Here is a 57,019-nt window from a genome sequence, read left to right as displayed (position 1 = left end):
TGGTCCTCGTTTGGCTTCACGCCATAGGCGATGCCGCCGACCTTCGCGGAAGCCGCAGCCTGATCCGGCGTCATCGGCTTGCGGCGCACGCCCTTGGGTAGCCCCGTCGTGCCCGAGGTGTAGAACATCGGCGCGCTGCCGATGGACGGCTCCTTCGATTCCGCATGCGTGTCGCGCCAGCGGTCCCAGTCGGTCATGCCGTCGGGGACTTGCGTCAGCGAAGGCGCAACGTTGAACGTCGCGGCGATTTCCGGCGGCGTCGTTACCACGAGCAGTCGCACGTCGGCGGGCAGGCCGCCCCTGATCTGCGGCAGCAGGTCGGCGTGACAGACCAGGATTTTGGCACCGCTGTCGGCCAGGATATAGGCGACCTCCTCGGCCTTCAGGTGCCAGTTGATCGGCACCACCGGGCTGCCCAGCGCCGCCGCGGCCCCGGAGACCTCGAAGAACGCAAAATCATTGCGCAGCATCATGCCGACAGGCGTTCCGCCACCGACGCCGAGCGTCTTGAAGCCCGCCGCCGCCCGCGCGATACGGGCGTGGATCTCGGGATAGCTGATTTGGCGTTCGCCGCTGATGATCGATGTCATGTTTCCTCCTGGCCGGCCGGAACGCGTTGGCCTAGCCGTCATCCAGAATGTCGTCGAAGCCGATCCAGCTCTTGCCGTCAAAGCGACGCAGCCTCAATTGCTGGAACGGCAGATAGTCGTCGGCGCCGGTCGATACCGTGATGCCGGGCAACAACAGCGGAAGCGGCACCTCGCGCAGCGATGCCGCCTGTTTCATGATGTTCTCGCGGCTGAGATCGTCCTTGCAGGCCATCAGGACTTTCACCATGAGGTTCGCGTAATGATATCCGGCAGCGTAGTTCGAGTTGGTCAAATCCGCATTCGGCAGATACTGCTTCATGAAGGCGAAATACTCCTTCACGCCGGGATCATTGGCCCATTGCGCGTCCAGCGTGTCCTTCACGTTGCTGGACGAGATCAGGCCGACCGCGTTCTCCAGACCGGCCGGCTCCAGGAACGAGATCGATGACGCCGAGGTCGGCACGAAGAACAGGTCCGGTTTCCAGTTCAGCTCGGCGACGCCCTTGATCATCTGCGAGGTGAACTTGCCGAGCACGACGCCGAACATCACGTTGGCGCCCGAGGCCTTCAGCGTCGCGAGCTGCGAGCTGATGGTCGGCGCGCTGGTCTCGTAGGTCGCCTCAGACACGATCATGGTCGCGGCCTTGTCGCCGAGTGCGCGCTTGAAGCCGGCGACGTAATCGCGGCCGAAATCGTCATTCTGGGAGAGGATGGCGATTTTGGCGTCAGGCTTGGTCCGCAGGATATGCTTGGCATAGACGATGCCTTCGGACTGGTAGGCCGCCATTCCCGGCATGGTCCAGCGGAAACTCTTTGGGTCGGCCCATTTGGTCGCGCCGCTCAGCACAAAGAGCTGCGGCACTTTCTTGCCGTTGAGGTAGCGATGCACCGCGTTGTTGGTGGCGGTCCCGAGCGAGCCGAACATCAGCAGCACTTCCTCCTGCTCGACGAGCTTGCGCGTTTGCTCGACTGTCTTGGGCGGGGAATATGCGTCATCGAGGCTGATGAACTTGATCTTGCGGCCATTGATGCCGCCCTCGGCGTTGATCTTTTCGAAATAGGCCTCTTGCGCCCGGCCGATGATGCCAAAGCCGGATGCCGGTCCGCTATAGGGCAGGGTCTGCCCGATGCGGATCTCGTCCTTGTTGCCCTCCGCGAGAGCGGCCGTACTTCCCAACAACGCAAATGCGATAGTCATTAAAGGTCGCGACACTCTCATTGTTTCCGTCCCTCTGTTTTGTTTTATTTGATCGTCTGTTGGAACCGGCGCGTCTTAGGCGCGCGCTCGGTTGAGAAAATCGCTGCTGGCCTCGGCGAACTCGTACTTGAGCCGCTCCACCAGTTCGGCGACCGGCGGCGCGTCCGTGATCTGGCCGATGCCCTGGCCGGAGCCCCAGATGTCGCGCCATGCCTTGGATTTGGTGTTGCCGCCGGAGCCGAAATTCATTTTCGACTTGTCGGCGACCGGCAAATTGCCGGGATCGAGGCCCGCGGCCACGATCGACGGTCCCAGATAATTGCCGTGCACGCCGGTGAACAGGTTGGAATAGACGATGTCCTCGGCAGCATGCTTTGTCAGCGCCGCCTTGTAGGCCGGATCGGCATTGGCTTCCCGTGTTGCGATGAAGCGTGTGCCCATGTAGGCCATGTCGGCGCCGAGCGCGAGCGCCGATGCGATGCCCCAGCCATCGGAGATCGCGCCCGACAGCAGGATGGTGCCTTTGAACCACTGCTTCACCTCGCGCAATAGCGCGAACGGCGACAACGTGCCGGCATGGCCGCCGGCGCCGGCGCAAACCAGAATGAGGCCGTCCACACCATGGTCGGCGGCCTTGCGCGCATGCTTGACGTTGATCACGTCGTGGAAAACGACGCCGCCATAGGAATGCGCGGCCTCGACGACTTCGATCGGCGGGCGCAGCGAGGTGATGATGATCGGAACCTTGTGCTTTACGCACGTTTCCATGTCCTTCATCAGCCGGTCGTTGGAGGCATGGCAGATCTGGTTGACCGCGTAGGGCGCGACCTTCTTGCCCGGATTCTGTGCCTTGTATTCGCCGAGCTCGTCCTCGATCCGGGTCAGCCACTCGCCGAGCTTTTCGACGGGCCGCGCGTTCAGCGCCGGGAACGAGCCGACGATGCCGGCCTTGCACTGGGCAATGACGAGTTCGGGTCCCGACACGATGAACAGCGGCGATCCGACCACCGGCAGTTCGAGCGTATCGGCAAGCGAAGCAGGCAACGGCATTCGGTCTCTCCCTTTGCGACGCAAAGCCGGTCCGAAGTCCGGAACGCGTCGGTGATGTTGATTGAGTGCGCCGGACCGCGGGCGGAGCCGCCGGCCGCGCGCTGATTGTTGCCGTCATTATAGGGCTGGACGACAGGCGCCACCTGTTCAATATTGAACAGGCGTTCATCCAGATATGAACGGCCTTGAAACCGTGCGGAGCGCCGATGGACTGGGATCTGTGCAAGAGCTTTGTCGCGGTGGCCGAAACCGGCAGCTTCGCGGCTGCGGCGCGCCGCTTGCGCTCCAGCCATCCGACGGTGGGACGAAAGATCGCCGAACTGGAAGGTCAGCTCGGCGTTCCCCTGTTCGCGCGGTCCAATGACGGCTTGGCGCTGACCTCGCACGGGCAGAAATTTCGCGAGCATGTCGAGGCGATGGCGGCGGCGGCGTTGCGCGCCGAGGCCGCGGTTTCGGCGGCGGGCGCGCAGGCCCGCGGCGTGGTCAAGCTGTCCATCGGGGCTACGCTCGCCTCGCATTGGCTGATGCCGCGGCTCGGGCCGTTCCTGCGCACGCACGACCATATTCAGCTCGAAATCATCACCCATCCGTATCCGGCGAGCGTGCGCCGCCGCGAGGCCGACGTGGTATTGCGCCCGGTGGACAGCGGCGAAGAGAACCTGATCGGCCGCAAGATCGGCCGCCTCGGCACCGGTTTCTACGCCTCGCGCGATTACGCCGCGCGGCGGCGCCTTCCCGAGCGGCGCGACGAATGGAAGGGGCACAGCGTCATCGGCTTCGCCGACCGTGCCTCGAACGAGCGGCTGGCGCGCTGGAGCGACGCGATCACGCGGCAGGGCTCGACGGTGATGCGATGTTCGTCGCAAGGCGACATGCTCGCCGCCGCGCGCGCGGGCCTTGGGATTTCGACGCTCTCCTGTTTCGTCGCCGCCGCCTATCCCGACCTCGTGCGCGTCGCCCCGCAAAAGCTCGTCAGCGTGGCCGATCTCTGGCTGCTGGCGCATCCCGATCTGGTCGAGCTTCCCGCGGTGCGCGCCGTGATCGATTTCGTCACGGTTTCCGCGCGGGAGGATCGGGTGAGGTTGCGGGGATGAGCTTGTCGGGAAGCACGCCCTCGCGCTTCTTCAAAACCCGGTAATAACTCCACCACAGATGCGCCGCCGCGCCGCGCAGCGGACGCCACGGTTCCGCCAGCGGCGCCATCTGCTTGGCGGTCGGGCGTGTCTTCAGGCCGAGCCCGATCTTGATCGCCTCCTGCACCGCCAGGTCGCCGGCCGGCCAGGCGTCGCCATGGCGGAGGCAGAACAAGAGATAAACGTCGGCGGTCCACGGGCCGATGCCGGGCAGCGCGGTCAGCGTGTGGTGGGCGACGTCGGCGTCTTCCTCGGCCAACACCTCGAGGTTCAGCCGCTCGGCGGCGAGTTCACGCGCAATATTCTTCAGCGTCTTGATCTTGGCGGCCGAAAGGCCGAGCCGGCCGAGGCGGTCGGCGCGGGTTTTGCGGATGACCTCGTGATCGAACGGATCGAACGCGGCCGCAAGCCGCGCCCAGATCGCGCCGGCGCTCGCAGTCGATAGCTGCTGGCCGCACACGATTGCCGCCAGCCCGGCGAACCCCGGCTCGCGCTGCCGCAGCGCCGGCATGCCGGTGAGCTCGAAAATCGGTTTCAGCCGCGGGTCTTGCTTGACCAGCGCGTGGACGGCGTCTTCGAGGTCGGACTGGCTGTTGAGGTGGATGGTCATTGCTAGCTCGAAACTCTCGGTCGTCATGGCCGGGCTTGTCCCGGCCATCCACGTCTTCTCTTTTCAATCGCACGGCATTCTTAGTTATAGCAAATGGGTGGGACGCAGTTGCGCATTCACTCCGATCCAGGCTTGACATACTTGTCATGAGGCACCGAAGACGTGGATGCCCGGGACAAGCCCGGGCATGACGAGGCCTGCGTGATGCCGCCACCCGTTTTCCGATTCGCGCCGAGCCCGAACGGCTACCTCCATCTCGGCCACGCCTATTCGGCGCTGTTGAATTTCGACCTCGCGCGTCGCGCGGGGGGAAGATTCCTGCTGCGGATCGAGGATATCGACGCTATCCGATGCCGTCCGGAATTCGAGGCGGCGATCTACGAGGACCTCGCCTGGCTGGGGATATCATGGGAAACGCCGGTGCGGCGGCAATCGGAGCATTTTGCGCGCTATCGCGAGGCGGTCGAAAAACTGGCAGGCTTAGACCTGATCTATCCGAGCTTCGAGAGCCGCGCGGAAATCGCCCGTCTGGTGGTGCAACGCGAGGCCGGCGCGCCCTGGCCGCGCGATCCTGACGGGGCGCCGCTCTATCCAGGGCTTGCGAAATCGCTGTCGCCGGAGGAGCGCAGCCGGCTCATCGAGCAGGGCATGCCTTACGCGCTGCGGCTCGACATGGCGGCGGCGCGCGCGCGTGCGAATGAGCTTACCTGGATCGAACTTGGCGAAGGGCCTGACGGCGAGACAGGCGTCGTGAACGCTCACCCGGAAAACTGGGGCGACGTTATTCTCGCGCGCAAGGAAACGCCGACCAGCTATCATCTATCTGTCGTGGTCGACGATGCCTTGCAGGGCGTCACTGACGTGGTGCGGGGCCGCGACCTGTTCTGGTCAACCAGTGTGCATCGTCTGCTGCAACATCTGCTCGGTATTCCCCAACCGGCTTACCGGCATCATCTGCTCATCGCAGATGCAGCGGGCCAAAAGCTGTCGAAATCGACCGATGCCACGGGCTTGCGGGAATTGCGGGGGCAGGGCGCCACGGCTGCCGATATCAGGCGAATGGTTGGATTGCCCGAATCGGTCCCCTAGTTCTACTGGGGGTTGCCCGAAAGGTCTCCGTGACTTTAGCCTCGCTCGCGTGTCATGCTGTCAATGCGCGGGGAAGGGGGATCATGGCAGCAAAGCGGCGCTCACCAGTCACCAAAGGAACTGTCAAGAAGCGGCGACCGAAAAAGCGCATATCGCGGGCCGCGGCTAAAACGCGCGCTACGCGCAAGTCAGCCGCCAAGTCCGCCGTCCCCGGCATGGTTGAAACCGCGCTGGCCGCCTTTGCGCACGAGGTCCGCACGCCGCTTACAGGCATTCTGGCGATCAGCAATCTGCTCGCGACCTCTGAACTGGACGAGCGCGAACGGCGCTGGGTCGACACCATCAAGGCGGGCGCGGAACACCTGGCGAGCCTTGCCACGCTGTTCGTCGATGCCGCGCGTAGCGGCGGTCCCGGGCTCAAGGTGCGGCAGGATTTCTTCGACCTGCGCACGCTTGTTCGCAATGCCGGCGATTCGCTGGCCGGGCGCGCCGCGGCCAAGGGCTTGCAGTCGTCGGTCGCTATTTCCGAAAAGCTTCCGGGATTTGCCATCGGCGATCCCGTTCGTCTGCGCGCCGCGGTGGAAAACCTGATCGACAATGCCGTGAAATTCACCGATCACGGCAGTGTCGCGCTGCAGGTCACGCCCGGGCGCGGCCCGAAAGGCAGGTTCGCCGTCGCATTCGCCGTCTCCGACAGCGGGATCGGCCTCACGCTCAACGAAATCAAGCGCCTGTTCCGGCCATTCTCCCAGGCCAATGTCTCCATTGCATCGCGCTTCGGCGGTGCCGGCCTCGGATTGTCGTCGGTCAAGCAACTGGCGCGCGCCATGGGCGGCGACATTACGGTGGCGCAACGGCGTGGCGGTGGCGCCACCTTCACCCTCACTGTCGTGATGTCGTCCGCTGAAGATGCCGGGACGGCGTCGCCGGGCGTCGATGGCGAGGTCTCGATCAGTTCACCGCGATCGTTGCGGCTACTCAGCGTCGAGGACAATCCGTTTGGCCGCGTCGTGCTCAACGCGATCCTGACCGAGCTCGGTCACCAGACCGAGTTCATCGGCCAGGGCGAGGCGGCGCCGGAGCGGCTCGCGCAGGGCGCATTCGACGCGGTGCTGATGGACATGGTCTTGCCGGGGATCAACGGCGTCGAGGCGATCAGGCGCATTCGCGCGCTTGAGCCGCCGCTCGGGAGCACGCCGATCATCGGCATATCCGGCCGCAGCGAGGACGAGGCGGCCTCGCGCGCCGCCGGCGCCGATATCTTTCTGGTCAAGCCTGTGTCTCCGCGCGCTTTAGCGACTGCGCTGCATGAAGCGACATCCCCTTCGGCAACCGCGACTTCATGATGGCCGCGTTCAGTTCGCCGCCAAAGACGAAAATCGCGGCAATGAAATACAGAAACACCAACGCGATGATGACCGAGGCCAGCCCCGCATACATTGTCACGTAGTTGCTGGCGAAGCGTGCCAGATACTGGCCGAAAACGATGCCCGAGATCAGGGATGCCACCATCGTAAAAACGATGCCTGGAAGGATCTGGAGAAAACTCCGCCGGCCGGAGGGCAGCCAGGCATGCAGCACGAACAGCGCCACCGTCATCGCCGTGATCGTGATGCCGTAGCGGGCGAAAGTGAGCATGCTTTCGTTGGACTCGACGAAGAACGGAATGTGGCGGCGTGCGGTTTCCAGGATCAGGGGACCGAGCACGATCAGGAACGCCATCAAGAGCGACGTGACGGCGGCGACCAGCGTGTAGCCGATCGATTCCAGCCGCAGCCAGTACCACGCCCGCGGCTCGACCACCGAATAGGCGCGGTTCAGCGCGACCCGCAGCGCCTCGACGCCGTTGGAAGCGAAATATACCGCGAGCACCGCGCCAATAGTAAGGATACCGCCGCGCGTCGTGGTCAGCACATCGTGGATTTCCCCTGACAGCGCGTCCGCGACCTGTTGCGGCCAGGTCTGCAGCAAGAGCTCCACCGCGCCGTCGGCGAGCTCCTTGGAGCCGAAAAAACCGGCCAGCGACGTCAGCACGATCAGGAACGGGAACAGCGCCATCAACATCGATAGCGCGATATGGCTCGCAATCGCCCATCCGTCATCGGCGAGGAACGTATAAAACGCCTCCATCACGACGAGGTAGACGTAGCGAATGAGCCTCACATCTCACCTCGATTGCAGTACGGAAGTTCGGTGCTAAACTTGGGCTAGCATCTGATATTATTGGATTAAAGGCCAGATCGTCGAGCGATTGTGCGAGGGGATGTGAACGTGTGGAAGTCGGCGCTTGCCGGTGTTATGTAGCGCCGATGGCATCCTTTTTGAGTTCGGTCGTCCTCCCCATCGCGCTTGCTGCCGTGGCTATCGTGCTGCTGCTCGGTCTCATCAACATGATGCGGGGAGGTTCGCCGAGCCGTTCGCAGAACCTGATGCGGCTTCGGGTATTGCTGCAGTTCATCGCCATCGTCATCACCATGGTCGTGGTTTGGGCGATCGGTAAATAAGGGCAGGAAAGGGAAAGCGCCAATGGTCGTGCTCAACCGCATCTATACCAAGACCGGCGACGACGGTACCACGGCGCTCGGCAGCGGTGAGCGCCGGCCAAAATATGATCTGCGCATCGCAGCCTATGGTACCGTCGACGAGACCAACGCCGCCATCGGCGTGGTGCGGCTGCACCTCGGCGAGGCCCGCGATCTCGATGCGATGCTGGGCCGGATCCAGAACGACCTGTTCGATCTCGGCGCCGATCTCGCGGTGCCCCAGCGGGAGGGCAAGGCCGAGCGCTTAAGGATGCTGTCGAGCCAGGTCGAGCGGCTCGAACGCGATATCGATAGCCTGAACGAGCACCTCGCACCGCTAACCTCGTTCGTCCTGCCGGGCGGCACCCCCGCCGCGGCATACCTGCATCTCGCCCGCACCATATGCCGCAGAGCGGAACGGATCATGGTGGAACTCGCCGCCCGGCCCGAGGAGCCCGTTAGCGCGGCTGCCATTCAGTATATGAACCGCCTGTCGGATTTCCTCTTCGTCGCCAGCCGCGCCATGAACGATAATGGGGCCGGAGACGTGTTGTGGGTGCCCGGTCAGAACCGTTAAGGTAGGCCTTGAAGGTATGGCCTTCCGGGGCCGATTTTTGGCTTTCGCGCGTTGACCGCCGATAACGGGACCTTTAGGTTCCGCGCCCAAGCCGTAGCAAGCTAATAGCAAGCCAATCAAACCCAGAATTCAAGCGAAAGAGGATCGATGAAGGTTCTTGTGCCGGTAAAGCGGGTGGTCGATTTCAACGTCAAAGTCCGCGTCAAGAGCGACGGAACGGGCGTGGAACTCGCCAACGTGAAGATGTCGATGAATCCGTTCGACGAAATCGCCGTCGAGGAAGCGCTGCGGCTGAAGGAAGCCGGCAAGGCGACCGAAGTGGTGGTGGTATCGATCGGCCCGGCGCAGGCCTCGGAGACGATCCGGACCGGTCTTGCGATGGGCGCCGACCGCGGCATCCTCGTCAAGGCCGAAGGCAATGTGGAGCCGCTCGCGGTCGCGAAGATTCTCAAGGCCGTGGCGGATGCGGAACAGCCGGGCCTGATCATTCTCGGCAAGCAGGCGATCGACGACGATTCGAACCAGACCGGCCAGATGCTGGCGGCGCTGCTCGGATGGTCACAGGCGACTTTCGCCTCCAAGCTCGAAGTCGAAGGCAGCGATTTCAAGGTCACGCGCGAGGTCGATGGCGGCCTGCAGACCGTGAAGCTGAAGGGACCGGCGATCGTCACCACCGACCTGCGGCTCAACGAGCCGCGCTACGCCTCGCTGCCCAACATCATGAAGGCGAAGAAGAAGCCGATCGACGACAAGAACGCGTCCGATTACGGCGTCGATCTCACGCCGCATCTCGAAATAGTCAAGACAGCGGAGCCACCCGGCCGCAAGGGAGGCGTCAAGGTCAAGGACGTCGCTGAGCTGGTATCCAAACTCAAGACCGAAGCCGGGGTTCTCTGATGACGACGCTGTTGATTGCCGAACACGATAATGCGTCGATCAAGGACGCCACCAACAAGACGTTGACGGCCGCCGCTGCACTCGGCGCCGACGTGCACGTGCTGGTCGCCGGCGAAAACGCCAAGGCAGCGGCCGATGCCGCGTCCAAGCTCGCCGGGGTCAAAAAGGTGCTGCTCGCGGACAACGCCGCCTATGCCCATGATCTCGCCGAGCCGCTGGCCGCGCTGATCGTGTCGCTGGCGTCCGGCTATGACGCCTTCGTCGCGCCTGCGACCTCGCGCTTCAAGAACGTGATGCCGCGCGTTGCGGCTCTCCTCGACGTGATGCAGGTGTCCGAGATCATCAAGGTGGTTTCGCCCGATACGTTCGAGCGGCCGATCTATGCCGGCAACGCCATCCAGACGGTGAAGTCGAAGGACGCCAAGAAGGTCATCACGGTACGGACATCGACCTTTGCCGCGGCCGGCGAGGGCGGCAGCGCGCCCGTCGAGAACGCCGCGGCCGCGGCCGATCCCGGCCTCTCCAGCTTCGTCGGCGAGGAGGTGGCAAAAAGCGACCGTCCCGAGTTGACCTCGGCCAAGATCATCGTCTCCGGCGGCCGCGCCATGCAGAGCCGCGAGAACTTTGCCAAATATATCGAGCCGCTCGCCGACAAGCTCGGCGCCGGCGTCGGCGCCTCGCGCGCCGCGGTCGATGCCGGCTATGCGCCGAACGACTGGCAGGTCGGCCAGACCGGCAAGGTGGTGGCGCCGGAACTATATGTCGCCATCGGTATCTCCGGCGCGATCCAGCATCTCGCGGGCATGAAGGATTCCAAGGTGATCGTTGCGATCAACAAGGATGAAGACGCGCCGATCTTCCAGGTTGCCGATTACGGCCTGGTCGCGGACCTCTATCAGGCGGTTCCGGAACTGACCGAGGCGCTCGCCAAGCTCGGCAAGTAATGAAGACGGAGCATGATCCGGAAAACCGGAAACCGGTTTTCCGAAAAGATCATGCTCAACAAAAAGATAGAGTGGGATGACGGCTCGAAGAACATGATCCCAGATCGGCCGGACGCGCAACGTTCGGCCGATCTTTACCTTATGCGGTTGCAAGCGAAGTTGATTAAGCTTCGCGTGAAGAATACGTGCCAATGATAAGATTGAAACCTCGCGTCGGACTATATCGTATCGTAACCGAGGTCTAGAGATGAACAGGCGCGATGTGCGCGCCGTTCCGGTGGATGACAAGATGACGGTGACAATCAACAAGGTCGGCGTGATCGGCTCGGGCCAGATGGGCAACGGCATCGCGCATGTGGCGGCGCTGGCCGGTCTCGATGTGGTGCTCAATGACGTGTCCGACGAACGGCTGAGGTCGGCGATGGCGACCATCAACGGCCATCTGTCGCGCCAGGTCGCCAAAAAGGCCATCACCGAGGACGCCCGTAAGCAGGCGCTCGCGCGCATCAGCTCCAGCGAGACGCTGGATGGTCTGGCGGACTGCGATCTCGTGATCGAGAGCGCGGTCGAAAAGGAAGAGGTCAAGCGCAAGATATTTCACGAGCTCTGCTCGGTGCTGAAGCCGGAAGCGATCGTCGCTACCAACTCCTCGTCGATCTCGATCACGCGGCTCGCCGCCTCGACCGATCGTCCCGAGCGCTTCATCGGCATTCATTTCATGAATCCGGTGCCGGCGATGGAACTGGTGGAACTGATCCGCGGCATCGCCACCGACGATCTGACGTTCGACACTGCCAAGGAATTCGTCACGAGGCTCGGCAAGCAGGTCGCGGTGTCAGAGGATTTCCCGGCCTTCATCGTCAACCGCATCCTGCTGCCGATGATCAACGAGGCGATCTACACGCTTTACGAGGGCGTCGGAAACGTCGAGGCGATCGATGCCGCGATGAAGCTCGGCGCGCATCATCCGATGGGGCCGCTGGAACTGGCCGATTTCATCGGGCTCGATACCTGCCTGTCGATCATGCAGGTGCTGCACGAGGGGCTGGCTGATTCGAAATACCGGCCGTGCCCGCTTCTGGTGAAATATGTCGAGGCCGGCTGGCTCGGCCGCAAGACACAGCGCGGCTTCTACGACTACCGCGGCGACAAGCCGGTTCCGACGCGCTGATTTCTCGTCATTGCCGGGCTTGACCCGGCAATCCATCTTTTTGAAAACGCATCTTGCGAAGGCCGATGGATGCGCTGGTCAAGCCCGCGCATGACGTCCGCGGGTTGTGGCCGTCGATTTTTTCCCGCTCTACCCTCACCTCCAGAATTCGTTAACCGGTGCCGGGGTAGGGTGCTCTCACGTTTGAGGAGTGCTGCGTATGGATATGATGGCTATGGTTTCGAGCATGCTCGCGATGCAAGCGGCGGGCACGCAGCAGCAGATTCAGACCTCGATCATCAAACAGAACGCGGATGCCGAGAAGGCTGCGGTTCACACTTTGCTGGGCATCCCCTCGAGCGCCAATCTCGCCCCCGGCGTCGGCGGCAATCTCGATATTGCGGCCTAACCCGGCCGGTTTCACTGGGCGATGGCATCAACGAACAGTCGCCCGGCGGCAAAAAGCAGGGCCAGATAGGTGAAGATCATCCCGAAGCCGCGCACGGGATCGGAAGCGCGGAGCATGCCGAACGCGTGCAGCAGTCGTCCTAAGGCAAGCACTCCGCCGATGGCCCCGACCATCCAGGCCGGCGCTGCATGAGCCTCCACCAGGCCCAGGACGATGATGCCCAGCGGCACGTATTCAATGAAATTGCCTTGCGCGCGGATGCGCCGATGCAGAATCTCGTCGGTGCTGTCGCCCGTCATGTCCCCCACCTTTAGGCGTCGCAGGGAGACCGGAAACGAGAGAGCGACCAGGGCGACGGCGTAGGCGGCCGCAAATAGCGAGGTGATGGGAAGGATCGTCATTTGGAGCTGCTTCAGGCCTTTGCTTGCGGGGATCCGTGAAGGCGAACATGCCTGCGAACTGACAGGAACGGGGACGTTGGTGGTTTTTGCCGCGTCAGAGCACCGCTGCCTGCACGTAGGGCGACGGCATTTCGCGAGCGGCGTTCTGCGTGACGAAAGAGGCGATCAGCAGCGCGAGGCCCACCGCTGCCGGCACGGCGCCGCCGGGCTTACGAACACCGAGGTGTGCCAAGCCTGACAGCAGCAGGTGATAGAACATGCCGGCATAGGCGAGATCGCTGAGCGCCACGTTGACGCGCGACAGGATGGCGGCCGCGCCCAGGACCTTCACGGCGATCATGACTTGCACGAGGTAGGCCGGATAGCCGAGGTCGGTAAGCGCCTGACCAGCCCAGTCCCTTCGCGCTACGTACATGATAGCGGAAGCGAGATAGAGCAGGCACAGAAGCGCCGTGCTGATCCAATAGGTGTAATTTGCGGCCATGAGGTCTTCCTGATTGCTGTTGCCGCAGCAACATCTCTCTCATCGACTTTGTTGGTTGGTCTGGACGCGCGTTTTCGTTTGCGCGTCTGCAGCACATCGAAAATGTCGACTAAGATTGATATTAACAAGTAGGATGAATAACTCGCGGTTAGTATGGAAAACCAGACTATGGCCGACCACGAGATCAACATGCACGAGGAGATGCGGCGCGTTCGCGCTGCTCTCGGGCAAGTGGAAGCTGGAGATCATGTGGCTGCTCAATCAGCGGGTCTACCGTTTCGGGCAGCTGCGAAAGGCAATCCCCGGGATCACCCAGCATATGCTGACGGCACAACTGCGCGAGCTCGAAGCAGACGGTCTGGTATCGCGCACGGTGTTTGCGGAAGTGCCGCCGCGCGTCGAATATGACATCACGCCCAAGGCGCGTGGGCTCGGGCCCGCGATGGAGGCGCTGACGGCCTGGTGGAACGAGTTTGGAAAAAGCGTGCCGGCGAGACCGAGCTCGCGCGGTCGCAAAACTAAGAGCAGCTAGGAATTCGTGCTGCCCCCGATGGCCAGCGCATTGGCGGTCCGTCAGGACCCCGCCTTCATCGGCTGCATGGCGGCCTTGATCAGCTTGATGGCGTCATCACTGGCCCATTCGGCGGGACCGGCAAGGTTGGCGATCTCGCAGCCCTGGCCGTCCACCAGCACCGAGGTCGGCATGCCAAGCGCCTTGCCTATGCTCTTAAGGTCTTGAAAAACCTTGGCTTTTGAATCAGCGAAATAGCCGAGCCGGGTCAAATTGGCCTCTTTGAGGAAGTTTTTCGGCTTCTCGGGGTCGCGGGTGTCGATGTTGACGGCGACCACCTCGAAATCCTTGCCGCCAAGCTTGGCCTGCAGGCTGTCGAGCGCCGGCATTTCTTTACGACAGGGCACGCACCAGGTGGCCCACAAGTTCACCAGCACGGTCTTGCCGCGCCATTCCGAGAGCTTTCGGGGCTTGCCCTCGGCATCCTCGAAGGCGAGATCGGGCAGCCGCAAGGGCGCCGTCGCCATGGTCAGCGCGGCCACCTCGCCATGCGCCAGCGGCGCGATCTTGCGGGCCAGCTCGACGGCCATGCTACAGGTGGGATCGCCGCCGGCACCGCGCTTGAAGCCGCCGAGGCCGTAAAACGCGCCCAATCCGACGACGCCCGCAGCCGCTACCGCACCGATGGCGATCGGGATCCGGCGCCTCGTGGCCGGGCGGGGCGGGGACATTTCGGGCATATCGTTTGTCATCCTGTATCAGATACGGCTATGCAGGGCTCAAGATTACGGTCGAGTTACGGCCGAAACCGGCGCGGCGTTTTGCGTCACTCGACGATATAGATGGCAAGGCTTGGGAAGTCATGAGCAACAAGATGTGGGGCGGCCGGTTCACCGAGCGTCCCGATGCGATCATGGAGGAAATCAACGTCTCGATCGACGTCGACCGTCACCTCTATGCCCAGGACATCGCCGCGTCCAAGGCCCACGCCGCGATGCTGGCGGCGCAAGGCATTATCACCGCGAGTGATGCGAAAAATATCGGCAAGGGTCTAGACACGATTTTGTCAGAAATCGGCAAGGGCTCGTTCGACTTCAAGCGTACGCTCGAAGACATCCATATGAACGTCGAAAGCCGGCTTTCCGAACTGATCGGGCCGGCGGCGGGGCGGCTGCACACCGCGCGCTCCCGCAACGACCAGGTGGCGACCGATTTCCGTCTCTACGTGCGCGACACGATCGACGAGACGGACGCGGCGCTCGCCGCCTTCCAGCATGCGCTGGCGGAACGGGCGCTCGAACATGCCGCGACCGTGATGCCGGGCTTCACGCATCTGCAGACCGCCCAGCCCGTGACGTTCGGGCATCATCTCCTGGCCTATGTCGAGATGGCCGCGCGCGACCGCGGCCGCTTTGCCGACGCGCGCAAGCGGCTGAACGAATCGCCGCTCGGTGCCGCAGCGCTGGCCGGAACCTCGTTTCCGATCGACCGGGCTGCGACCGCGAAAGCGCTCGGCTTTGACCGGCCGATGGCCAATTCGCTGGATGCGGTGTCGGACCGCGACTTCGTGCTGGAGACCCTGTCGGCGGCGTCGATCGCAGCCGTGCACATGTCGCGCTTTGCCGAGGAAATCGTGATCTGGACCTCGCCGCTGGTCGGGCTGGTGCGGCTCTCCGACAAGTTCACCACCGGCTCCTCGATCATGCCGCAGAAGCGTAATCCCGATGCGGCCGAACTGGTGCGCGCCAAGACCGGCCGGGTGATCGGTGCCCTGAACGGTCTCCTGATCGTGATGAAGGGCCTGCCGCTCGCCTATCAAAAGGACATGCAGGAGGATAAGCAGGGCGCGATGGAGGCGTTTTCCGCGCTATCGCTGGCAATTCGCGCGATGACCGGCATGGTCCTCGACCTGGTGCCGGACGAGGCGCGAATGAAGGCCGCGGCCGGCGAAGGGTATGCCACCGCCACCGATCTGGCCGATTGGCTGGTGCGGACGCTGAAAATGCCGTTCCGCGATGCGCACCATGTCACCGGCCGCATTGTCGGTCTCGCCTCGAAACAGGGCGTGGCGCTGCACGAGTTGCCGCTGAAGGCGATGCAGGAGGTCGAGCCTGACATCACGGCGGACGCCCTGCGTGTACTGTCGGTGGAAGCCTCCGTCAAAAGCCGGACCAGCTATGGCGGCACGGCGCCGAAGAACGTGCTTATCCAGGCCAAAGCCTGGCTGAAACGGCTGGAAAAAGAGCGAAAACAGGCTTGAAGAGAAAAATTTCGCTGCAATTTCATGGTTGTCCGTGGCCCATCGGCACTCGCCAGACCGAGGCAATCTTTGTATGGTGCGCCGCGCATTGGGGATTTCGTCGTGATCAGTAACTACCGCCCGTCATCGTCGGGATGGGCCATCATCCTGTTGAGCGTGACCGCGCTCGCGCTCGGGGGCTGCGGACGCAAAGGCGGGCTCGACCTGCCGCCGAACGCGCCGCAGGCGCAGGCCACCTCCGATACCGAGGCCGAGCGCGCGGCGCAGCCCGGCGTGTTCAACTCGACCTACGGGTCCGAGGCGGCGCCCACCGCCGCCAAAGGCGGCAAGAAGAAATTCGTTCTCGATCCGCTGCTGGACTGAGACTGAGCGCGCCATGAATCACTTCGACTATCGCAACGGCGTGCTGCACGCCGAGGCCGTCAACCTGTCCGAGCTCGCCGATGCTGTCGGCACGCCGTTCTATTGCTATTCGACGGCGACGCTGGAGCGCCACTACCGCGTCTTCACCGAGGCCTTTGCCGGCGAGAAGACGCTGGTCTGTTACGCCATGAAGGCGAATTCCAACCAGTCGGTGCTGCGCACATTGGCAAAGCTCGGCGCCGGCGCCGACGTGGTGTCGGGCGGCGAACTGAAGCGCGCGCTGGCGGCGGGGATACCGCCGAGCAAGATTCTATTTTCCGGCGTCGGCAAGACCGAGATAGAACTGCGCGCGGCCCTGGCGGCCGACATTCTTTGCATCAACGTCGAGTCCGAGCCCGAACTGGAATTGCTGTCGAAGCTCGCGGTCCAGGCCGGCAAGACCGCGCGGATTTCGGTGCGGGTCAATCCCGATGTCGATGCCGGCACCCACGCCAAGATCGCCACCGGCAAGTCCGAGAACAAGTTCGGCATACCGATCGAGCGGGCGCGCGAAGTCTATGCCCAAGCGGCCAAGCTGCCGGGGATCGAGGTGACCGGCACCGACATGCATATCGGCAGCCAGATCACTGATTTGAGCAAGATGGAAACCGCGTTCCGCATCCTGTCGGATTTCGTGCTGACGCTGCGTTCCGATGGCCACAACATCTCGCATATCGATTTCGGCGGCGGCCTCGGCATCCCCTATCATGCCGACCGGGAAGCGCCGCCGCTGCCGTCCGCCTACGCTGCGATGGTCAAGCGGGTGACGCATAATCTCGGCTGCACGCTGATGTTCGAGCCCGGGCGGATGATCGTCGGCAATGCCGGCATCCTCGTCTCCCGCGTCATCTATGTGAAGCCGGGCGAGGCCAAGAACTTCGTCATCATCGACGCCGCGATGAACGACCTGATCCGCCCCACCCTTTATGAAGCCCATCACGATATCCTGCCGGTGCGCGAGGCCGCGAAGGACGCGCGCACGATCACCGCCGATGTGGTGGGTCCGGTCTGTGAAACCGGCGACTATGTCGCGCTCGACCGCAAGCTGCCCGAGCCTAAGGCCGGCGATCTCATCGCGATCATGACCGCCGGTGCGTACGGCGCGGTGCAGTCGGGCTTCTACAACACGCGCCCCCTGGTGCCGGAAGTCCTCGTCAAGGACGACCAGTACGCTGTGGTGCGCCCGCGCATCGAGGTCGAGGAACTGATCGCGATGGATAAGCCGGCGCCCTGGCTGTGAGCCCGCTGATGGCGCCACAATAGCGTTGTCGTCCCTGCGTTCGCAGGGACGACGAGAGATCACTTCCCCATCACTTTACCTCATCCTACGCAATGCTGAAGCGTCCGTCAGACGGTTTCGGTTCTATTGGCCGTTATCACCGAACTCGTTCTTTGCGCTGCGTCATAGACCTTGACCTGAAGCATCGGGAATTTGGTCTTGAGTTCCCGCGCTTTCTTTTCGGCGGCTTCCTTTGTGTCGAACACCGCCTTCATCTGACCGTCGACCTCCATGCCGAAGCCTTCCGTGATCGTGACATCGGCGCGCATGATGTTCCTGGGTATTGGCTCCTCGGCCATCGTGGTTATGGGTTTTCTTATCATGGATATTTCCTCCTGCGTTCTGGCTGCTGCCGCATTGGGCGCGCACGACGAGGATGGACGTTTCGCTAAAACTTCTCCTGTTCAGCCAGCAACTTGAAATCGGTTTCTGGGCTCTTATCTAAAACGCAGTCGATATGGATTTGTTCGGCGGGCCCTCACGCTTCGCGCGCCAGGAACACCGCACCCTCGCACTTTTGAGCGCCGCCCTCAGTGGCCCATCGACTGGATTGCAGCACGACAATTCCTCCAATGAACGTCGCACGGCTCTGCCGGAGCGGCATATGGACCAACATGAAATACATTTCGGAACTTAAGCCGGTAACGGCACAACCACGCCCAAATGCGAAAGTTATGACCGGTGCAGTGCGCCGACGATCGCGGCCCGCTCAAAGAAATGAGTCGTCCGGGTTCCCTCGCCCTCAGGCGAAGAATGCTCAGAGCGCAGAAAAAAACTATGAACGCTACCTGGCCTTGGCCCGCGCTGAAGCTCTGAAGGGAGACCGGATCGCAGCGGAGAATTACTTCCAGCATGCCGAGCACTATTTCCGGTCGATGGCGAAGAACGCGAACTAGAACGTAGGATAGGTAGATCGAAGCGATACTCATCCTAAACGAGCCGATGGGTATCGCTGCGCTCCACCCATCCTACTGGCTGTCGTCCCTGCGAACGAACGCAGGGACGACGAGAGATCACTTTAGATCACTTTGTTTTCGTACCGCCGACCACCACACCCGCCGCCTTTTCGATCGGCTTGATTGCGGCGGTAAAGTCCGACTCCGCGCCCTCGTCGCGGATCACGACTTCCCACAGGCGACCGACTGCTTCGGCGACTTCCATCGATAGCCCCAGCGATTTCATCTCCTCCAGCGCGAGCCGTACGTCCTTCACCATCAAGCCGGTGGCGAAGCCGAAATCGAAGCTGCGCGGCAGCACCGCGCGCGGAAACTTGTCGCGGCTGGCCGTGTTGAGGCCCGATCCGGCGTTGATGACGTCGATCATCACGGCCGGATCGAGCCCTGCCTTGACGCCCATCACCACCGCTTCCGACGTCGCCACCATGGCCGTTGCGGAGAGGAAGTTGTTGGCAAGTTTCATCGTCTGCGCTGAGCCGGGTTTCTCGCCGATGAAGAACACTTTTCCGATCACGTCGAGCGCGGGTTTTGCGATTTCGAAATCGGCGCGCGGGCCGGAGACCATGACGGCCAGTGTTCCCTTCTCCGCGCCACCGACGCCGCCGCTCACGGGGCTGTCGATCTGCACGATGTTCTTGGCTCCCAGCAGGCCGTGAATTTTAGCGGCCATCTGCGAGCCGACGGTGGAGAGGTCGATGAAGCGCTTGACGCGCCTGCCTTCGATCACGCCACCGGCGCCGGTCGCGACGTCGAGCGAGGCCTGCAGCGACGGCAGGCTCGCCAGCACCGTCTCGCAGCGGTCGGCGATGTCCTTGGGCGAGGATCCTGCTTGCGCGCCCATCGCGACCAGCTTGTCCGTCGCTTCTCTCCGCGTATCGAACACGGTGAGCTGATGACCCGCCTCGATCAGCCGGCGCGCCATGGGGAAGCCCATATTCCCAAGGCCGATGAATCCGATTTCCATGGTGATGTTTCCTGTGATCTCGTCATTGCGAGGAGCGAAGCGACGAATACACCGTCATTCCGGGATGGTGCGCTAGCACCAGACCCGGAATCTGTGTCTTCTGGTCCATGACGATTCCTCACGTATTTTTACGGTTCCGGATCGACGTTATGGGGCTGGAGCCTGGCAGTCACGCCTTCGTGTTATGCGTATTTCCGGGTGTGGGTTACCCCGGGAACAGGTGCCTCATTGCCGCCGTTGTGCTAGGCTGACTTGTCGGCAACCCGGAGAGATTGTTGAGCGGCGCTTCACCTGACCCCACAAAATCCACACGCGAGCCGGATGTTGTTGCTCGGCTTCGACTGACGCAGGCCCTGCAACGGGCTCAATATGCGATCACGTGGGAGCGCGCCTGGCCGGGCATCGCCCGGTTTTTGTGTGTCATCGGACTGTTTCTAGTGGTGTCCTGGGCCGGACTATGGCTGGCGCTGCCATTCCTTGCGCGCGCGATTGGCGTCAGCCTGTTCGTCCTGCTGGCGCTGGCTGCGTTGTTCCCGCTCGCGCGTTTTCGCTGGCCGACCCGTGAAGAGGGCTTGAACCGGCTCGACCGCGGTACCGGCATTCGCCATCGACCGGCGACCGCGCTCACCGATACGCTTACGACCAAGGACCCGATCGCCCAGGCGCTGTGGCGGGAGCAGCGCGAGCGCACGCTGGCCTCGATCAAGCGGATCCGCGCCGGGCTGCCTTCGCCGCGGCTGGCGATCCACGATCCCCGGGCGCTGCGCGCACTGGTCGTGGTGATGCTGGCGGCCGCCTATGTCGCCGCCGGCGACGAGCGCCGGCTGCGCATTGCCGCGGCGTTCGACTGGAACGGCGTGCTGGCGCCGGCCAACGTCCGGGTCGATGCCTGGGTGACCCCGCCGGTCTATACCGGCAAGCCGCCGGTCATTCTGTCCGCCGCCAATAGGGATGCGGCTTCGCCCGATAGCGGAGCACCGTTGCCGGTGCCTTCCGGCAGCACGCTGCTGGTGCGTTCCAGCGGCGGCACGATCGACGTCGTGGTCGGCGGTGGCGTGACCGAGGTTGCGCCGGGCGAGCAGGCGCCGAAGGGCACCAACGAACGGCATTTCAAGATCACGGGCGACGGCTCCGCCCATGTCCGCGCGCCGTCCGGCCAGCCGATGTGGCGATTCGCGGCTATGCCCGACCGTGCGCCGACCATCTCGCTGGCGAAGGATCCGGAACGCCAGGCCCGCGGCTCGCTGCAGATGTCCTACAAGATCGAGGACGATTACGGCGTCACCGAAGCGCGCGCGCAGTTCGTCGCCCGCACCACCGATGCAGCCAAGGAAAGCAAGAACAAGGAGGCCGACAAGGCCGAGCCGCGGCCGCTGTTCGAGCCGCCGCAGTTTGCGCTGGTGCTGCCGAATGCACGCACCCGCAACGGCGTCGGCCAGACGGCGAAGGATCTCAGCGAAGATCCCTATGCCGGCGCCGACGTGACGCTGACGCTCACCGCCAAGGACGAGGCCGGCAGTGAAGGCAAGAGCGAGCCGTTCAACATGCGGCTGCCGGAACGGCTGTTCACCAAGCCGTTGGCGCGCGCCCTGATCGAGCAGCGCCGTATTCTGGCGCTCGACGCCAACCAGAATTCGCAAGTCTATACCGCGCTTGATGCGCTGATGATTGCGCCGGAACTATTCACGCCGGAAGCCGGGCATTATCTCGGGCTCTTCAGCGTTAAGCACCAACTGGAGGCGGCGCGCACCGACGCCGCCCTGCGTGACGTCGTCGCCAGCCTGTGGGCGCTTGCGGTGACCATCGAGGACGGCAACATCACCGATGTCGACAAGGCGCTGCGCGCGGCTCAGGAAGCGCTCAAGCAGGCGCTGGAGCGTGGTGCCACCGATGAGGAGATCAAGAAGCTCACGGACAATCTGCGCGCCGCGCTGGATAATTTCCTGCGCCAACTCGCCGAGCAGTTCCGCAACAATCCGCAGCAGTTGGCGCGTCCGCTCGATCCGAACACGAAGATGCTGAGCCAGCAGGATCTCAAGAGCATGCTCGACCGGCTGGAGCGGATGTCGCGTTCCGGCGACAAGGATGCCGCCAAGCAGCTCTTGGAACAGCTCCAGCAGATGCTGGAAAATCTGCAGATGGCGCAGCCGGGTCAGGGCGGCGACGACATGGAGCAGGCGCTGAACGAGCTCGGCGACATGATCCGCAAGCAGCAGCAATTGCGCGACAAGACCTACAAGCAGGGCCAGGACTCCAGGCGCGACCGTATGCGCGGCAAGCAGGGTGACAAGCAGGGCGACCAGAGCATGGGCGACCTGCAGCAGGACCAGCAGGGCCTGCGCGACCGGCTGAAGAAATTGCAGGAAGAACTTGCCAAGCGCGGCATGGGGCCCGGACAGCGCGGCCAGCAGGGCCAACAGGGTCAGCAGGGCCAGCGCGGCGAACAGGGGCAGGGCCAGCAGGGTCAAGGCGGCGACCAGGGCGACGGCGAGGACGGGCTCGATCAGGCCGATTCGGCGATGGGCGATGCCACCGGCCGGCTCGGCGAAGGCAATGCCGACGGCGCGGTCGATTCGCAGGGGCGGGCACTGGATGCGCTGCGCAAGGGTGCCCAGAGCCTGGCCGAGGCCATGCAGCAGGGTGACGGCGACCAGCCGGGCGATGGCCCCGGCAATCCGAGGGGCCGCCAGCAGGGCGCAGCCAACTCCAGCGATCCGCTGGGACGGCCGCTGCGCCACAACGAGTTCACCGACGATTATACGGTGAAGATCCCCGGCGAGATCGACGTGCAGCGGGTGCGCCGTATCCTGGAAGAACTGCGCCGCCGTCTCGGCGATCCGTCCCGCCCGCAGATCGAACTCGATTACATCGAGCGACTGCTGAAGGATTATTGAGGGCGACGTGGGCGCCATCGACGCGCCCGCTTGTCATACGCGGGCTTGACCCGCGTATCCATCATCTTCGCAGGAGCCTTCTCGGACGATGGATTGCCGGGTCAAGCCCGGCAATGACGAGTGGAGGACGGGGCGCCATGCGGGCAACTTCCGAACTACCCCGCCTTCCCGGCCGCCAGCGCGTCCGCCACCGCCGTGCGGATGTCGTGCACCGCGAACGGCTTTGTCACCACGTCATGCACGATGGCGTTGAGGCCGGAGGCGCGTTCGCGCTGATCGGCGAAACCGGTCATCAACAGGATCTTCAGGTTGGGAAAATCGCGCGCCGCCGTCAGCGCCAGCGCGATGCCGTCCATCACTGGCATCTGGATGTCGGTCAGCAGCAGGTCGAACATGCCTTGCTCGCGGGTCAGGATATCGAGCGCTTCGGCGCCGTCCTCGGCGGTGACGGTCTCATGGCCGTCCATGGCGATGGCGCGCGCCACCAGGGTGCGCATCGAATCCTCGTCGTCGGCTATCAGTACGCGTGGCATTGGTCTCTCGCCTCAGGGATGCCCGGTCTGGTTCAGGCGTGGCCGCCCGCCAGATCCCGCTTGTTGAAGAAGCGTACGTCGATATTGCGGCCTTCGGGCGGCGGCGAAGCCAGCCGCGACTTGAAATAGGCGCGTTCGCCGGGCTTGAGCACCGGCTGCTCGAGCGCTGCGTTCCAGGCGTAGATCTCGGTGCCCTCCGCGTCGCGGACGGAAAAGCGCAGCCGCGGCAATTCGACCGGCTTTTTGGTCTCGCCTATGATCACGCCTTCGATGACCAGCACCGGCTTGCCGTCCACGGTCTCGTTGGTGACCTTGATGTCCTTGAACGCCAGCCCGCGCAGGTTTACGTCCAGCCCGACCATCTTGTAGAACGTCGCGGTCTGCGGCAGCAGACGCACGACGTCGGTGCGCCAAATCATCAGCGCCAGTATCAGCGCGCCCATCGCGGCGCAGGCGGTCGGCAGGCCGACGGAGGGCATGAATGGAATGCGGGGCAGGGCTGGCAGCCGGAAAAGACGCGCCAGCCGTTCGCGGTGGGTGGTGATCCGGACCTCCTCATAGTCCTCCGCGTCCCGCCGGGCGACCGATGGCCAGTCGCTATCGCCGCCCTGGTGCGAATCCTCGGCCTCGGCCGGCCAGCCGGCCGAAATCGAGGGGCTGTCGACCACCGGGGCGTCCTGGCCCTCTTCCTCGCGCGCCAGCGCCTCCCATTCGGCCGCCGCATCGTTCACGGGCGGTGGGCTCGATGGCGCCATGGCGGGCACGGCGGCCGCCATTTCGATCGCGTCCTCAGGCCGCGCCAGCCAGGTTTCCTTGCAGCGGGAGCAGCGGACGGTGCGTCCGCCGGCGCCCAGGGTACCCGGATTGATGGCGTAAGATGTTGTACAATGAGGGCAAACGATATGCACGGAGCCCATCTCCACAGTGTCTTTGCCTCGATGCTACATAGCGACCGTTAACGAATCGGAAACCATAACGGTCGCAAAACCGTTTTGTCCGGTTAGTACCCAAACCAGCGGACTACGAGCCCAAAGTCCAGGTTCGGGTCCAGGTTCAGGTACAAGTCCGGGGTTTCCGGCCACGGTCTACGCTGAGCGGAGCTCGGCCACGGTCCACGCCGAGCGGAGCTCGGCAACTGCCCACGCCGAGCGGAGCTCGGCAACTGCCCATGTCGAGCGGAGCTCGACCACGGCTCATGTCGAGCGGAGCTGAGCTTGGTTCGGTTCGAAAATGTTGGTTTGCGGTACGGGCTCGGCCCGGAGATTTTGCGCGACCTCTCCTTTGTGATTCCGGCCCATTCGTTTCAGTTTCTCACGGGACCCTCGGGCGCCGGCAAGACCTCGCTGCTGCGGCTGCTGTTTCTGTCGTTGCGGCCGACGCGCGGTCTCGTCAATCTGTTCGGCCAGGATGTCTCGCTTCTCGGCAAGGATCAGATCGCGAACCTGCGCACGCGCATCGGCATCGTGCTGCAGGATTTTCGACTGCTCGACCACATGACGACCTATGAGAACGTGGCGCTGCCGTTTCGCGTGATGGGCCGTGAAGAATCCAGCTATCGCCGGGAGGTGATCGATCTCCTGAGATGGGTCGGGCTCGGCGAGCGCATGGATGCGCTGCCGCCGATCCTGTCCGGCGGTGAGAAGCAGCGCGCCGCGATCGCGCGCGCGGTGATCTCGCGGCCACAATTGCTGCTGGCGGACGAACCGACCGGCAGCGTCGATCCGACGCTCGGCCGGCGCTTACTGCGGTTGTTTATCGAATTGAACAGGCTGGGCACCGCGGTGATCATCGCGACCCACGACATCACGCTGATGGACCAGTACGAGGCGCGGCGGATGGTGCTGCACCAGGGACGGTTGCACATCTATGAGTAGGGCTGGTGACGAGCATGGGCCGCTGGTGGACCTCGGCAACGAACGTCCGCAGGTGCCGGCGCGCGCACGCAACATGTCGCCGATCGTGCCGCGGGCATCGATCTCCGGCCGCGCGCTGGTCGCCGTCGTCGCCATCATGACGTTCCTTGCTTCCATCACCACCGGCACCGTGCTGCTGGTCAGCGCGTCCGCGGCGGAATGGCAGTCCGAAGTTGCCAGCGAAATCACCCTTCAGGTGCGCCCGCAATCAGGCCGCGATCTCGAGCGCGATATGACCGCGGCGGCGGAAGCGATGCGGACGCAGCCCGGCATCGTCCAGGTCAAGCCGTTCAGCAAGGACGAATCGGCGAAATTGCTGGAGCCGTGGCTCGGCAGCGGCCTGTCGATCGATCAACTGCCGGTGCCGCGTGTGATCGTGGCGCGCGTCCAGCCCGGCACCACGCTCGATCTTGCGGCTTTGCGCAGGGCCGTGATGCAGGTGGCGCCCACGGCGAGCGTCGACGATCACCGCGCCTGGATCGAGCGCATGCGCTCAATGACCGGGGCGACCGTATTCGCCGGCGTCGGAATTCTCGCGCTGGTGATCGTGGCGACGATTATCTCGGTTTCGTTCGCGACCCGCGGCGCGATGGCGGCGAACCGGCCGATCGTCGAGGTGCTGCATTTCGTCGGCGCCGGCGACCGCTATATCGCCAACCATTTCCTGCGGCATTTTCTCAGGCTCGGGCTGGAGGGCGGGGTGATCGGCGGCGGCGCCGCGATGCTGGGTTTCGGCTTCTCCGAATCGATCGCCGGCTGGTTCTCGGGCACCCCGGTTGGCGATCAGTTCGCAGCACTGTTGGGGACATTTTCGCTGCCGCCCTCGGGTTACCTGGCACTCGCGGTACAGGCCGTGGCCATCGCCGCCATTACCGGCTGGGCCTCGCGGCGAACGCTGTTCGCCACGCTGGACGACATCGATTGACGCGGGCAGTGGGGGGCGGCGAAGCATGTTCTGGGCATGATCCGGGGCCGGGACTCCAATTCGCGTAAAAACGTTCTAGAATTGTACATGGGAAGAGGATCGCCGGACTACATGGATCTGCAGCACGACGACAGCATGCCGAGAGCGCCGGCCGCGCGGCCGCACGGATGGCTGCGCGCGGCCATCGTCGGCACCATGGCGATCCTGTTCGTCGGCGCGGCCATGGGCTTCGTCGCCTTCCTCTCGCAATTGCGCGGCGTCGAAATCAAGCCGTCGCGCAGCGCCGACGGCATCGTGGTGTTTACCGGCGGCTCGTCGCGGGTGTCGGATGCGATGGAATTGCTGGCCGGCGGTTACGGCAAGCGGCTCTTGATTTCGGGCGTGCATCCGACCAACGCCGTGAGGGACATTTCGCGCTCGCTGCCCGACAACCAGTCGCTGCTCGGCTGTTGCGTCGATCTCGACCGGTCCGCCATCAACACGCGCAGCAATGCCGCGGAGACGCGGCGCTGGGCCCGCGAGCGCGGCTTCAAGTCGCTGATCGTGGTGACGTCCAACTACCACATGCCGCGCGCCATCCTGGAATTGTCGCATGCAATGCCTGACATCACGCTGATTCCGTTCGCGGTGATCGGCGAGCGATGGCGCGATGAGCCGTGGTGGACCAGCGGCGCGACGCTGCGTCTCTTGCTGTCGGAATATGTGAAATATGTCGCCGCCGAGGTGCGTGTCCGGCTGGCCGATGCCGGCATTGAACTCGCGCCCGAATCCTCCGATCAGCCCGCGCAGGCGCCGCGCCGGCCGGCCACGGCGCAAGCCAACTGACCGGCTTTCACCTGCTTGCTAAAGATTCTGCGCAGGAGCGGGCAGCGGATGCTGGTCGTGCAGCATCGCCGCGAGCCGGTGCAACTGCGAATCGCGAAAGCCGGCCGCCTCGATCGCCTTTACGGTGGCCAGAACATAGTCGCGGTTGACGCCGGACTGGCCGTGCCCTTGCAACACGTGACGCAATTGTTCTGCCAGCGACAGCCGTCCGGCATATTGCACATGGCCGCGGTCGACCACGTAGACGAGCGCGCTGACGCGCTGGCGCGCCTCGTTCTCCAGCCACACCGATCGTTTCACCTCGCGGTACACCGAGGTGACCTGCTCGCGCTCGCGCAAATAGGCGATGGTTGCGGCGCGATTCTTTTCCGCGATCCGGAACGCGACGCCGCGACAGGCGCCGCCGCGGTCGAGCCCGAGCACGAGGCCGGGCTTTTCCGGCGTGCCGCGATGCACGAAGGAATAGACGCAGAGCGCGCGGTGTTCGCCGATCAGCCGTGCTGGAACCCGTTCGAGGAAGTCGAAGCCCGGGCGCCACATCAGGGAGCCGTAACCGAACACCCAGAGGTCGCCTGTCGAGAATTCCGTATCGTTCATGGTAGTCGCGGACATGCCTGCGCATCGCTACCAGAACCGCGCGACAAAGCGAAGTGGATTCAATGCCTTTTGTTGCGGGAAGTGGATGCTTACATTTGACAAAATCGCTAGCCAAAGGACGCCGCATGCCTGACATGAACCCTGCGCCGCGCCGGCGCCCGCTGTGGCGCCTCTTCATCTTGCCTGCACTGCTCGTCGTCGCCGCCGCGGCATGGAGCGCGTTCTGGTTCTATGCCGCTTCCGAAGTTGGCGTGCGCGCCGACGCGTGGGCGGTGCAGGAAGCGAAAGCCGGCCGGGTCTATGCCTGCGGCAAGCGTTCGGTGGCCGGCTTCCCGTTCCGCTTCGAAGTCCGCTGTGACGATGCCAGCGTGTCGCTGATTTCGCAGACCGCAGGCGCGCAGGTGCCGTTCGTGGCGCGGCTCGGCGAGATCATGGTGATCGCGCAGATCTACCAGCCGAGACTCCTGATCGCCGAGTTCAAGGCGCCCGCGACGCTGGCCGATCGCGGCCAGCCGCCGTCGATGAAGGTGAACTGGACGAGCGGCCGCAGCAGCGTGACGGGGTTACCCGATATTCCGCAGCGCGCGTCCATCGTGTTCGACAATCCCTCGATCGACCGTGTCAACGGACAGGTAGCGACGCCGCTCGCGCGCGCCAATCATGTTGAACTGCACGGCCGGCTCGCGGAGGGATCGCCCGCTGCCAATCCGGTGATCGAGACGGTGCTGCAGATAGCGGGCGGCAGCGTGCAGGAGTTGCACCCGGTGCTCGCCGCGCCGTTCGACGCCGACATCCAAACCAAGCTCACGGGCCTGAAGGATTTTACGCCGAAGCCGTGGCCCGAGCGGTTCAGGGAATTGCAGGCGGCGGGCGGCCATGTCGAGATCGTGCGGTCGCGGATTCAACAGGGTGATCTGATCTCGTTGGCCGCGGGAACGTTGCGCCTCAACGCCCAGGGGCGGATCGACGGCGAATTGCAGATGACGGTGACGGGACTCGAGCGAGTGATTCCGGCGCTCGGCATCGAAAAGATGCTGGAGGAGGGCGTGCCGCAGGCAACGCTCGATCGCGTCGCGCCGGGCGTCAAGACGCAGGATCTCAACAATCTGTTCGGCGCGCTCGACAGGGCGATCCCGGGCCTCGGCAAGGCCGTCAAGCAGAACGCCAATGCCGGCGTCGCCGCAGGCATCAACTCGCTCGGCAAGGAGGCGGAGCTGGAAGGCAAAAAAGCGCGCGCCTTCCCGCTGCGCTTTGTTGACGGCGCGGCGTTTCTGGGTCCGATAAAAGTGGGGCAGGTGCCGCCGTTGTTTTGATGTGCTCCGTCGTCCCGGCCAAGCGAAGCGCGAGCCGGGACCCATACGCCGCAGCAGGCGTTGTGTTTCGAGATGATGGCCGGCTTTCTCTGAAAAATTGCCGAGTGTGGTTATGGGTCCCTGCTTTCGCAGGGACGACGATAGGATTCACTCCGTCTTCTTCAGCGGCCGATGCGGGCGGCCGAAATCCGTCACGGCCCAACCCGCCTTCGGCGAGTGAGGCTATAGCGTTGGCGTCGGCGGCAACCCGAGCTGGGATTGCGTTCTGACGAGGGCTAATGCGCCAAGAGAACGGGGCGTGCAGAAGCGTTCTTAAGGATGTGGCGCGTGGCCCCGCCCAGAAGCATCTCGCGCAGGCGGCTGTGGGAATAGGCGCCCATGATCAGCAGGCCGGCTTCATGCTCTGCCCCGGCCGCGAGCAGCGTATCGCCCACCGAGCGCAATTCCGGTGCAACCACCTGCGCGGTCGCAGCAATGCCATGACAGCGCAAATAAGCAAGCACCTCCGACTGCGAGGCTTGGCGATTGCTGGCGTCCCGATCAACACTTATGACCTGCACTGATTTGGCGAGTTGCATGAACGGTATGGCAGCCGAGACCGCGTGCCAGCATTCCGGACTCTCGTCCCAGGCGATCATCACGCTGGCGGTCAGATCACTCTGCAGGCTAGCCGGCGCCAACAGCACGGGGCGACGGGTCTGCAGCAACGATTGCTCTGCAATGGCCATAAGCGATTCCATCACGGTGGCGCTTGCGGCGACCATCAGGTCGAAGGCAGCGGCCCGTTGCACCGCGATTTCCACATACGATCCCTCGGCTTCGCGCCAGGATGCTGCGAGCGGGCTGCCGGGCTCGTCGCTCGCCGATAGCATCGGGATGCCGACTACCGCGCAGGCCTGCGCAAAAACCTCACGCGCATCCTGCACAGTTCGCTCCCGTTCCTCGGCGTGCCGGTTTGCCAATGCGACGGTCGCCGCTCGTCCCATTTCGGTGGCCGTTAGGCCGCCACGTGTGACCGGCGGCGGCTCACTGATGAATAGTGCCTGGACGTGAGCCCCCAACGCCTTTGCGGCAGACAGCGCCGTTTCAATTTGACCGGTGTGACTGGCTGAGCCGGGAAGTGGAACCAGGATTCGCTTGATGCTCATGAGAGCCTCCTGCGATGCCGCCGTTTGCGACGACAGACGGCACATGTGTGTGTTGAGCCGAAAGCAAAATCGCGCAATCCCGCCTAGTTCATAACTCCCAGAACACCCCAAAGTTCCGGAGATCGCAGGCGTGCCGGTCCTACTCCCTCTGTTTGAGGGAAAGGTTCATGCAAGCCTCGGGCGCTTAGCGTCGCGAGAACGCGAACGCATACTCAATTGTCGTCACCCGCGAAAGCGGGTGACGACAATATTGCAGAGACAGCAATGATTGAATCGGAAAGCCGCGGCGTACTGGACGCCTTCGCGGGTATGACGACCTAGTGTGGAGCGGCCACCTCCGTCATTGCGAGGAGCGGGCAATGACGATGGAACGTCCGGCACGCATGCGCGAAGCCGCGCCCTTCTCACTCCGTCTTCTTCAGCGGCGGATGCGGGCGGCCGAAATCCGGCGCGGCCGAATCCTGTCCGATCTCGACGATGCCGCGGCGGATCGCGCGGGTGCGGGTGAAGTGCTCGAACAGCGCCTCGCCGTCGCCACGGCGGATGGCGCGGGTGAGTTTTGAGAGGTCCTCGTTGAAGGTGCCGAGCATTTCCAGCACGGCCTCCTTGTTGTTCAAGAACACGTCGCGCCACATCGTCGGGTCGGATGCTGCGATGCGGGTGAAATCGCGAAAACCGCCGGCGGAGAATTTGATCACTTCCGACGACGTCACCTGCGCCAGCTCGTCGGCAGTGCCGACGATGGTGTAGGCGATCAGATGCGGCAGGTGGCTGGTGATCGCCAGCACCAGATCGTGGTGGTCGGGCGTCATGATCTCGACCCTGGCACCCATGCCGGCCCAGAATGCGCGGAGCGCTTCGATCGCCATCGGATCGGTGCCGTCGGGTGGCGTGAGAATGCACCAGCGGTCGATGAACAGTTCGGCGAAACCGGAATCGGGGCCGGAATGTTCGGTGCCGGCCACCGGATGCGCCGGAACGAAATGAACATTTGGCGGCAGATGCGGCGCCATCTCGCGGACGATCGCGCCCTTCACCGAGCCGACATCGGAGACGATCGCGCCGGCTTTCAGGTGTGGCGCGATTTCCTGGGCGACCGGACCGCAGGCGCCGACCGGGATGCAGAGGATCACGAGGTCGGCGTCCTGAACGGCCTCTGCGTTGGTTTCCAGCACGCGATCGACGATGTTAAGTTCTGTCACCCGCGCGCGGGTTTTTTCCGAGCGTGCGGTGGTGACGATTTCGCTGGCGAGCCCCTGGGCCCGCGCGGCGCGTGCGATCGAGCCGCCGATCAGGCCGAAGCCGATCAGCGCGACGCGTCGGAAGATCGGCGCCGCGCTCACTTGACCGCCATGAAGTCGCGCAAGGCATCGACGACGAGGCGGTTGGCCTCCTCGGTGCCGATGGTCATGCGTAGCGCATGCGGCAGGCCGTAATTGTTGAGCGCCCGCAGCACCAGGCCGCGCTTGGTAAGGAACGCGTCCGCGTCAGTCGAGGTCTTGCCCTTCTCCGTCGGGAAGTGGATCAGCACGAAGTTGGCCACGCTCGGCGTCACCTTGAGCCCGAGCTTGCCGATCTCCTCCGTCAGCCAGTTGCGCCACTCTTCGGTGAATGCCTTCGATATCTGGACATGCGCGGTGTCCTCGATCGCGGCGACTGCCGCCAGCATCGCCGGCGTCGAGACGTTGAAGGGCCCGCGAATGCGGTTGACCGCGTCGATGATGTGCGCAGGACCGAACATCCAACCGATCCGCAAAGCCGCCAGCCCGTGAATCTTGGAGAAGGTGTGCGTCATCACGGTATTCTCGGTGGTTGCCACCAGCTCCAGGCCGAGCTCATAGTCGTTGCGCGACACGTAGTCGGAATAGGCGGCGTCGAGCACGAGCAGGACATGCGGCGGCAATCCGGCGCGCATCCGCTTGACCTCGTCGAACGGCACATAAGTTCCGGTCGGATTGTTCGGATTGGCGAGCCACACCAGTTTTGTGCGCGGCGTCACGCGCGCCAGAATGGCGTCTACGTCGGCGGTGAAGTTGGTCTCCGGCGCGATGACGTTCTTGGCGCCGTTCGCCATGGTGGCGATCGGATACACCAGGAAGCCGTGCGTGGTGGAGATCGCCTCATCGCCCTGGCTGAGATAGGTGTGCGCCAGGAGGTTGAGGATTTCGTCCGAGCCGGCGCCGCAGATGATGCGGTTGGGATCGAGTCCGTAGGCGCGGCCGATCGCCTCGCGCAGCACCCGTGACGTTCCTTCCGGATAGTCCTCCAGATGCGCCGCCGCCTCCTTGTAGACTGCTATCGCCTTCGGCGACGGCCCGAACGGGGTCTCGTTGGCGGACAGCTTGAACACCTTGCGGCCCGGCTCCGGCATCGGGGTCTTGCCGGGCGTGTAGGGCGCAATATCGAGAATGCCGGGATTCGGCATAGGGCGGTTCATCTTCAACTCCGGAAATTGCGGGCTGGCCCTTAAGGCTTGGCCGACCCGTTCGGGGGCACCGTATAGCGCGTTGCGTGGCTGCCGACGAGAGCCGAAGAGCGCACCGAGGCGCCGGCCTGGATCAGGGCTGTCTTGATCTTCTCGAAGCCGCTGCCGGCATCCGACACCAGAAGCGCCGCCCCGTCGAAGGCGGTATCGGGCACGGCGACGATCTCGGCGAGCGGCGCCAGCGCGCGGGCGATATCGGCATTCCACCCCGAGACGCGCACGCTCCACATCTGGACTTCCGTCACCATGGCGTCGTCGGCGACCCGCGAGATCACGAAGACGGGCAGCGCCGCCGGATGATCGGCGCGTTCGAGGAACGGCAGCCTCGCGATGATCTTCGGCGCGCCGGCCGCCTCGAGCGCGATCCACCACGGCGTGCGGCTCGAGATCGCCGAGACCAGCGCCAGATCGCCCTTCGATTTCGCCACCGCCTCGACGGCGGCTTGCGCGCTGAAATGGCCGACATAAGGCACGACGAAGCCGAAGTGAAACCGCGCCGAATCCCGCATCGCAGGCTCGCCGACGGAGACATCCGCATGCACGGCGAACGGCGCCTGCACGTAAGTGAACGTCGAGATGATGACGCGCCAGATGCTCTCGATGGTGTCGAGCGGCAGGATGCCGCGATGGCGCTCGACCAGGCTGCGCATCATGCTGGCCTCGCGGGCGGGGCGGAACGCGGAGCCGACTTCCTGAGTCTGCTTCACCTGGATCAGCCGGTCGATGATGTCGCCACGCGCAATCAGCAGGCGATGAACCTGCTCGTCGATCGCGTCGATCTCCTTGCGCAATTCCTGCAGCGAGGGCGGAGCCGGGGGAGGCTTGGAGGGAGCCTTGGACATTTCGAGTAACCTGACGAGAGCTTTCCTGAACAGCGGCGCGCGCTGTGCCTTTCAAGGATGAAGCCCGTTCTCTCTCATGGCTCAAGATGGCGCAAGCGCCTCCTTACCATGAGGGCATGTGCTGCCACGGTTAACCATGCCCCTGCCTTGACGAAAGGGCCGCTTCGGACTAGTTTTGAGCCATTCCGTGGTCATTTGAGCCGGCCGGCTTGCAGCCACGTTAAACAACTCGCTAAACAGGCCGGGGACAGAGTTGATCCCGGCCGAACCTTTGTTCAGGCCGGGTTTTTTATGGCCTGATTTCTGTCTGTAGAGCCTCCGCGAGGAGGTCGGTGCCGATATGACCGACGTCGTACCATCGCTACCCAGTCCGGCGATCCATAGTGAGGATCGCGCGCAGGAGGCCGATCATCCTGCTTCGCAGGTAGTGGAATTCGGCATGGACCAGCCCTTGAGGCTCGATTGCGGCGTCGATCTGGCGCCGTTTCAGATCGCCTATCAGACCTATGGCCAACTCAACGCCGATCGTTCCAATGCCATCCTGATCTGTCATGCGCTGACGCTCGACCAGCACGTCGCCAATTCGCATCCGCTGACCGGCAAGGCCGGCTGGTGGCAAATCATGGTCGGTCCCGGTCGTCCGCTCGACACCGACAAGTATTTCATCATCTGTTCGAACGTGATCGGCGGCTGCATGGGATCGACCGGTCCGGCCTCGACCAATCCGGCTACCGGCAAGGTGTGGGGCCTGGATTTTCCAGTCGTCACGATCCCCGACATGGTCCGCGCGCAGACCATGCTGCTCGACCGCCTCGGCGTCGAGACGCTGTTCTGCGTCATCGGCGGATCGATGGGCGGCATGCAGGTGCTGCAATGGACTGCCGCCTATCCCGAGCGCGTGTTCTCGGCATTGCCGGTCGCGTGCTCGACGCGCCACTCGGCACAGAACATCGCATTCCACGAACTCGGCAGGCAGGCGGTGATGGCCGATCCCGACTGGCGCGGCGGCCGCTATTTCGACCAGCGCACCCATCCGCATCGCGGCCTCGGTGTGGCGCGGATGGCGGGTCACATCACCTATCTCTCCGACGCCGCGCTGCACCGCAAGTTCGGGCGGCGGATGCAGGACCGCGAGTTGCCGACATTCTCGTTCGACGCGGATTTCCAGGTCGAAAGCTATCTGCGTTATCAAGGCTCGTCCTTTGTCGAGCGCTTCGACGCCAACAGCTATCTCTATCTGACGCGGGCAATGGACTATTTCGACATTGCCGCCGATCATGGCGGCGTGCTGGCAAAAGCGTTCGCCGGCATCAAGACGCGGTTCTGTGTGGTTTCGTTCACCTCCGACTGGCTGTTCCCGACCTCGGAATCGCGCGCGCTGGTCCATGCGCTGAACGCATCGAGCGCGAGGGTGTCGTTCGCGGAAATCGATACCGATCGCGGCCACGACGCCTTCCTGCTTGACGTGCCGGAATTCTTCGACATTTCGCGTGCGTTCCTGCAATCCGCAGGCAAGGCGCGCGGTCTCGACAGCGTAGCGTTTTCAAGCGAAGTGGATACCGGTTCGCGTGAAGAAAGCGCGTTAAAACGAAAAAGCTCTGGAGGTGGCTGACATGGCGCTTCAGGAACAGGCCTTGCCGCTCGGCGGCGTAGCTCCCGACCGCACCGGCAAATTCCGCACCGACCACCTGCTTGTCGCCGAGATGATCGGGCGTGGGGCGAAGGTGCTGGACGTCGGCTGCGGCGACGGCGAGCTGCTGCAGCTCCTGGAGAGCCGCGGTATCGACGGCCGCGGCATCGAATTGTCGCGCGAGGGCGTCAACCGCTGCGTCGCCAAGGGCCTGGCGGTGGTGCAGGGCGACGCCGACACCGACCTCGTCAACTATCCCGACGATGCCTTCGATTACGTGGTCCTGTCGCAAACGCTGCAGGCGACACGGCAGCCGAAGGTCGTGCTGGAGAATCTACTGCGGATCGGCCGGCGCGCCATCGTCTCGTTTCCGAATTTCGGCTTCTGGAAGATGCGGCTGCAACTCCTGATCGGCGGCCACATGCCGCGCACCGAGAATTTGCCGGCGACCTGGTACGACACCGCCAACATCCATTTCTGCACCATCAAGGATTTCGTCGAGCTGTGCGACGCGATCAATGTCAAGATGGAGCGCGCAGTGGCGCTCGATCTCTACGGCCGCCCGGTGCCGCTGAACCTGCCGTGGTGGGTATGGAACATGTTCGGCGAGCAGGGCGTGTTTTTGCTCAGCCGGGGCAGGGTGGGGAAATAGGCTCCGCCGTCATTGCGAGGAGCGCAGCGACGAAGCAATCCATGTCTCCCCGCGTTGAAGCATGGATTGTTTCGCCTCGCTCGCAATGACGGAGGCTATACCGGAGTAGCCACCATCGACCTCGGATCGCGCACCGGCCATCGCCCGGCCTCCACCAGCGCGATGAACCGCTCGACCATCTCGTTGAACAGCGCCGGCTCTTCCAGATTGAGCACATGTCCTGATTTCGGAAAGAACGACAGCCCCGCCGCCGGCAGATGCTGCTTCAGGAACAGGCTGGGTTCGATGCAATTGTCGTCCTCGTCGCCGCACAGGATCAGCGCCGGTGTCGGCACGCGTCGGACCGCCTCCGTCATGGTGTAGATCGACGGCCGCTTGCCCTGAAAGCTGCGCATCGTGTTGGCCGAGCCCTTGGCGTCGTGCCGCGCCAGCGCGGCGTAGAAATCGGCATGGCCGCGCGGGTCCTTCAGCAGGAACGGAATCCGGCTCGGCGCCTCACGCGTAACCTTGGCGACTTCCACCGAGCCGATCGCCTCATACTGCTCGGCATTGGCCCGGCATTGCGCACGAAAGGCGTCGAGATTGTCGAGCGACGAGCCGGCGCCGACGGCGGCGAGCGTCATCGACAGCGCACGGTCGGCTGCGTTGAGGCCGACCTGCAGCGAGGAATAGGAGCCCATCGACAGGCCGACGAAATGCGCTTTGGCGATGCCGAGGTGATCGAGCACGGCGAGCGCATCGGTGTAGAAATACTCATAGGTGTAGACGTCCGCCGAGACCGGCACGTCGGATGGCGTGTAGCCGCGTGCCGAATAGGCGATGCAGCGGTGGCCGCGCGAGAAGTAACGCATCTGCGGCTCCCAGTTGGTATGGTCGGCCGCGAACTCGTGCAGGAAGATGATCGGCGTCCCGCTTCCGGCCTCTTCGAAGTAGAGGCGGACGTTGTCCTTGGCGGCGGCATAGGGCATTTCGTTTTCCTCTCGATTTTCTTGTTTTTGCGCAACATGATTACGCGCTCGCCTCTAAAAATTGCAGTTAATTCTTTGGCCCGCAATGCGGCGGAATGGCGTCATTTTCGCCGCTGAATCAGCGCGAAATCACCCCGAAATTGTTTCCGTGCCGCCATATGAAATCTTCCTCTCGTCACATCGCCAAACGCAAAACGCCGGCCGCGTTCGTTCGTACGCGAATGCAAAGGGGAAGTTGGGGTGTAAAGAGGATTGAGTATGAGTCAGTTGTTTGCGTTTCGCCGGTCGCTTCGTTTCATCGCGCTGGCACTTTGTTCGGCTTCCATCTTCGTATTTGTCTCTCCGGCTTCAGCAAGACCTCACCACGGCGCAGGGCGGCACGCTCGCGCTCATCACGCCGGCCATCACGTCAAGCATTACGCATATCGCCACCATCGCCATGCTATCAGGATGTCGCGCTGGGAGCGCAGGGTTGCGCGAATGCAGGCCGGCGGCTTCGCCGCCATCAACCCAAGCTTCACGGAAAGCAGCGCCCAGATGGGTGCACCTGGCGGCTTCACCTCGTCCAACGCCGTCACAGCAACGCGCACCGATCGCGCCAGCCGTCGTGCACGGCTCCGCCACGCTGCGCACGCATCGCGCTGGGAGCGTGGCGTTGCGCAAATGCGGGCGCGCGGTCTTGCCGATACCAATGCGAGCGTCGCAACGAATGCGAGCGTCGGGCCGAATGAAACCGGGACGCCGACTACCGGCGCGACGGCCTCAAGCTTCAGCTCATCGAACGTTGTCGCTGAAGCGCGCAAGTATCTCGGCGGCAACCCGACCGGGCGCGGCAGCCTGTGGTGCGCGCGGTTCATGAACATGGTCCTGCAGCATTCCGGCTATCGCGGCACCGGCTCTGACATGGCGAGCTCGTTCGCGAAATACGGCCAGCGCGTTTCCGGCCCGCAGGTCGGCGCGATCGCGGTGATGTCGCGCGGCCGCCGCGGCGGCCATGTCGGCATCATCACCGCTATCGACGCCAAGGGCAATCCGATCATGATTTCCGGCAACAACGGCAACCGCGTCCGCGAGACGCCGGTCTCGCGCGGCCGGATCTACGCCTACGTCATGCCGACGAGTTGAGCGACAGCATCCAGGACTCGTAGGGTGGGCAAAGGAGCGCTAGCGACGTGCCCACCATTCATCCCTGATCGCGCTGCTTGATGGTGGGCACGCTTCGCTTTGCCCACCCTACGGCGCTGACGGGGAGTAGCCGTGGTCAGCGGAGATTCGACGATGCCCGCTTTGAGCGATGGTCATTCGCTCACGGGAGCGGCTCGACCTTCGCCGCCATGTCGGGGGCGCGTGTGACGCGATATGTCGCGTTGCTGCATTTGAGGACCCAGACCGCGCGGTCCGGCTGTGAGCGCTTCCTGTCCCTGGTGGCGCCGAGCGCCTTGTCACAGGTGTATCCCTGCGTACGAATCTGAGCCGCCAGCATAGTCTGCGGCGTTTCGGCCGCAACCTGTTGCGCCCGCACCTGCGAGCTGAAAAGGACAGCCGCGATAGCCAGGAGTAATGATCCCTGTGTTTTGCGCATGACTTCAGCCCCAAGGTAGGCATCCCATTCGTCTGGATGCCGAACTATACAGCAAAAACACCGGCGTTGTCCGTGGCCTTTATCAACGAAGCTCGCCGAGCAACGCCTTGGCTTTTCGAAGGTCGCTTGTGTCAAAACCTTCGGTGAACCAATCGTAGATGGGGGCGAGAAGGTCACGTGCCGTTTGCCGTTTGCCCTGATCGCTCAGGAGCCGCGCCAAGCTCATGGCCGCACGCAATTCCCACGACTTTGCCTGCTGCGCTCGCGCAATCGTCAGGGAATGCTCGAAATACGCCTGCGCCTTCGCCTCGCCCCGCTGCGGCGAGTTGAGCGCGATTTCGCCGGCAACGCGATGAGCCTCAGCCTCGCACCATCTTTCCTTGGTTGTTCGCATCGCCGTCATTGCGTTGCCGATGCAGCGCCAGGCATCATCGAATTGGCCCGAATCCGCATAGGCGATTGCCAGCATGAACTCCTGCTCTGGTGTAAATATCGTCGATCCGGCCGATCGCCATAAATCAATACCCGCCGTGACGGTCTCGACGGCTTTCGCGGCTCCTGTGAGGGTTAGGATATAGCCCCGCCGTAGCACGCCTTCCGCTTTTCGGAACGGGGCACCTTTCTCCTCCGCCAGCGCGACAAGCTCTTTGAGATGCTCGTTTGCCGAGTGGTAATTCCCGCAATAGGTATTAACAAGAATCGGGAAATTCAGCGTAAACATCAGAGTGGCAGCATGCTCAATCTGGCGCGCTTCCATTAGCGCGCAGTCTGCGTCGTTCAGCGCAGCTTGGGGATAGCCGAGCAGCCACGAGGCCATTGAACGAAAGGCCAAACACGTTACGCGTAGGTCCTGGCCAAATCGCGTCATCAATCGCCGGTGCTCGGCGGGGCGATAGAGAGCGAGCGCTTCATTGTAGTGCGCCTCGGCCTCAACGAGATCCCCCCTCAACGCGAGCGTACTGGCCATGGTACGGTGTCCGATCATGAGCGGGACCGTCGCTCCTTCCTTCTCGCCAAGCTCCAGAAACCGCGCTGCGAGCTCGCGCGCAACGTCACCATTGAAGTTTATGAAGTTGACGATCCACTGGCCAAAGAGGGCTGAGAGGAGCAGCGAAGGATCATCGGGCGGCTCTCCAAGCTGTTCCGCTTGTTCGATAAACGCCCTGGCCTGCGCCACGGCGGTCTTGGTTTCGGGAGCGCCATATCCCTTGACATGCATGAGCGTGTTCACGAGCGCGACTTGCAGAATGATCTGCTCGCGCCGCAGGTCGGGCGCGCTGGGCAAGGTTGCTATTTGCGCCAGCGCCTGGCCAAGCTGTTCGGCGGCTTCGACGAGCGCCGAGCGCTCCTGTGACCGCAGTCCCGCCTTGCCCCACAGACGCGCTGACTTCGCGATCAGGTCGGCCTTTGTGTAGTGACGCGCGAGCAGCTCGGGTTGGCTCTCGGCTATTTCTGGGAACTGACTTTCAAGGATTTCGGCGATACGCGCGTTCAGCGCGCGCCTCGGCTCTCGCAGCAGCGTACTGTAGGCTGCGTCCTGCACAAGCGCATGCTTGAACAGGTAGAACGCATGCGGCGGGATGCCCTGTCGAAACAACAAACCCGCCGCAATGAGCCGGTTGAGGTCGGCATCCAATTCCGCTTCCGGCTTTCGCGCGACCGCCGCCAGCAACATGTGCGGAAATTCCCGGCCGATCGCCGCGCCGACCTGCGCCACGTCCTTCGCCGGGCCGAGCCGGTCGAGCCGCGACATCAGCGACGCCTGCAGGCTTGCCGGAACCGCCACGACAGGCGTTGGTGCCCCTGCGCAGGCCCGCTGCACATCACTCTCACCCTCTGCGTCCAGCACTGCCTTGGTCATCTCCTCGGCGAACAGCGGAATGCCGTCGGTACGCTCGATGATGTCCTGGCGGATGTCCGCCGGCAACGATCGGTTGCCGGCGACTCCCTCGATCAGGGAATGGATGTCGCACGGCGCCAGCCGGTTGAGGGTAAGCTCAGTCACATGCGGCCGTCCGATCCAGGGCGGGCTGAATTCCGGCCTGAAAGTAACAAGTATCAAGAGCCGGTGGCTCACGGCCAGGTCCACCGCCCGGGCGAAGAATTCGAGGCTGGTTGGATCGGTCCAATGCGCATCTTCGAAAATCATCAGCACGGGATTGATCCGCGCCAGTGCCTCGATGTGCGAACCAAGAGCTTTCAGCGTTTTCTGACGGCGGAGCTGCGGTTCGACTTCAACCGGAGGGTAGCGTCCATCGCTGGGTAGCGACAGCATTTCGGCAAACAGCGCCGCATCCTCCGAAGGCGTCGAGCTTTGCGCCAGCAGCGCGTCAAGCTTGTCCGTTTTCACTTGCTGGCTGTCATCGTGAGCAAAGCCAGCGGCGCGCCACATCTCGCCGATCACCGGATAGAGCGTGCTGTCGGTATGCTGCGGCGAGCAGAAGTACTGCACGCGAATGTGCGGCTCGCGAGCAAGCTGTTCCAGCAGCGCGACGGTGAGCCGTGATTTGCCGATCCCCGCTTCACCAGAAAGCAGCACCACCTGACCTTGGCCACTCTTGGCCCGCTTCCATCGACTCAGAACTAGCTCCATTTCTTCATCACGGCCGATCAGCGGCAGTACAGCGCAGCTTTGGAGAGCGTGCGATCGGCTGGTCACCGTTGTCTTGCCGGCGACTTGCCAAGCAGCGACTGGTTTTACGAAACCCTTGATCTCGACTTTACCGAGATCGAGATACTCGAATTGCGGTCCCGCGATCGTCTTTGTGCGACCCGAGATAACAACGCCGCCGGGTTGTGCGAGCGATTGCAGTCGGGCGGCAAGATTCGGGGTGTCGCCGAGGATGCCATGCTCCTCGGAAATCGCGCTATCCGACATATCGCCTACAATAGCTACGCCCGTTGCAACACCGACGCGCGCGCTCAACTTCTCTTTCGCGGGCAAGGCGGCGATCGCCTGCACCAGTGCAAGGCTGGCTTGAACGGCGCGCTCCGCATCGTCTTCGTGTGCCTGAGGATAGCCAAAGCATACGATCGCGCCGTCCCCATGATGTCGCGCGACAAAGCCGTCGAAGCGGGCAACGGTTTCAGTAATGCAGCGCCGGTAGCTGGCGATGATTGCGCTGAAGTCCTCGGGATCGAGCCTCGCGGAGAGCGCAGTCGATCCGACCAGATCACAGAACAGCACCGTAAGTTGCCGGCGCTCGATCGGGCGCGAGTCCCGTGCCGTCGGTACTACCGGCGGAGAATCCACGCGCAATTTGATCCCGCAGTCGCCGCAAAACTTGTTTAGGGCCGGGTTTGCCGCGCCGCAGGCCAGACAACGCCGCACTACCGCCGCTCCGCATTGCCCACAGAATTTCCTTTGCTCCGGGACTTCGGCTGCGCAATTCGTGCAGTGCATCCGGACCTCAAACGGATATCGATAACGCCATTACGATGCGCCGGAACGATGCGCCGGAAGTCGAAGGCACCATATGATCTTGGTCACAACTCCGGGTGATCGGTCTCAAGGTTCCGTTATTATGCCTCTAAAGCGGACGTTGTTTTTCACGGGATGGGTGGAGCGAAGCGATACCCATCAATATCTCCGTTCACACCGGCGATGGGTTTCGCGGAGTTTATCATCGGTGCGGTCGCGGTACCGAAACGCAACAGCCGGCCACAATCAGATTTCAGCAGCAGAGTTGTAACGAAGGAACCAACCAGACTCAGGTTAGATTCCGTGTGGGTTGGAACTTGGCAGGGGGCTGCAATGCCATACTTCAATTTTGATCTTGTCATCGGCGCAGAGTTCAAAAACCAGGGCGGCATGTTTCTCGAAAACACGGAAAACGCGATCGATAAGGCTGATAACCTCGCGAGCGAGCTTCGCATCGTTCGTCCCGAGCTGTGTTCGACCGGATGTGCCGTGCGTGTCACCGACGCAGACAGTCACGAGCTCTACCGTACTCCGGTCGAACCTATCGGTCGCGGATGAAATCTGTCCCGTCGCGGACGAACACGCCGTAGGCGCACGAGTCGAGTTGACCTTTAGATCAGGGCAAGGGCATTAGTTGAGTTGGTAGCGGCCTCTTACCCTTGGGGCAGCCGGTTCGTCCGTTACGGGGCTGAATCCTAGCTGAAGAGTCGCTGGAATGGTTCGGATCAGATGCCGATGACTCGATCGCACTCATGAACTCGGCTACGGCAACGTTCGACGACCATTCCACGTAGCTGACAACGGCGAACGCAAGTGCGAGCAAGGTGAAAAGCCCGACCACCACGGCGGTGCCCATTCCCCGCCAATGGCTTTGGGTGTTGAACAAGAGCATCGCACCACTCCCGAAACCGGGTTTGCGACGGCCTTAGATCAACTCGCGATTATCAAATGTGAACTACCTCACGTCTCACGCTCACTTGATGCGAAGACGGAACGCCACACGTCTTTTTGCTTGGACGGCTCCGGCGCGCAATGAGCATCATTGGAAGCGGAGAATTTTGCGGATGCGCTTGGCGGTCTAGACGAACAGAAAAACAACAGACCTGCTAAAATGAGAAGATCACTCAGAAATGAGATTTCATTTTCCTCTGAGTGTGGCCTGATTAGCTGCCGGACAGTTCGTATGATTCGCGGATTTGGTGACAGTCCATAACGGAGGCTGCCATGAAAGCGTTCGGTCGCGTACTGACGATCTTCGGTCTTCTTGTCTTGTTTCCCGTTCGAGTTGACGCTCACGACCCGTCGATGCCGAACCACGAGTGGTTCAACAGGCAGGAAATGAACCCGGCCGCACGGCAGCGACTTGGTGTTCCCTGGAAATCCTGCTGCAACAACGGCGACGTATTCAAGACCCGTTTCAGGGTTGGTGAAGATCGCTCAGATCAGTGGCAATACCTGAAAGATGGCGAGTGGAAAATCATTCCACCCGACATTATAAAGGAAGAAGATACCCCTGATCGCACCCCCGTGCTGTTCATTAACCGACACACGGGAGTTGAGCTTTGCTTCTTCGTACCGCGAGGAGGCCTTTGATGAGCGGCCGGTATCCGATCCGTGCATCAGAAAGGTGCGCAGCCCGTAGGGCGGATTAGCGCAGCGTAATCCGCCATCTTTTCCGAGATCCGCCGGCGGATTACGCCTTCGGCTAATCCGCTCTCTACGCGCTGAAACGCGGGTGGTGTTCCAAAGTCTGCCTGTGCCCTCTTGTTCGGTGGGCGAATCATTTTGCAAAGCCCCACGCATCTCGCCGCGAGATTGCGGACACGTGTCTTTCGTAGGATGGGTAGAGCGCAGCGAAAACCCATCATTGCAGCGTATGCCATCGGCATGATGGGTATCGCTTCGCTCCACCCATCCTACGAACTGAATGCTGCTTCTGACGGGACAACTTGCGAACGCTCATCGGCACACGCTAAAGTCGATGAGCAATAGCTCGTGTCGATTGATGATTTCGATCGGGACCCTGAGATGCGGAAGGCCGAAATCGTCATTCTGATCATCCTGTTTTCCCCGCATCCGCGGGGATGACGATGGTGTGTTGGGCTGCTATCACAACGTCATTGCGAGCGCAGCGAAGCAATCCATCTTTCCGCGTACGAGGCGGCAATGGATTGCTTCGCTGCGCTCGCAATGACGTGGATAGGCCCGGGAGCTACTTCACAACAATTCCGGCTGCTCCGCCGCGATCGTATCGCCGGCGCTGATCGTGCCGCCGGTGATCACCTCGGCATAGATGCCGCAGTCGCCGTGGCCAAGCCGGCGTTGCAGCGCTTGCGGGATGGTAAGGTCGCGCTGGGCGGTATCTGGATCGACATTGATGGCGGCGCAGCGGACGATGCGCTTCACCACCTTCAGTCTGACATCGCCTATCGCCAGCGTGCGGTCGACGAGGTCGAATTCGTGCCAGGCCGGCCAGCCCTCGATATAGAGGTTGGCGCGGAAGCGAAGGGGATGGACCGGCGCGCCGACTAGGTTCTCGATGGCGCGGACGCTTGCGAGGTTGATGATCGAAACGACCTTGCGGGCGACGTCCGAAAAGCTGTGGCCGGGACTCTCGAGCACCTTCGGCGGCCCCTTGATCTGGCCGGCAAAGGTTGTGGCGAAGAAGTTCTCGATTGTCCGCCGCCCTTCAGGGGTCGCCAGATTGCCCCGGGCCACGATCTCGCCGTTGTGGTTAATCGAGAGGATGTTGCTCGCATCATCGAAATGGGTTCGGAGCCCCGCCAGCCATTCGTCGCGCATCAACATCAGGAAATGCGGCTTCGGCAGCCATTTCGGCTCAGCCGGGTCGAAGCCGGAAGGGCCGTTCTCGATGGCGTAGCGGCGGTCGGCCAGCAAGGTCTGTCCCGGCCTGAGTTCGGTCCGGGTCAGTTGCTCCGGGGTCAGGCCCTTGACGGGATAGCGGTAGATTTCGGCGATCTTGGCGGTGCTAGGCATGCGGCTTCTTAAGGGATTCTCTAACGCTTCGCCACAACTCCGAATTTGCGGCTGGGCCCCTTCCGTTTTGCCCGGCCGTGCCCACATTCGAGGCAAGCCTGAAATGCAGGCGACGACCGCGGCCGGTTGAGGAAAGTCAATGCAGCCTGCGGATACCCAATGAAGATGCCGTAATCATGCCTCAGGGGTGGGAACGGCATGCCGAGGGAAGCAAACGATATGAATATTGAAAAATACACCGAGCGGGCGCGCGGCTTTATCCAGTCTGCGCAATCGCTGGCCATGCGCGACGGGCACCAGCAGTTTTCGCCGCTGCATATGCTGAAAGTGCTGCTGGACGATAGCGAAGGGCTTGCCGGTGGTCTGATCGACCGCGCCGGCGGAAACTCCCGCGCCATCCTCAGGGCGACCGAAGACGCGCTGAAGAAGCTGCCGAAGGTTTCCGGAAGCGGCGCCGGGCAGATCTATCTTGCTCCTGATCTTGCGCGCGCCTTCGACGCGGCGGAAAGGGCCGCCGAGAAGGCCGGCGACAGCTTTGTCACGGTCGAGCGGTTGCTGCTCGGCCTGGCGCTGGAGAAGAGCAGCGAGGCCGGCACCATTCTGAGCAAGGGCGGCGTCACGCCGCAAAGCCTCAATGCGGCGATCGAAGCGCTACGCAAGGGCCGCAGCGCCGACAGCGCCACGGCCGAAAACACCTATGACGCGCTGAAGAAATATGCCCGCGACCTCACGCAGGCGGCGCGCGACGGCAAGCTCGATCCCGTGATCGGCCGCGACGAGGAAATCCGCCGCACCATTCAGGTGCTCTCCCGCCGCACCAAGAACAATCCCGTGCTGATCGGCGAACCTGGCGTCGGCAAGACCGCCATCGTCGAGGGCCTGGCGCTACGCATCCTCAACGGCGACGTGCCCGAGAGCCTGCAGGACAAGAAGCTGCTTTCTCTCGACATGGGGGCGCTGATTGCGGGCGCCAAATACCGCGGTGAGTTCGAGGAGCGGCTGAAGGCCGTGCTGCAGGAAGTCACCGCGGCCGAAGGCTCGATCATCCTGTTCATCGACGAGATGCACACCCTCGTCGGCGCCGGCAAGGCGGATGGCGCGATGGATGCGTCTAACCTCCTGAAGCCGGCGCTGGCGCGCGGCGAGCTGCACTGTATCGGCGCGACCACGCTCGACGAATACCGCAAGCACGTCGAAAAGGACGCGGCGCTGGCTCGGCGCTTCCAGCCGATCTTCGTCTCCGAGCCGACTGTCGAGGACACGATCTCGATCCTGCGCGGGCTGAAGGACAAATACGAACAGCACCACGGCGTGCGCATCACCGATTCCGCGCTTGTTGCGGCGACTTCGCTGTCGAACCGCTACATCACCGACCGTTTCCTGCCCGACAAGGCGATCGACTTGGTCGACGAGGCTTCGGCGCGGCTGAAGATGCAGGTCGATTCGAAGCCGGAAGAGCTCGATTTGATGGACCGGGAAATCATCCGGCTGAAGATCGAGCAGGAGGCGCTTAAGAAGGAAACCGACGCCGGCTCCAAGAGCCGCCTGCAGGTTCTGGAGAAGGAGCTGGCCGACCTCTCGGAGAAATCGGCGGCGCTGACGGCGCGTTGGAGTGCGGAAAAGAACAAGCTCTCCGACGCCCAAAAGCTGAAGAGCGAACTCGATGCCTTGCGCATCGAACTCGCCAATGCGCAGCGCCGCGGCGAGTTCCAGCGCGCGGGCGAACTCGCCTATGGCAAGATTCCCGAGCTGGAAAAGCGGCTCGCCGAGCTCGAAGCCAAGGAGGATGTCGGCGAGGATGTCGGCGAGATGATGGAAGAGGCAGTCACGGCCAACCACATCGCGCAGGTGGTGTCGCGCTGGACCGGCGTTCCCGTCGACAAGATGCTGGAGGGCGAAAGAGACAAGCTCCTGAAAATGGAGAATTCGCTCGGCAAGCGCGTGGTCGGCCAGGCGGAAGCCGTGCGTGCGGTGGCAACCGCCGTGCGCCGCTCACGGGCGGGCTTGCAGGACCCGAACCGTCCAATGGGCTCGTTCATGTTCCTCGGCCCCACCGGCGTCGGCAAGACCGAGCTGACGAAAGCGCTGGCGGAATACCTGTTCAACGACGAGACTGCGATGGTCCGCCTCGACATGTCCGAGTTCATGGAAAAGCACTCGGTGTCGCGGCTGATCGGCGCGCCTCCCGGCTATGTCGGCTATGACGAGGGCGGGGCGCTCACCGAAGCGGTACGGCGGCGGCCCTATCAGGTGGTGCTGTTCGACGAGATCGAGAAGGCGCATCCTGATGTGTTCAACGTGCTCTTGCAGGTGCTCGACGACGGCCGCCTGACCGATGGCCAGGGCCGCACCGTCGACTTCCGCAACACGCTGATCATCATGACCTCGAACCTTGGTTCGGAATTCCTGGTGAATCAGCCGGAGGGCGAGGATACATCAGCGGTGCGCGAGCAGGTGATGGGCATGGTGCGGGCGCATTTCCGGCCCGAATTCCTCAACCGCGTCGACGAGATCATCCTGTTCCACCGCCTGCAGAAGAGCGAGATGGGCCGGATCGTCGAGATCCAGTTCGCTCGTCTCCAGAAGCTGCTGGAAGATCGCAAGATCACGCTGACGCTGGATGCCGCGGCGCGCGATTGGCTGGCCGCCAAGGGTTGGGATCCCGCCTATGGCGCGCGGCCGCTGAAGCGGGTGATCCAGCGCAACCTGCAGGACCCGCTGGCCGAGATGATCCTCGCCGGTGAGGTGGCTGACGGCGATCGCGTCGTGATCTCGAGCGAAGGCAACGTGCTGACGTTCAACGGCAAGGCGCCTCAGACTGCCGAGATCGCGCAGTTCGAGGCGCCGGTGCCGAAGCGGAAGCTGAACTGACCTCAAATGGATGTGCTCCGGCCGCACCGCGCGCGCCGGGGCATCTCAGCCCTGAGTGATGGAAGGTCCGGTGGCAGACCCGGCGTCGTAGTCATCGTCGTCGGGCTCGAGTTCGGAGAGAATATCGACGAGCTCGCGAACCCGCCCCGTTGCCAGCGGCCTGCCTGAATTGAGCAGCGGCTCGTCATTAGCCATCCACGCCTGGGCTTCGGCGAGTTCGTCCGTCGTTGCCCCGGTTGCGATGATATTGGCAATGGTCACGTCGTCGACGTCGCCGATCGCCTTGATGATGGCGTCCCGGCTAATGCGCTCGGATCCCGACATGTTCGCCATGACATTCCTCCATCGCGGGTTTGCCGATCCTCATTCCAATTGCCGCTCCCCATTCAGGTTCCCGCGGCAGCCGATGAGACTTGCGATCGATCAGTTGACCATGCCCGCAACCCAGCTCGACAGCAGGTCGTCATCGCCACCATTTGCGGCCGCGCGACCCAGGCGTATGGATGGGGATTGGCAACAACAGGTGCAATATTGAAATTCCGGGCAGTGACGCACCACCCCTCCTCGCCCCACTGTTCGAGTCCGTGCACCACCCACCCGGCGCCGGGCAGACTTGCCCAACGCCGGGCCGGCTTATCGAAAAAGTTGGCCTCAGTGGCCTGTCGTCAGCCGAGGCGGGTTCTGGGACATCATCCAGAGTTCGATCGCCGCCAGGATCGCCACGGCCGCGCCGATCACCACATGCACGGTCATCGCGTTGGTTCCCTGGAAGCCGAGGACCCAGGGCGAAACCAGTGCCCAAAGTCCGACCACGAGGTTCAACCACTCCTCCCAGACCGCGTATGCCGCCAGTGCCGCGACCGCAAGGACCACGATAACGAGACCGGTGATATTAGCATTCGCGGAGACCTTTCCGGTGTCGAACCCAAATATCCAGGGCGATAGCAGAAGAACAGCACCAAGGATCAGGTTTGCGACGTCACAGTATTTTGCGTTCGTCCAGTTCTCCATGACAGCCTCCATTGGAGGTTTTCCTATGCAAATCAACCGGATAACCGCGTGCCGGTTCCGCTGGCGCTGGGAAAATTTAACGAAACCGGCGTGGTTGGCGTCGGTTCTTCCCCGAAGGAGCGTGTTTCAGCAGGAACCCTGCAAGAAGTCCCCTGGCGAGTGCGGCGATTGGCTGGCTTTTCCTCGTCGCGGCACAGGGTTGGCCGAGCCGGTCCCAAGGCAGGAGGCAGTTTTCATGACCAGGGAACTCGTTGCCCGCAAGATCCGCGTGTTCGATCAGTTGCACCCCGGCGTTTACGGCGCCGCGGTCGGCCTTGTCGCTTGGTTCGCTGCCTCGGCATGGATCTTGTTCGACCGCCAAAGCGACATCGGGCTTCCGCTCGCGATGGTGAGTGTCCTGCTGCTGGTCGCCGTGGTGCTGCCTTGGTTGCTGTCCCTGGTCTGGAGCAGGCACCGGTTGCCTCATGAGCGGGATCCGAACAGCATTTCACTGCGCGATTGGAGAACGGGCGACTTCGTGGTCTGGGGCAGCCGGCTTCACGGCACAGAGGCCGCCATCGACATGCTGCTGCCGCTTGCGGCCGTGGCATTCGGTCTTACGGCGCTGGGAATCGTTTTTCTGGTCTGCGCCAGCGGCGCTTGCTAGACGCTCCGGCCCGTCGCCCGCTCGCAATCGCCAAGCGGCACGGGCCGGCGCCGTTAGTCTAGCGCGCCTACTTCCTCACCACCTTGTAAATCGCGTTCTCCAGGTCCGACGAAAAGTAGATCACCCCGGTCGCGCCGATGCCGACGCCGGTCGGGATGTTGCTCGGCAGGCCGCCGGGCGCGGCGGGGAGGCCGATCGGGAGGTTGGCGGCGATTTCGGTGACGGTGCCGTCCTTCGGATCGATCTGGATAATCCGCTTGGCGCCGACCTCGGCCACGATCAGTTTGCCGTCGGGCGCGATCGCGATTCCCTCGGGCATCTTCAGGTCCTTGGCAATCACGGTCTTCTCGCCGCTGGTTGCCACCTTCGAGACCTGTCCGGCAAAAGCTTCGGTCAGATAGACCGTGTCGCCTGATCCGGCGGCAAGCCCGACCGGCCCTTCGAGACCGCTGATCACCACGGTGCGGTCCTTGCCGTGCTCGCCGCTGGCGCGGACCAGCGATTTGCTGCCGAGCTCGTTGACGAGGATGCTGCCGTCGCCGAGCTTGACCGCGTCATGCGGCGCCTTGAAGCCGTGGAGCATCTCCTTCGTCTTGCCGGTCTTGCGGTCGATCAGTTGCACCGTGCCGGTGAACCAGCTCGACAGCAGGACGTCGTCGCCCTTGGCGGTGGCGCTCATCGGATATTCCAGCGTTACGCCATCGGCATGCATGCGGGAGGATTCGGAGACCTCGCCGGTCGCACCATCCACCGTGCGGTAGGCGAAGACGTCGGCGATGTAGATCGTATCCTTGCCCCCGTCGGAGACGACGCCGATGCCGCCGGGCAGCGCCAGCTTGCCGATGATCACCTGCTTGGCGGCGCCGGTTTCCGGATCGACCTCCTGAATGCCGTTGTCGGCCATGTTGGAGACGAAGATGCGGTCCATGTCGTCGATCGCGAGGTTGTCGAGCGAGGGCTTGAGCTGCGCGACGACCTTCCTGGCGCCGGTCTTCGGATCGACGCGCACCAATTGGCCGAGCGCGGTGTCGACCACCCAGAGATTGCCCTTGGAATCAAAGTTGGCCGCGGCCGGAATCTTGAAGCCATCGGCGACTACGGAGAGTTCGGCCTTGTCGACGTCGACCCTGGCGACCTGACCCTTGAACCAGAGCGGGCCATACAGTCTGTCGTCTGGTCCGAATTCGAAGCCGTTGAGGCCGCCCATCTTCTCCATGATCTTGCGCGGCGGCTTGACGCCCTCGACGTCGATCTCATAGAGCGCATCGTCGAGGAAAACCTGCGTCGCGTATAGCCGCCCGTCCTTGCGGTAGGCGAGTGAGTTGATGCCGGGCAGGCCGGAGGCAAGTTTCTTCACTGGGCCGTCGCCCTTGCGTGAATAGAGATCGCCGGTGAGGAAGGCGGTCCACGCCATGGTGCCGTCGGGGGCGAACGCTATGTCGTCGGACATGCCTTCCGGGGAGGGGACTGCAATCTTCGCCGTGCCGTTATTGCGGTCGACCTCGTAGAGTGCGGCGCCCGCGACACTGCCGGCGAACAGGCGGCCGGCCTTGTCGACTCCTAGCCCGTGCACGCCATGAAACGCCGAGCCCGGAACCAGCCTGGTAACTTCATAGGTCTGCGCCGAAGCGGCGGCCGTGGTTCCAATAACGATTGCCGCAACGCTCGTTGCGAGTGCAAGCCAGCTCGTCATGACGCAACCTCCCACGATTTTTTTGTGGGTGGCAGTATTTGTCCCGATGGGCTGTTTGGCAAACGAAACTGTCGGACGCCCGCAGCGGCGGCGACCATAGATCCGACATGCGGCGTGACAAGCCACATCCGATTTTCAAGATCTTGTCGAAGGTTCAGCGGCTGAGGTTCAGCGGCAGAGGTTCAGCGGCTGACTTGGCGTGTTTGCGGCGTGGCGCCGCCGGCGTCGGAGACTCGGGCCGAACTGCCGCGACTATTCATCTGCGCATCGAGGCGGTCGCGCTCCTTTTCGAAGCTCGCCAGCAGTCCGCCTTCGAGCGAACGGCCGCGCGGCAGCTTGACACGCATCGGATCGACGAAGCGGCCGTTGACCAGGATTTCGTAGTGGACGTGGGCGCCGGTCGACATGCCCGTCGATCCGACAAAGCCGATCACCTGGCCCTGGCGCACGCGCTTGCCGGGCTCCATGCCCTTGGCGAAGGCGGACATGTGTCCGTAGGCGGTCTCGTAGCCGTTGTTGTGTTTCAGGCGAACGTATTTGCCGTAGCCGCCTTCCCAACCGACTTTCTCGACCACACCATTGCCCGAGGCGAAAATCGGCGTGCCGTAGGGGGTCGCCCAGTCCACGCCGGTGTGCATCTTGGTATAGCCGAGGATCGGATGGCGGCGGCCGCCGAAGCCGGAGCGCATGATCGCGTTGCTGACGGGTTTGCGCACCAGGAACTTCTTCGCGCTCTTGCCGGTCTCGTCGTAAAAGTCGACGATGGAATCATCGGGGGTCTGGAAGCGATAATATTTCTTGGTCTCGCCGCCGACGGTGAGCGAGGCGAACAGCACCTCTGTCTTTTCGGTGCTGGGTGTGGCTTCGTCATCGCCGGCGAAGAATACGTCGAAGGAATCGCCTGGCTGCACCTTGCGCTGGAAGTCGACGTCGTAGGAATAGATGCGGACCATGTCCTCGATCACGGCGGCCGGCACCTTGTTGCGCAGGGCGGTCTCGTAGATGCTCTGGTAGAGCCGGACACCGCTGCCGTCATCATCATCGTCGTCGTCGTCCTCCTTGCCGGTAGCGGCTTCGGCAACGGTATTCATGCTCTGCACGTCGACGGCGACGTATTTGCCGACGTCCGAAAGCGCGGCCACGGCTTCGACGGTGGTCTCGTTGGCGACGATCACGCGATAGGGCTGCAGCCGGGCCGCGGGGCCGAGCCCCGAGGGCGCCATCAGGACGCGGACCTTCTGGCCTTCCTTCAGACCGCCGTCGCGGCCGCGGGCGCCAAGGGTCAGCGCAACCGCCCTGGCCTCATCGGGTGTCGCGCCCTGGTCGCGCAGTATCGAGGCGATGCTGTCGCCCTTCTTCACGACGTGAACGCGTTCGCCGGACGGGTTGCCGCCGGTGATCTGGTCTTTGGTCTTCGGCAGCAGAGTGACGTTTTCCGGCACCACGCGGGTTTCAAAGCCGGCATAGGGATCGGAAACGTTGCCTTCGGTGGCATAGGCGAGCTTGAGATCGGACTGCACGCCGCCGGCGTCGGCCGCGGCATTGGCAAGCGCCGTGTAGCGGACGCCGCCCGAGCCGCGCCAGCTCGCGGCATCTCGTACCCGCATCAAGACTTCATCGAGCGCGACCACGGCGGCGAGTTTCGCCTTTGGCAGCACCGTTGCGAGGTCCTTGGTAACGAAGGAGACCTCGGCGTCGGGTTCGACGGCTTCGGGATTGTTTGGATCTTCGGAAGCAGCCTGCGTCGTGGTGCCAACATCGGTCAGCATGCGCTGGGCGTTGAACGGCGGGATCTTGGAGCTGAGATCGCTCGTCGTCATCGACAGATTGCCGGAGATGCGGACGAACGGCCGCACCCGCATCACGTCGCGGTTCCCGACGCGGGTGACCGTCGATACCCGCATGACGTTGCGCGAGGCGGTGGACTCGCCAGGCGGCGGCAGGCGGTCGCTCTTGTGCAGGGTGGCGGTGCGATCGTTGGCGCCGAATGCCCCGCGCAATGCGCCTTCGACACGCTCCGGCACCTTGGCAAAGGTCATTTCGCCGTCGAGCGACGCAAAAACGGCGCCGCCGATGAGGGCCGCGCCGCACAGACCGGTCAGGATAGTACCGCTAAACCATTGTACGGAGACACGGCGGCGATCGATCACCGCGGCCTCGGAGCCATCAACGGAAAGTGGCGGCTCGTGACCGAGATCGATGATCCCGATCTCGCGTCCATAGCCGTTCCCGCGTGGCGCCTTCTGGCTCAACCCTGTGTCCCCCCAAATTCCATCGACATCGACAAGACCCTCGCCCGATCCAGACCCCACGTTCCGCTCTCTTTCTAGGGAGCGATTCCGGAGCCTGGCGTTGCCGCACGCATGGAAATTCGGGAATCAGAGGCCAGAAGAAGACCGGCCGCAGTCTCGAACGTCAATGGTGAGCAGGTCTCTCGAAGTTTCCTGGCCGCGTGGGAAAGGCGACGGGTTCATCGAGATCGCCTGTCCCGGGTAAGATGAACACCGGCAGCCCCCACTGGCACCCGGCGATTCAATGCATACCTTATAGTCAGAACGTCGCAGGAATGTGGCTCAAGTGCGGCCAAAGGCCCGAAACATAGGGACTTCTTGGCGTCGCAAAATTCTTCCACCTGATGCGACAATTTGTTGACGATGGGCGTTGACAACCCCGATCGGGCGGGCCTATAACCCGGCCACTGAGCGCGGCGATGCATTGGCCCCGAGGCCAAGGCATCTTATTCGCGCCCCGTAAGCTCCTCATTGCGATGAGTGAATCAACAGCCGATAGCAATCGGTTGTTATTCGTCGTCGGGTGAGGTCTGCGGGAACCTTCCAGAGATGGAAGGGTGGGGGTCCCTGCGATCCCGGGCTGTTTGACAAGTGAAGATGAAGAAAGAGAAACGTGGACGGCGGAGTCCTTGCGAGTCTCGATTACTTGAATACGCAAGTATTGAAGTGTTGAGGCTGGACGAAAGACTTCGGCGGTACACGTTTTATAGGTTACACCATCGTCGTCAGCGATGTGAATCGTCGGCGATATATATGGTGGGACCTCGTCAAACGTTGTGATCAGCCGGTTTAAAGTTTCAAGTCCAACTTGAGAGTTTGATCCTGGCTCAGAGCGAACGCTGGCGGCAGGCTTAACACATGCAAGTCGAGCGGGCGTAGCAATACGTCAGCGGCAGACGGGTGAGTAACGCGTGGGAACGTACCTTTTGGTTCGGAACAACCCAGGGAAACTTGGGCTAATACCGGATAAGCCCTTACGGGGAAAGATTTATCGCCGAAAGATCGGCCCGCGTCTGATTAGCTAGTTGGTGAGGTAATGGCTCACCAAGGCGACGATCAGTAGCTGGTCTGAGAGGATGATCAGCCACATTGGGACTGAGACACGGCCCAAACTCCTACGGGAGGCAGCAGTGGGGAATATTGGACAATGGGCGCAAGCCTGATCCAGCCATGCCGCGTGAGTGATGAAGGCCCTAGGGTTGTAAAGCTCTTTTGTGCGGGAAGATAATGACGGTACCGCAAGAATAAGCCCCGGCTAACTTCGTGCCAGCAGCCGCGGTAATACGAAGGGGGCTAGCGTTGCTCGGAATCACTGGGCGTAAAGGGTGCGTAGGCGGGTCTTTAAGTCAGGGGTGAAATCCTGGAGCTCAACTCCAGAACTGCCTTTGATACTGAAGATCTTGAGTTCGGGAGAGGTGAGTGGAACTGCGAGTGTAGAGGTGAAATTCGTAGATATTCGCAAGAACACCAGTGGCGAAGGCGGCTCACTGGCCCGATACTGACGCTGAGGCACGAAAGCGTGGGGAGCAAACAGGATTAGATACCCTGGTAGTCCACGCCGTAAACGATGAATGCCAGCCGTTAGTGGGTTTACTCACTAGTGGCGCAGCTAACGCTTTAAGCATTCCGCCTGGGGAGTACGGTCGCAAGATTAAAACTCAAAGGAATTGACGGGGGCCCGCACAAGCGGTGGAGCATGTGGTTTAATTCGACGCAACGCGCAGAACCTTACCAGCCCTTGACATCCCGGTCGCGGACTCCAGAGATGGAGTTCTTCAGTTCGGCTGGACCGGAGACAGGTGCTGCATGGCTGTCGTCAGCTCGTGTCGTGAGATGTTGGGTTAAGTCCCGCAACGAGCGCAACCCCCGTCCTTAGTTGCTACCATTTAGTTGAGCACTCTAAGGAGACTGCCGGTGATAAGCCGCGAGGAAGGTGGGGATGACGTCAAGTCCTCATGGCCCTTACGGGCTGGGCTACACACGTGCTACAATGGCGGTGACAATGGGATGCTAAGGGGCGACCCTTCGCAAATCTCAAAAAGCCGTCTCAGTTCGGATTGGGCTCTGCAACTCGAGCCCATGAAGTTGGAATCGCTAGTAATCGTGGATCAGCACGCCACGGTGAATACGTTCCCGGGCCTTGTACACACCGCCCGTCACACCATGGGAGTTGGTTTTACCTGAAGACGGTGCGCTAACCGAAAGGGGGCAGCCGGCCACGGTAGGGTCAGCGACTGGGGTGAAGTCGTAACAAGGTAGCCGTAGGGGAACCTGCGGCTGGATCACCTCCTTTCTAAGGATGATCCTTCAGATAGCTTGCTATCTATCGGATCGTTTTAGAAACATCAGTGGCCAACGATCGTCAGGATTGTTGAGCTGCATTGGCGGGATTTCGCCGTCTTCGTTTCTCTTTCTTCGCGGACGAACACGCGCCAGGGGCTTAGCGCTGTGCGAAGGTTTGGCGCTGTGCAGATGCATTGACGCGAGCCGATTGCGCGCGAGCATGCCCCCTGATCCTCAACTGAGGAAAAGCGTTAGGGGCTTGTAGCTCAGTTGGTTAGAGCGCGCGCTTGATAAGCGTGAGGTCGGAAGTTCAAGTCTTCCCAGGCCCACCAGCCTTCGCTGCTACGCAGCTTCGGCTCGGCAGGCCTTTCTTGAATGAGGGCTGCTGCGCCGTGGCGCAAGCGAAGGCGAGCGCGCGTGAAGCGCGATGAGACGCATTCGTCTTCTGGTACGGGGCCATAGCTCAGCTGGGAGAGCGCGTGCTTTGCAAGCATGAGGTCGTCGGTTCGATCCCGTCTGGCTCCACCAGATGAAATCGAAGATCGAGATGCCTCGAATAATCGTCCGCGAAACATCAATTCGCACGCGCTAGTCCGGATGGACGGCGGCGTGCGTGATATCTGACATCGTAAAGAGGAGATCGATCCGAGTTTGGGATCTGCAAAGCAATTTGCGGAATCTCATTCCTAATCTCCAGATCATTTCGGCGCTCGCTCATCGCAAGATGATTGAGTTGTAAATGATCTTTGTAGCGAAGCTTGACCGCCTCGCTATCGGTTCGATCTTACGAAGCAAGCTGGTCTTTCTAATCAGTGTCCAGCCGCATGCAGCATTCATCGAGGGTGCGCGCCTTTTGATTTCGATCTTGAGGCAAGTGTGCGGACTACATTCTGCCGAGTGTGTGGACATTGATAATGAGAGCAATCAAGTGCCTTAAGGGTGTTCGGTGGATGCCTTGGCGCTGAGAGGCGATGAAGGACGTGCTACGCTGCGATAAGCCGTGGGGAGCTGCGAAGAAGCTTTGATCCACGGATTTCCGAATGGGGAAACCCACCTTCGATAGCTGGAACTCCAAGATCTCGTATCTTGGGGTTTGAACAGCAATGTTTGAGACCAAGCCGCGAGGTTTTGGATTTCCAGTTATCAAGTGAAGGTATGAAATCTCCGAATAAAATAGGAGGTTTTAAGCGAACCCAGGGAACTGAAACATCTAAGTACCTGGAGGAAAGGACATCAATCGAGACTCCGTTAGTAGTGGCGAGCGAACGCGGACCAGGCCAGTGATACATCAAAGACAACCGGAACCTGTCAGGAAAGCAGGGCCTCAGAGGGTGATAGCCCCGTACGGGTAATGCGATGATGTATCCACGAGTAAGGCGGGACACGTGTAATCCTGTCTGAACATGGGGGGACCACCCTCCAAGCCTAAGTACTCCTCAGCGACCGATAGTGAACCAGTACCGTGAGGGAAAGGTGAAAAGCACCCCGACGAGGGGAGTGAAATAGACCTGAAACCGGACACCTACAAACAGACGGAGCCCAAGATACGTTCTGGGTGACGTCGTACCTTTTGTATTATGGGCCAGCGACTTAATTTAACGAGCAAGCTTAAGCCGATAGGCGTATGCGCAGCGAAAGCGAGTCTGAATAGGGCGTCAAGTTCGTTGTATTAGACCCGAAACCTAGTGATCTAGCCATGAGCAGGTTGAAGGTGAGGTAACACTCACTGGAGGACCGAACGGGTGTCTGTTGAAAAAGACTCCGATGACTTGTGGTTAGGGGTGAAAGGCCAATCAAACTGGGAAATAGCTGGTTCTCCGCGAAAGATATTTAGGTATCGCCTCGCATGAATGCTTCGGGGGGTAGAGCACTGGATGGGCTAGGGGGACTTACCGTCTTACCAAACCCAACCAAACTCCGAATACCCGAAAGCAATATGCGGGAGTCACACGGCGGGTGCTAACGTCCGTCGTGGAGAGGGAAACAACCCGGACCTACAGCTAAGGCCCCTAATTCGTGGCTAAGTGGGAAAGGATGTGGAAATCCCAAAACAACCAGGAGGTTGGCTTAGAA

50 protein-coding genes, 2 tRNA genes, 2 rRNA genes, 2 pseudogenes and 1 riboswitch (2 of these 57 only partly in view) are annotated in these 57,019 nt (G+C 62.5%); of the genes and pseudogenes, 31 read left to right on the top strand and 25 right to left on the bottom strand.

The features are described 5' to 3' along the window. The 3 genes in view from GWE18_RS21790 to GWE18_RS21780 are tightly spaced (at most 54 nt apart) and all read right to left on the bottom strand, a layout consistent with a single transcriptional unit that may run on beyond the window. On the bottom strand, positions 1–590 hold the start of the coding sequence (locus GWE18_RS21790) for an acyl-CoA synthetase (protein ID WP_275187750.1). Its footprint begins 943 nt before the window's first position; the window shows 590 of its 1,533 coding nt (coding positions 1–590); its start codon is at positions 588–590; its stop codon lies off the left edge, out of view. Positions 591–621: 31 nt separating this feature from the next. Continuing rightward, positions 622–1,809, bottom strand: coding sequence for an ABC transporter substrate-binding protein (locus GWE18_RS21785; RefSeq protein ID WP_275187749.1), 1,188 nt, complete (start codon positions 1,807–1,809; stop codon positions 622–624). Positions 1,810–1,863: 54 nt separating this feature from the next. Beyond that, positions 1,864–2,838 (bottom strand): nitronate monooxygenase family protein, encoded by a 975-nt coding sequence (locus GWE18_RS21780; RefSeq protein WP_275187748.1) that lies wholly within the window; start codon positions 2,836–2,838, stop codon positions 1,864–1,866. A 206-nt stretch (positions 2,839–3,044) separates the two neighbouring features. On the opposite strand from GWE18_RS21780, the gene GWE18_RS21775 reads away from it, so the two are divergent. Continuing rightward, entirely contained in the window at positions 3,045–3,932 is an 888-nt protein-coding gene (locus GWE18_RS21775; RefSeq protein ID WP_275187747.1) for a LysR family transcriptional regulator, read from the top strand. Here GWE18_RS21775 and GWE18_RS21770 read toward each other — a convergent pair. Next, a complete protein-coding gene (locus GWE18_RS21770) occupies positions 3,889–4,581 on the bottom strand; it encodes a DNA-3-methyladenine glycosylase 2 family protein (protein ID WP_275187849.1) in 693 nt (230 codons plus the stop codon). The two genes, GWE18_RS21775 and GWE18_RS21770, sit on opposite strands and share 44 nt — an antisense overlap. Positions 4,582–4,785: 204 nt before the next feature. On the opposite strand from GWE18_RS21770, the gene gluQRS reads away from it, so the two are divergent. Continuing rightward, positions 4,786–5,670: a tRNA glutamyl-Q(34) synthetase GluQRS gene (gluQRS, locus tag GWE18_RS21765; protein WP_275187746.1), complete on the top strand. Its 885-nt coding sequence runs from the start codon at positions 4,786–4,788 to the stop codon at positions 5,668–5,670. 83 nt (positions 5,671–5,753) lie between these two features. Beyond that, on the top strand, positions 5,754–7,016 hold the full coding sequence (locus GWE18_RS21760) for an ATP-binding protein (protein ID WP_275187745.1): 1,263 nt from the start codon (positions 5,754–5,756) through the stop codon (positions 7,014–7,016). Here the strand turns inward: GWE18_RS21760 and GWE18_RS21755 are convergent. Continuing rightward, positions 6,940–7,833, bottom strand: coding sequence for a YihY/virulence factor BrkB family protein (locus tag GWE18_RS21755; RefSeq protein ID WP_275187744.1), 894 nt, complete (start codon positions 7,831–7,833; stop codon positions 6,940–6,942). The genes GWE18_RS21760 and GWE18_RS21755 overlap by 77 nt on opposite strands. Before the next feature lie 146 nt (positions 7,834–7,979). On the opposite strand from GWE18_RS21755, the gene GWE18_RS21750 reads away from it, so the two are divergent. The 7 genes from GWE18_RS21750 to GWE18_RS21720 all read left to right on the top strand — a co-directional run bounded on the left by GWE18_RS21750 (position 7,980) and on the right by GWE18_RS21720 (position 12,169). Next, positions 7,980–8,174: a twin transmembrane helix small protein gene (locus GWE18_RS21750; RefSeq protein WP_057854664.1), complete on the top strand. Its 195-nt coding sequence runs from the start codon at positions 7,980–7,982 to the stop codon at positions 8,172–8,174. 22 nt (positions 8,175–8,196) lie between these two features. Then, complete coding sequence (locus GWE18_RS21745) at positions 8,197–8,769, top strand: cob(I)yrinic acid a,c-diamide adenosyltransferase (RefSeq protein ID WP_275187743.1); 573 nt, start codon at positions 8,197–8,199, stop codon at positions 8,767–8,769. Between the two features lie 147 nt (positions 8,770–8,916). Further along, complete coding sequence (locus tag GWE18_RS21740) at positions 8,917–9,666, top strand: electron transfer flavoprotein subunit beta/FixA family protein (RefSeq protein WP_275187742.1); 750 nt, start codon at positions 8,917–8,919, stop codon at positions 9,664–9,666. After that, positions 9,666–10,610: an FAD-binding protein gene (locus GWE18_RS21735; RefSeq protein ID WP_275187741.1), complete on the top strand. Its 945-nt coding sequence runs from the start codon at positions 9,666–9,668 to the stop codon at positions 10,608–10,610. Before GWE18_RS21740 ends, GWE18_RS21735 begins: the two co-directional genes overlap by 1 nt. A 12-nt stretch (positions 10,611–10,622) precedes the next feature. Beyond that, the gene (locus GWE18_RS21730) at positions 10,623–10,805 is read left to right on the top strand and encodes a hypothetical protein (protein ID WP_275187740.1); all 183 of its coding nucleotides are present in this window, start codon (positions 10,623–10,625) and stop codon (positions 10,803–10,805) included. Positions 10,806–10,899: 94 nt separating this feature from the next. Then, positions 10,900–11,781 (top strand): 3-hydroxybutyryl-CoA dehydrogenase, encoded by an 882-nt coding sequence (locus GWE18_RS21725; protein WP_275187848.1) that lies wholly within the window; start codon positions 10,900–10,902, stop codon positions 11,779–11,781. A 199-nt stretch (positions 11,782–11,980) separates the two neighbouring features. Continuing rightward, entirely contained in the window at positions 11,981–12,169 is a 189-nt protein-coding gene (locus GWE18_RS21720; RefSeq protein ID WP_275187739.1) for a putative motility protein, read from the top strand. A gap of 11 nt (positions 12,170–12,180) precedes the next feature. Here the strand turns inward: GWE18_RS21720 and GWE18_RS21715 are convergent, their stop codons facing one another. Together GWE18_RS21715 and GWE18_RS21710 are read right to left on the bottom strand one after the other, a co-directional pair. Continuing rightward, complete coding sequence (locus GWE18_RS21715) at positions 12,181–12,570, bottom strand: MAPEG family protein (RefSeq protein ID WP_275187738.1); 390 nt, start codon at positions 12,568–12,570, stop codon at positions 12,181–12,183. A gap of 94 nt (positions 12,571–12,664) precedes the next feature. Then, positions 12,665–13,054 (bottom strand): DoxX family protein, encoded by a 390-nt coding sequence (locus GWE18_RS21710; protein WP_275187737.1) that lies wholly within the window; start codon positions 13,052–13,054, stop codon positions 12,665–12,667. 153 nt (positions 13,055–13,207) lie between these two features. Between GWE18_RS21710 and GWE18_RS21705 the strand changes: the two are divergent. After that, positions 13,208–13,586, top strand: a pseudogene (locus tag GWE18_RS21705) (helix-turn-helix domain-containing protein). A 41-nt stretch (positions 13,587–13,627) separates the two neighbouring features. Here GWE18_RS21705 and GWE18_RS21700 read toward each other — a convergent pair. Beyond that, entirely contained in the window at positions 13,628–14,296 is a 669-nt protein-coding gene (locus GWE18_RS21700; protein ID WP_275187736.1) for a TlpA disulfide reductase family protein, read from the bottom strand. Between the two features lie 131 nt (positions 14,297–14,427). On the opposite strand from GWE18_RS21700, the gene argH reads away from it, so the two are divergent. The 3 genes from argH (at position 14,428) to lysA (ending at position 17,467) form a co-directional block, all read left to right on the top strand. Continuing rightward, complete coding sequence (argH, locus tag GWE18_RS21695) at positions 14,428–15,825, top strand: argininosuccinate lyase (protein WP_275187735.1); 1,398 nt, start codon at positions 14,428–14,430, stop codon at positions 15,823–15,825. Between the two features lie 102 nt (positions 15,826–15,927). Then, positions 15,928–16,188 (top strand): lipoprotein, encoded by a 261-nt coding sequence (locus GWE18_RS21690; protein WP_057854686.1) that lies wholly within the window; start codon positions 15,928–15,930, stop codon positions 16,186–16,188. A gap of 13 nt (positions 16,189–16,201) precedes the next feature. Further along, on the top strand, positions 16,202–17,467 hold the full coding sequence (gene lysA, locus GWE18_RS21685; protein WP_275187734.1) for a diaminopimelate decarboxylase: 1,266 nt from the start codon (positions 16,202–16,204) through the stop codon (positions 17,465–17,467). Between the two features lie 107 nt (positions 17,468–17,574). On the opposite strand, the gene GWE18_RS21680 is transcribed toward lysA, so the two are convergent. After that, a complete protein-coding gene (locus tag GWE18_RS21680; RefSeq protein ID WP_275187733.1) occupies positions 17,575–17,829 on the bottom strand; it encodes a hypothetical protein in 255 nt (84 codons plus the stop codon). A 249-nt stretch (positions 17,830–18,078) separates the two neighbouring features. On the opposite strand from GWE18_RS21680, the pseudogene GWE18_RS21675 reads away from it, so the two are divergent. Continuing rightward, positions 18,079–18,387: pseudogene (locus GWE18_RS21675) on the top strand (DUF4167 domain-containing protein); the annotation flags it as partial. A gap of 142 nt (positions 18,388–18,529) precedes the next feature. Here GWE18_RS21675 and GWE18_RS21670 read toward each other — a convergent pair. After that, entirely contained in the window at positions 18,530–19,426 is an 897-nt protein-coding gene (locus GWE18_RS21670) for an NAD(P)-dependent oxidoreductase (protein ID WP_275187732.1), read from the bottom strand. Positions 19,427–19,701: 275 nt separating this feature from the next. On the opposite strand from GWE18_RS21670, the gene GWE18_RS21665 reads away from it, so the two are divergent. Next, entirely contained in the window at positions 19,702–22,320 is a 2,619-nt protein-coding gene (locus GWE18_RS21665; RefSeq protein WP_275187731.1) for a TIGR02302 family protein, read from the top strand. A gap of 155 nt (positions 22,321–22,475) precedes the next feature. Here the strand turns inward: GWE18_RS21665 and GWE18_RS21660 are convergent, their stop codons facing one another. Together GWE18_RS21660 and GWE18_RS21655 are read right to left on the bottom strand one after the other, a co-directional pair. Further along, positions 22,476–22,853: a response regulator gene (locus GWE18_RS21660; protein WP_275187729.1), complete on the bottom strand. Its 378-nt coding sequence runs from the start codon at positions 22,851–22,853 to the stop codon at positions 22,476–22,478. Between the two features lie 32 nt (positions 22,854–22,885). After that, positions 22,886–23,761, bottom strand: coding sequence for an MJ0042-type zinc finger domain-containing protein (locus GWE18_RS21655; RefSeq protein ID WP_275187728.1), 876 nt, complete (start codon positions 23,759–23,761; stop codon positions 22,886–22,888). Between the two features lie 306 nt (positions 23,762–24,067). Here GWE18_RS21655 and ftsE point away from each other — a divergent pair, with 306 nt between their 5' ends. From ftsE to GWE18_RS21640, 3 genes are all read left to right on the top strand, one after another. Then, the gene (ftsE, locus tag GWE18_RS21650; protein ID WP_057855172.1) at positions 24,068–24,727 is read left to right on the top strand and encodes a cell division ATP-binding protein FtsE; all 660 of its coding nucleotides are present in this window, start codon (positions 24,068–24,070) and stop codon (positions 24,725–24,727) included. Then, positions 24,720–25,691, top strand: coding sequence for an ABC transporter permease (locus GWE18_RS21645; protein WP_057855171.1), 972 nt, complete (start codon positions 24,720–24,722; stop codon positions 25,689–25,691). Before ftsE ends, GWE18_RS21645 begins: the two co-directional genes overlap by 8 nt. A gap of 111 nt (positions 25,692–25,802) precedes the next feature. Further along, positions 25,803–26,516 (top strand): YdcF family protein, encoded by a 714-nt coding sequence (locus tag GWE18_RS21640; RefSeq protein ID WP_275187847.1) that lies wholly within the window; start codon positions 25,803–25,805, stop codon positions 26,514–26,516. Between the two features lie 18 nt (positions 26,517–26,534). Here GWE18_RS21640 and GWE18_RS21635 read toward each other — a convergent pair whose 3' ends face one another. After that, positions 26,535–27,128, bottom strand: a complete 594-nt coding sequence (locus tag GWE18_RS21635; protein WP_275187727.1) for a gamma-glutamylcyclotransferase — start codon at positions 27,126–27,128, stop codon at positions 26,535–26,537. A 110-nt stretch (positions 27,129–27,238) separates the two neighbouring features. Here GWE18_RS21635 and GWE18_RS21630 point away from each other — a divergent pair, with 110 nt between their 5' ends. Next, positions 27,239–28,426: a DUF2125 domain-containing protein gene (locus GWE18_RS21630; protein WP_275187726.1), complete on the top strand. Its 1,188-nt coding sequence runs from the start codon at positions 27,239–27,241 to the stop codon at positions 28,424–28,426. 275 nt (positions 28,427–28,701) lie between these two features. Here GWE18_RS21630 and GWE18_RS21625 read toward each other — a convergent pair whose 3' ends face one another. The 4 genes from GWE18_RS21625 to GWE18_RS21610 all read right to left on the bottom strand — a co-directional run bounded on the left by GWE18_RS21625 (position 28,702) and on the right by GWE18_RS21610 (position 32,901). Beyond that, a complete protein-coding gene (locus GWE18_RS21625) occupies positions 28,702–29,574 on the bottom strand; it encodes a universal stress protein (RefSeq protein ID WP_275187725.1) in 873 nt (290 codons plus the stop codon). A 404-nt stretch (positions 29,575–29,978) separates the two neighbouring features. Beyond that, positions 29,979–30,917: a prephenate/arogenate dehydrogenase family protein gene (locus GWE18_RS21620; protein WP_275187724.1), complete on the bottom strand. Its 939-nt coding sequence runs from the start codon at positions 30,915–30,917 to the stop codon at positions 29,979–29,981. Beyond that, complete coding sequence (gene hisC, locus GWE18_RS21615; protein ID WP_275187723.1) at positions 30,914–32,011, bottom strand: histidinol-phosphate transaminase; 1,098 nt, start codon at positions 32,009–32,011, stop codon at positions 30,914–30,916. Before hisC ends, GWE18_RS21620 begins: the two co-directional genes overlap by 4 nt. 29 nt (positions 32,012–32,040) lie before the next feature. Then, complete coding sequence (locus GWE18_RS21610) at positions 32,041–32,901, bottom strand: chorismate mutase (protein WP_275187722.1); 861 nt, start codon at positions 32,899–32,901, stop codon at positions 32,041–32,043. Between the two features lie 177 nt (positions 32,902–33,078). Next, positions 33,079–33,158: riboswitch (SAM riboswitch) on the top strand. Between the two features lie 83 nt (positions 33,159–33,241). Here GWE18_RS21610 and GWE18_RS21605 point away from each other — a divergent pair. Both GWE18_RS21605 and metW read left to right on the top strand, forming a co-directional pair. Further along, the gene (locus GWE18_RS21605; RefSeq protein ID WP_275187721.1) at positions 33,242–34,513 is read left to right on the top strand and encodes a homoserine O-acetyltransferase; all 1,272 of its coding nucleotides are present in this window, start codon (positions 33,242–33,244) and stop codon (positions 34,511–34,513) included. A gap of 1 nt (position 34,514) precedes the next feature. Further along, a complete protein-coding gene (gene metW / locus GWE18_RS21600; RefSeq protein ID WP_275187720.1) occupies positions 34,515–35,183 on the top strand; it encodes a methionine biosynthesis protein MetW in 669 nt (222 codons plus the stop codon). 95 nt (positions 35,184–35,278) lie between these two features. On the opposite strand, the gene GWE18_RS21595 is transcribed toward metW, so the two are convergent. After that, positions 35,279–36,151 (bottom strand): alpha/beta hydrolase, encoded by an 873-nt coding sequence (locus GWE18_RS21595; protein WP_275187719.1) that lies wholly within the window; start codon positions 36,149–36,151, stop codon positions 35,279–35,281. Positions 36,152–36,409: 258 nt separating this feature from the next. Here GWE18_RS21595 and GWE18_RS21590 point away from each other — a divergent pair, with 258 nt between their 5' ends. Next, positions 36,410–37,276 (top strand): TIGR02594 family protein, encoded by an 867-nt coding sequence (locus GWE18_RS21590; RefSeq protein WP_275187718.1) that lies wholly within the window; start codon positions 36,410–36,412, stop codon positions 37,274–37,276. Between the two features lie 181 nt (positions 37,277–37,457). Here GWE18_RS21590 and GWE18_RS21585 read toward each other — a convergent pair whose 3' ends face one another. Together GWE18_RS21585 and GWE18_RS21580 are read right to left on the bottom strand one after the other, a co-directional pair. After that, a complete protein-coding gene (locus GWE18_RS21585; protein WP_275187717.1) occupies positions 37,458–37,733 on the bottom strand; it encodes a hypothetical protein in 276 nt (91 codons plus the stop codon). A gap of 82 nt (positions 37,734–37,815) precedes the next feature. After that, a complete protein-coding gene (locus GWE18_RS21580; RefSeq protein ID WP_275187716.1) occupies positions 37,816–41,136 on the bottom strand; it encodes an adenylate/guanylate cyclase domain-containing protein in 3,321 nt (1,106 codons plus the stop codon). A 351-nt stretch (positions 41,137–41,487) separates the two neighbouring features. Here GWE18_RS21580 and GWE18_RS21575 point away from each other — a divergent pair, with 351 nt between their 5' ends. Both GWE18_RS21575 and GWE18_RS21570 read left to right on the top strand, forming a co-directional pair. After that, complete coding sequence (locus tag GWE18_RS21575) at positions 41,488–41,712, top strand: hypothetical protein (RefSeq protein ID WP_275187715.1); 225 nt, start codon at positions 41,488–41,490, stop codon at positions 41,710–41,712. Between the two features lie 666 nt (positions 41,713–42,378). Then, the gene (locus GWE18_RS21570; protein ID WP_275187714.1) at positions 42,379–42,747 is read left to right on the top strand and encodes a hypothetical protein; all 369 of its coding nucleotides are present in this window, start codon (positions 42,379–42,381) and stop codon (positions 42,745–42,747) included. Positions 42,748–43,371: 624 nt separating this feature from the next. Here the strand turns inward: GWE18_RS21570 and GWE18_RS21565 are convergent. Beyond that, complete coding sequence (locus GWE18_RS21565) at positions 43,372–44,151, bottom strand: MOSC domain-containing protein (protein ID WP_275187713.1); 780 nt, start codon at positions 44,149–44,151, stop codon at positions 43,372–43,374. A gap of 219 nt (positions 44,152–44,370) precedes the next feature. On the opposite strand from GWE18_RS21565, the gene clpB reads away from it, so the two are divergent. Continuing rightward, a complete protein-coding gene (gene clpB / locus GWE18_RS21560) occupies positions 44,371–47,022 on the top strand; it encodes an ATP-dependent chaperone ClpB (protein ID WP_275187712.1) in 2,652 nt (883 codons plus the stop codon). Positions 47,023–47,067: 45 nt separating this feature from the next. Here clpB and GWE18_RS21555 read toward each other — a convergent pair whose 3' ends face one another. After that, entirely contained in the window at positions 47,068–47,355 is a 288-nt protein-coding gene (locus GWE18_RS21555) for a hypothetical protein (RefSeq protein WP_275187711.1), read from the bottom strand. Between the two features lie 318 nt (positions 47,356–47,673). Continuing rightward, entirely contained in the window at positions 47,674–48,033 is a 360-nt protein-coding gene (locus tag GWE18_RS21550; protein WP_275187710.1) for an SPW repeat protein, read from the bottom strand. Between the two features lie 235 nt (positions 48,034–48,268). Between GWE18_RS21550 and GWE18_RS21545 the strand changes: the two genes are divergently transcribed. Next, a complete protein-coding gene (locus tag GWE18_RS21545; RefSeq protein ID WP_275187709.1) occupies positions 48,269–48,679 on the top strand; it encodes a hypothetical protein in 411 nt (136 codons plus the stop codon). 67 nt (positions 48,680–48,746) lie between these two features. On the opposite strand, the gene GWE18_RS21540 is transcribed toward GWE18_RS21545, so the two are convergent. Continuing rightward, positions 48,747–50,372 (bottom strand): hypothetical protein, encoded by a 1,626-nt coding sequence (locus tag GWE18_RS21540; RefSeq protein ID WP_275187708.1) that lies wholly within the window; start codon positions 50,370–50,372, stop codon positions 48,747–48,749. A gap of 182 nt (positions 50,373–50,554) precedes the next feature. After that, on the bottom strand, positions 50,555–52,624 hold the full coding sequence (locus tag GWE18_RS21535; protein ID WP_275187846.1) for a M23 family metallopeptidase: 2,070 nt from the start codon (positions 52,622–52,624) through the stop codon (positions 50,555–50,557). 843 nt (positions 52,625–53,467) lie between these two features. On the opposite strand from GWE18_RS21535, the gene GWE18_RS21530 reads away from it, so the two are divergent. The 4 genes from GWE18_RS21530 to GWE18_RS21515 form a co-directional block, all read left to right on the top strand. Continuing rightward, positions 53,468–54,956: ribosomal RNA gene (locus GWE18_RS21530) — 16S ribosomal RNA — on the top strand. A 245-nt stretch (positions 54,957–55,201) separates the two neighbouring features. Further along, positions 55,202–55,278: transfer RNA gene (locus tag GWE18_RS21525), tRNA-Ile, on the top strand. A 120-nt stretch (positions 55,279–55,398) separates the two neighbouring features. After that, positions 55,399–55,474 (top strand) — tRNA-Ala (locus GWE18_RS21520). 394 nt (positions 55,475–55,868) lie between these two features. After that, positions 55,869–57,019: ribosomal RNA gene (locus GWE18_RS21515) — 23S ribosomal RNA — on the top strand (it continues 1,695 nt past the right edge of the window). The 16S and 23S rRNA genes sit together here with 2 tRNA genes alongside, the layout of an rRNA operon.

Source organism: Bradyrhizobium sp. CSA112, assembly GCF_029051645.1.
Classification (GTDB): domain Bacteria; phylum Pseudomonadota; class Alphaproteobacteria; order Rhizobiales; family Xanthobacteraceae; genus Bradyrhizobium.
The sequence above is the reverse complement of the archived record's forward strand: the minus strand, read 5'-3'. Positions and strand labels throughout refer to the sequence as shown.

Coding starts and splice junctions, on each gene's coding strand:
- GWE18_RS21785 (WP_275187749.1), bottom strand. CDS start 1,809: ATGAGAGTGTCGCGACCTTTAATGACTATCGCATTTGCGTTGTTGGGA.
- GWE18_RS21780 (WP_275187748.1), bottom strand. CDS start 2,838: ATGCCGTTGCCTGCTTCGCTTGCCGATACGCTCGAACTGCCGGTGGTC.
- GWE18_RS21775 (WP_275187747.1), top strand. CDS start 3,045: ATGGACTGGGATCTGTGCAAGAGCTTTGTCGCGGTGGCCGAAACCGGC.
- GWE18_RS21770 (WP_275187849.1), bottom strand. CDS start 4,581: ATGACCATCCACCTCAACAGCCAGTCCGACCTCGAAGACGCCGTCCAC.
- gluQRS (WP_275187746.1), top strand. CDS start 4,786: ATGCCGCCACCCGTTTTCCGATTCGCGCCGAGCCCGAACGGCTACCTC.
- GWE18_RS21760 (WP_275187745.1), top strand. CDS start 5,754: ATGGCAGCAAAGCGGCGCTCACCAGTCACCAAAGGAACTGTCAAGAAG.
- GWE18_RS21750 (WP_057854664.1), top strand. CDS start 7,980: ATGGCATCCTTTTTGAGTTCGGTCGTCCTCCCCATCGCGCTTGCTGCC.
- GWE18_RS21745 (WP_275187743.1), top strand. CDS start 8,197: ATGGTCGTGCTCAACCGCATCTATACCAAGACCGGCGACGACGGTACC.
- GWE18_RS21740 (WP_275187742.1), top strand. CDS start 8,917: ATGAAGGTTCTTGTGCCGGTAAAGCGGGTGGTCGATTTCAACGTCAAA.
- GWE18_RS21735 (WP_275187741.1), top strand. CDS start 9,666: ATGACGACGCTGTTGATTGCCGAACACGATAATGCGTCGATCAAGGAC.
- GWE18_RS21730 (WP_275187740.1), top strand. CDS start 10,623: ATGATCCGGAAAACCGGAAACCGGTTTTCCGAAAAGATCATGCTCAAC.
- GWE18_RS21725 (WP_275187848.1), top strand. CDS start 10,900: ATGACGGTGACAATCAACAAGGTCGGCGTGATCGGCTCGGGCCAGATG.
- GWE18_RS21720 (WP_275187739.1), top strand. CDS start 11,981: ATGGATATGATGGCTATGGTTTCGAGCATGCTCGCGATGCAAGCGGCG.
- GWE18_RS21715 (WP_275187738.1), bottom strand. CDS start 12,570: ATGACGATCCTTCCCATCACCTCGCTATTTGCGGCCGCCTACGCCGTC.
- GWE18_RS21710 (WP_275187737.1), bottom strand. CDS start 13,054: ATGGCCGCAAATTACACCTATTGGATCAGCACGGCGCTTCTGTGCCTG.
- GWE18_RS21700 (WP_275187736.1), bottom strand. CDS start 14,296: ATGTCCCCGCCCCGCCCGGCCACGAGGCGCCGGATCCCGATCGCCATC.
- argH (WP_275187735.1), top strand. CDS start 14,428: ATGAGCAACAAGATGTGGGGCGGCCGGTTCACCGAGCGTCCCGATGCG.
- lysA (WP_275187734.1), top strand. CDS start 16,202: ATGAATCACTTCGACTATCGCAACGGCGTGCTGCACGCCGAGGCCGTC.
- GWE18_RS21680 (WP_275187733.1), bottom strand. CDS start 17,829: ATGATAAGAAAACCCATAACCACGATGGCCGAGGAGCCAATACCCAGG.
- GWE18_RS21670 (WP_275187732.1), bottom strand. CDS start 19,426: ATGGAAATCGGATTCATCGGCCTTGGGAATATGGGCTTCCCCATGGCG.
- GWE18_RS21660 (WP_275187729.1), bottom strand. CDS start 22,853: ATGCCACGCGTACTGATAGCCGACGACGAGGATTCGATGCGCACCCTG.
- GWE18_RS21645 (WP_057855171.1), top strand. CDS start 24,720: ATGAGTAGGGCTGGTGACGAGCATGGGCCGCTGGTGGACCTCGGCAAC.
- GWE18_RS21640 (WP_275187847.1), top strand. CDS start 25,803: ATGGATCTGCAGCACGACGACAGCATGCCGAGAGCGCCGGCCGCGCGG.
- GWE18_RS21635 (WP_275187727.1), bottom strand. CDS start 27,128: ATGTCCGCGACTACCATGAACGATACGGAATTCTCGACAGGCGACCTC.
- GWE18_RS21630 (WP_275187726.1), top strand. CDS start 27,239: ATGCCTGACATGAACCCTGCGCCGCGCCGGCGCCCGCTGTGGCGCCTC.
- GWE18_RS21625 (WP_275187725.1), bottom strand. CDS start 29,574: ATGAGCATCAAGCGAATCCTGGTTCCACTTCCCGGCTCAGCCAGTCAC.
- hisC (WP_275187723.1), bottom strand. CDS start 32,011: ATGAACCGCCCTATGCCGAATCCCGGCATTCTCGATATTGCGCCCTAC.
- GWE18_RS21610 (WP_275187722.1), bottom strand. CDS start 32,901: ATGTCCAAGGCTCCCTCCAAGCCTCCCCCGGCTCCGCCCTCGCTGCAG.
- GWE18_RS21605 (WP_275187721.1), top strand. CDS start 33,242: ATGACCGACGTCGTACCATCGCTACCCAGTCCGGCGATCCATAGTGAG.
- metW (WP_275187720.1), top strand. CDS start 34,515: ATGGCGCTTCAGGAACAGGCCTTGCCGCTCGGCGGCGTAGCTCCCGAC.
- GWE18_RS21595 (WP_275187719.1), bottom strand. CDS start 36,151: ATGCCCTATGCCGCCGCCAAGGACAACGTCCGCCTCTACTTCGAAGAG.
- GWE18_RS21590 (WP_275187718.1), top strand. CDS start 36,410: ATGAGTCAGTTGTTTGCGTTTCGCCGGTCGCTTCGTTTCATCGCGCTG.
- GWE18_RS21585 (WP_275187717.1), bottom strand. CDS start 37,733: ATGCGCAAAACACAGGGATCATTACTCCTGGCTATCGCGGCTGTCCTT.
- GWE18_RS21580 (WP_275187716.1), bottom strand. CDS start 41,136: ATGCACTGCACGAATTGCGCAGCCGAAGTCCCGGAGCAAAGGAAATTC.
- GWE18_RS21575 (WP_275187715.1), top strand. CDS start 41,488: ATGCCATACTTCAATTTTGATCTTGTCATCGGCGCAGAGTTCAAAAAC.
- GWE18_RS21570 (WP_275187714.1), top strand. CDS start 42,379: ATGAAAGCGTTCGGTCGCGTACTGACGATCTTCGGTCTTCTTGTCTTG.
- GWE18_RS21565 (WP_275187713.1), bottom strand. CDS start 44,151: ATGCCTAGCACCGCCAAGATCGCCGAAATCTACCGCTATCCCGTCAAG.
- clpB (WP_275187712.1), top strand. CDS start 44,371: ATGAATATTGAAAAATACACCGAGCGGGCGCGCGGCTTTATCCAGTCT.
- GWE18_RS21555 (WP_275187711.1), bottom strand. CDS start 47,355: ATGGCGAACATGTCGGGATCCGAGCGCATTAGCCGGGACGCCATCATC.
- GWE18_RS21550 (WP_275187710.1), bottom strand. CDS start 48,033: ATGGAGAACTGGACGAACGCAAAATACTGTGACGTCGCAAACCTGATC.
- GWE18_RS21545 (WP_275187709.1), top strand. CDS start 48,269: ATGACCAGGGAACTCGTTGCCCGCAAGATCCGCGTGTTCGATCAGTTG.
- GWE18_RS21540 (WP_275187708.1), bottom strand. CDS start 50,372: ATGACGAGCTGGCTTGCACTCGCAACGAGCGTTGCGGCAATCGTTATT.